We start from the raw sequence: 55,470 nt of genomic DNA, 5'->3' as shown, positions 1-55,470 counted from the left end.
ACGACGTCGAAGGCCGGTGAATCCGGATCGGGCGAGAACACCTGGCAGCGCAGGCCGAGTCGCGCCGCGGCCATGGCAAGCATCCGGCCCAATTGTCCGCCGCCGAGGATTCCGATGGTGTCACCGGGCTTCAGCTTCACGTGCCTGGTGTCCGTCACGCCTTGTCCTCCGGCCGCTCGGCGACCGCCTCGGTCTGGGCCTTGCGCCAGGCGGCGAGGCGATCCGACAGGGCGGGGTCGGACAATGCCAGCACGGCGGCTGCCAGCAGCGCGGCATTGATCGCGCCGGCCTTGCCGATGGCGAGGGTGCCGACCGGAATGCCCGCGGGCATCTGGACGATCGAATAGAGCGAATCGACGCCCCTGAGCGTCTTGGATTCGACGGGAACACCAAACACAGGGAGTTCCGTCAGCGCCGCCGCCATGCCGGGCAGATGGGCCGCGCCACCGGCGCCGGCGATGATAATCTTGTAGCCTGCGGCCTTGGCACCCTTGGCGAATGCGAACAGCCGGTCGGGCGTGCGGTGGGCCGAGACGATGCGGCTGTCGGCAGCAATGCCGAGCGCGTCAAGCGTGTCGGCGGCGTGCCGCATCGTGTCCCAGTCCGACTGGCTTCCCATGATGATGGCGATCGGCGCGGTCATGACGTCAATTGTGCCCAGAAAAACAGAGAGATAGGCCAGATTAATGATTCCGGCCGGCGGCTCGCAAGGCGGTGGCAAGGAGAAGGGAATCCACTATCCTGTCTTGGTGAATCCCCGCAAGCCTTCATTGAGCACGATGCCCATGAAGAAACCGAAAAGGGCGAGCCCTGCGAAGGCCAGAAAGGGCCGGAACATGAGCGCCGCCCGATCCAAAGCCGCTTCGAGCCGCGCGGCCAAACCGGCCTTGCGCAGAGCGCCGGCTGCCGATGACGGCAAGGCGATCATCCGCGGCCTCAGGAGCAAGCTCAAGGCGGCCCTGCTGCGGATCTCGGAGCTCGAGGCGGCCGCCGATACCGATTTCCTGCTCGGGATTCCCAACCGGCGCGGTTTCGAGCGCGAACTCGCGCGCGCCATCGCCTATATGAAGCGCTACCGCGCCAGCGGGGCGCTGATCGTGCTCGACGTCGATCGGCTGAAGCCGATCAACGATTCCTTCGGTCATGCCGCCGGCGATGAGGTGCTCAAGGCGATTGTCGCCACGCTGACGCGACAGGTCCGCGCCTCCGACGTGGTCGGCCGGCTCGGGGGCGACGAGTTCGCGCTGCTGCTCTGGAATCTCAGCGAGACCGATGCGAAGGTCAAGGCTGCGGCCTTGGAGCAGGCGATCGACGAATTGTCATTCGTTTTTCGCGGCCAGCACGTGGCCGCGGGCGCCTCGGCCGGCGTCGCGCTGCTCGGTCCGCAATCCGCTGCAGGCCGCGCCCTGGAGGAGGCGGATGCCGCCATGTATGTGCGCAAGGCGAGCCGCCGGCACGAGCCGCGGATCAGGCTGGTCGGCGGCGAGCGCTAGTCTAGAGGGTGGCAAGATCTTCCGGCACGTTGCCGAACTTGCGCAGCAGCGTCGCGTCGCCGAATTCGCCGGTCATGGGATCGCCGCTGCGGCTGAACGCGATCGCGCCGATATGGCCGGCGCCGCGCGCCAGCATCTCTGCGCGTCGCAGCGCCGCCGTCGAGGACTGACACTCCTCTGCAGCGCCTGCGACGGGTGATCCGTCGTCATCGATCAAGAAGGGCATTGCAACGTAATAGGTCACATCCGACATGGCGTTGCTCCAAGGTTGAAGATTATGCGGCGCTGCTCTTGCTCCGCATCTTGCTGCGCGAGATCTCCGGAATGCAGCCGGCTGAAATCGCCGCCTGCAATTCCTCCAGCTCGGCTTCCAGATATTCGTTGGCCATGATCAGCGCCTTGATGGTGCTGCGCAGATTGCCGTCGCACATCGCGATCGCCTGATCGCAGGCCTGTTCGTAATGGCTGTTGTCGAAAAGGGCGGTTGCCGACATCTGCGTTGTCCTCGTGTGTTGTCCTTGAGTGTTCTCTGAGGTGTTGGGGCGCCCGCGAATGTTCCTATTTTGTTCTTATTGAGTCAAGCGGATTCGGAAGCGGCGGGGCGCCGCGCAAGACCGGCTCACGGTCAGGCGATGATGTCGGGGGTGATCTGGTCTTCGATGAATGCGATGCGGTCGCGCAACAACAGCTTGCGCTTCTTCAGGCGCTGTAACCGCAACAGGTCGGGGGCGGGCGATTGATGCAATGCATCGATCGCCGCATCGAGATCTCGGTGTTCCTGCTGCAACCGGGTGAGCTCGGCTTCGAGCTCACGCTCATCTTCATTGGTCATGTCTGCGGTGGCCGAAAACCGATAGGCGTGAGATCCGGGCTGTGGATGCCCTGTGGAAATTATCGTCCTTGCGCCGCGTGATCGCAAGCGATCTGCGATCCCTCGTCCCCGATCTCCAGCAACATATTTCTGCAGGGAGCTGCGGCGGTGCGTCGGCGTATTGATATCATGGATTTTTCCGGCGTGGTTCCCTTAGTCACGCTTCGTTACATATGAACTTTCAAAAATGACGCTGCAACGACGGATACCCATCGACAGGACGAATCGGTGATGTAGACTTGGTTGTCCGGATCGAATCCTAAAGGTTCAACCCTACCGAGGAGGTTTCGAATGACAATTCAGGCACATCTCGTTGAATTGGAACGGAAGCACAAACTTCTCGAAAACGAATTGCACGAAGCTCTCGTGCACCTTTCAACAGACGACCTGCAAATTGTTGAGTTGAAGCGCCGGAAGTTGATGGTCAAGGACCAGATCGAGCGTCTGAAGCAATCTGGCGACACGCTCCACTAGTAACCCCCGTGACAGTGTAGAGTTGATCACGTCCTTCACGCAGGGATGAGAGCATCCGTGCTCATCCCTGCTGCAAGGTGTGTACCGTGCAACACGGTTGTGCGGCGCTCACTCTTGCTTGGACCCGTGGCTCTCGACGCGCACACCTATCCGCTTCTCGAAACACTGTCGATATCTGCGAGCTCGGCGACGTGATCGGCGATCGCGAGCGAGGACGTCAGTCCCGGCGATTCGATGCCGAACAGATTGATCAGGCCTGCAACGCCGTGATCGCGCGGGCCCTGCATCAAGAAATCCTGCGTGGCCACGGCCGGCGGCACGATCTTCGGGCGGATGCCCGAATAGCTCGGCATCAGCGCGCCGTCAGGCAGCGTCGGCCAGTATTTGCGGATCGCGGGATAGAAGCGCTCGGCGCGTGACGGATCGACCTCGTAGTCGATCGTCTCGATCCATTCGACGTCAGGCCCGAAGCGCGCCTGTCCTGCCATGTCCAGCGTCAAGTGCACCCCGAGGCCGCCGGGCTCCGGCACCGGATAGATCAGACGCGAGAACGGCGCCTTGGCGTTGCAGCTGAAGTAGTTTCCCTTGGCGAGATAGGCCGGCGGAATCCGGTCCAGCGGCATGCCGTCGATGTTGCGCGCCACATGCGTTGCCGACAGCCCCGCGGCGTTGACGAGGAGGTTGCATTGCAGCGTCATCGGTGCCTCGCCGCCGGCATCGATCTCGATGAGGCCGGCCGCCGCCTTGGCACGGATCAGCGGGGTGTGAAACGCGAAAGCTGCGCCGGCGTCCTCGGCTTCGCCGCGCAGCGAGAGCATGTAGGAATGGCTGTCGATGATGCCCGTCGACGGTGACAGCAGCGCGGCGTCGCAGGCGAGCGCCGGCTCCAGCGCGCGTGCGGCCTCGCCCGAGAGCAGCTGCATGTCGAGCACGCCGTTGGCCTCGGCATGCGCCTTGATCGATTGCAGCTTCTCGGTCTCCTTCGGGCTGGTCGCGACGATCAGCTTGCCGCAATTTTTGTGCGGGATGCCGCGCTCGGCGCAGTAGCGGTACAGCGCGTGCTTGCCTGCCACGCACATGCGCGCCATCCAGCTCCCGGCCCGGTAGTAGATGCCGGCATGGATCACCTCGCTGTTGCGCGAGGAGGTGACGGTGCCGATCGCCTCGGCTTCCTCCAGCACGATCACCTCGCGCCCGGCCTGGGCGAGCTTCCGGGCCACCGCGAGCCCGACCACGCCGGCTCCGATGACGACGCAATCGACCCTATCCATGGTTGTGCAGGATACCAGTTGGAAGCACCGGTGGCGCACGGTCCGGATGCGGCGGCGCAGGCGGGGCTTCCGTTAAGAAGTCGTTTATCATGTCAGGGCAATTGCCGCATTTTATGTCACATTATTCTGTTGTGCCCACAGGCGTTTACCCGATCCAAACCCGCGAGGCCAGACAATCCGACGTTGAAATCGCGGGTGGCTGATGGCTGAGAAGAACTGGCACGTGGGCAGCACGCTTTCGATTGCTGTGCACGCCCTCCTATGCCTGGCCGTTACGGGCGCGCCTGCGCGCGCCTTTGCGGCATCGGACAGCCTTGCCGTTCCGGGCGATCTCACCAGGCTTGATCCCGGCGTGATCTGGGAAGCCCTCATCGCGGGCATCGTGGTCTGCTCGTTCCTCGCCGCGATCGGGCTGTGGATCCATTCCTCGCTGCGCCGGTCCAGCCGTTTGCAGCTGCGTCGCAACGCCTTCATCTCCTCCGCCATGAACAACCTCAACCAGGGCGTGGTGATGACGGATGCGCAGCGCCGCGTCATCTTCTGCAATGACCGCTATCTAGAGATCTATGGCCTGACGCGATCCGACCTCCGGCCCAACATGACCGGTTGCGACATCCTGAGGCTGCGCCGCGAGCGCGGAGTGCTCGGCGTCACCGATGACGAATTTTACCAAAAGGCATCGAGCGCCAATGGCCTGACCACGGAACTGCCGGACGGACGGGCTATCCTGGTGAAGTATTTCGTGTTGCCGAACGGCGGCTCGGTGGCGACCCATCTCGACGTCACCGAGCAGCGCAACCTGTCGCGGCAGCTCGCCTCCACCAAGCAGTTCCTGGAATCGGTGCTCGATCATGTGCCGGCCTGCGTGGCGGCCAAGAACATCGAGGACGGCTGCTACATCTTCGCCAACAGCGCCTATGAGAAGTTCTGGGGATTGTCGCGGGACTTCGCCGTCGGCAGGAATGCACGGGAGCTGTTTGCGTCGGCCTCGGCGGCCAGCATCGAGGCCGCTGACCAGGCCGCGCTCAATTCGCCGGATGGCCAGCACCGCAATGAGTTCGAGGTGGATCGTGCCGGCGCGCGGCGCATGGTCGCCTCGATCCGGATCGTGGTCCGCAACGAGAGCAACAAGCCCGAATTTCTGCTCATCCTGTTCGAGGACATCACCGACCGCCGCTCGCTGTCGCAGGAGCTGGAGAGCACCAAGAAGTTCCTCGAGCTCGTGGTCGACAACATCCCGGTTGCGCTGATCGTGGAGCAGGTCAAGGACGGCCGCTATCTGCTCGCCAACCGCAGCGCGGAGACGATCCTCAACCGCAGGCGCGAGGAAGCCACCGGACTGACCGCGTCCGACATCTTCAACGCCAAGGAAGCCAAGCTGATCGTCGCGCGCGACGAGGCCGCGATCAAGAAGCGCGGGATGATCACCGAGGAGCATCCGATCTCCACCAAGGGCGGCCTGCGGCTGTTCCTGACCCGCCGCGCCACTGTGGTCAACGATGCCGGCGAGCCGCAATATCTGATCAAGACCCACGAGGACGTCACCGACCGCCGGCAGACCGAGTCGCGCATGGCGCACATGGCCTATCACGACGGCCTCACCGATCTGCCGAATCGCGCCGCCTTCCTGCAGGCTCTGACCCAGATGATCGAGGCTTGCGAGGGCACCGGCGAGGAGTTCGCCGTGCTCTGCGTCGACCTCGACGGCCTCAAGGAGGTCAACGACGTCTTCGGCCATGCGCTCGGCGACAAGCTCCTGATCGAGGTCGCCCATCGGCTCCAGGATTCCGCACGCGGCGGCGTGGTGGCGCGCCTGTCCGGGGACGAGTTCGGCCTGATCATCGACGGCAAGCAGCCCGAGGCCGGCCTCGCGCTGGCGCAGCAGATCGGCGAAGCCGTCGCGAAGGATTTTCAGATCGACGGCCGGCCGGTCCGCGCCGGCATCACCACGGGCATGTCGGTCTTTCCCCACAATGGCACCGATGGCGCCTCGCTGCTCGCCAATGCCGGCGCGGCGCTGTTCCGCGCCAAGCAGAAGTCGCGCGGCACGATCAGCCTCTACCAGCCCGAGATGGACCAGCAGATCCGCGACCGCCGCGTGCTGCACCAGGACCTCTCCATGGCGGTCAAGAATGGCGAGCTCTCGCTCGCCTTCCAGCCGCAGGGGGCCGCGGGCCACAGCGTCGCCGAGAGCGAGATCATCGGCTTCGAGGCGCTGGCGCGCTGGCAGCATCCCGTGCGCGGCCAGGTTTCGCCGGCCGAATTCATTCCCATCGCCGAGGAGAGCGGCCTCATCGTCGAGATGGGCGAGTGGATCCTGCGCGAGGCCTGCCGCGAGGCGGCGTCCTGGCCGAAGCCGCTGCAGGTCGCGGTCAATCTGTCGCCGGCGCAGTTCATGCACGGCGACGTGGTCGGCCTCGTCCATTCGATCCTGATCGAGACGGGCCTCGCACCCGGCCGGCTCGAGCTCGAGATCACCGAAGGTGTTCTGATCGAGGATTTCGATCGCGGCCTTGCGCTGCTGCGCCGCCTGAAGGCGCTCGGCGTGCGCATCTCCATGGACGATTTCGGCAGCGGCTATTCTTCGCTGAGCTATCTCCAGGCGTTCCCGTTCGACAAGATCAAGATCGACCGCGCCTTCATCATCAATCTCGGCCGCAACCCGCAATCGGCGGCGATCGTGCGCGCCGTCATCGACCTCGGCCACGGCCTCGAAATGTCGATCATCGCCGAGGGCGTCGAGACGCTCGACCAGCTCGCCTTCCTCGCCAAGGAAGGCTGTGACGGGGTGCAGGGCTATCTGCTCGGCAAGCCGTTGCCGATCGGCAAATATGCCGGGCTCGTCGGCCGCGCCGAAGCCATGGAGCTTGCGCTGAAGACCGGTTAGAGCGTTTTCGAGCGAAGTGGACAGCGGCTCGCGTTAAGAAAACGCGTCAGAATATGAATCTAGAGCCACCGTTCCGATTTCATCGGAACGGAAATCGCTCTAGTGGATGGGAGTGCTTCGCTCCCATTCGACGGCTTCATGGCGGATTACGACCTCGCGATCATCGGCGGCGGCCTGAACGGCGTCAGCCTCGCCCGCGATGCGGCGGGCCGCGGCCTGCGGGTGATCCTGTTCGAGCAGGGCGATCTCGGCGGCGCGGCGTCGTCGGCCACACCGCGGCTGATCCACGGCGATCTCTCGGTGCTGGAGCGCCGCGGCTTTTGGCGGGTGCGCCGGGCACTGGCCGAGCGCCGGACCTGGCTCGCCATCGCGCCGCATCTGGTGCGGCCGATGCGTTTCGTGATTCCTGCACATGTGGACGAGCGTCCGCCGTGGCTGCTGCGGGCCGGCCTGTTTCTTTATGACGTCCTCGCCGGCCGGAGCGGCCTGCCCGGATCGACGACCCTCGACATCACCCATCACCCGGTCGGCAACGCGCTGAAGCGCCCGTTCGGCACGGCGTTCGAATATTCGGACTGTATCGTCGACGATTCCCGCCTTGTCGTGCTCACGGCGCTGGACGCCGCCGAGCGTGGTGCGACGATCCGGACCGGGGCGCGCTGCGTGCGTGCCGACCGAACCGACATCTGGCGGCTCGCCGTGGTCGACCGCGGCCACCGCCGCTCCGTTACAGCAAGGGCGCTGGCCAATACCAGTGGCGGCTGGACCTCGATCGTCGCGGAGACCGTCCTGCGCCAGCCGCAGCCCGCCGCGACGGCCATGCAGATGAGCCAGATCATCGTGCCCAGGCTGTTCGATTCAGACAATGTCTACGTGTTCCAGAACAGCGACGGCCGACTGATCTTCGCAAGCCCGTTTGAGCGCGCGTTCACGCTGATCGGCACAGTCACGCACGATTTCACCGGCGACCCCGCCATCGTGGCGGTGCGAGGGGCCGATGTCGGTTATCTCTGCGAAGCGGCGAGCCGCTACTTCCGCGAGCGCGTCGCCCCGACCGACGTGGTCCGGGCGGTCTGCGGCGTCAATCTGAGGCCCGCGTCCGCGCGGCAACGCGAGGGCACAACCCTGTTCCACGCGCGCCGGCGCAAGGCACCGCTGATCACGATGTTCGGCGGCGACCTCACCACCGCGCGCCGGCGCGCCGAGCGGGCGGTGACGAGGCTGACGCCGTTCTATCCGATGTCGCCGCCCTGGACCGCCGGCGCAGCGCTGCCAGGTGGAGATTTCGCCTGGGATCGTTTCGACACCGAGGTCGACCTCGCACGCGAGCGCTGGCGCTTTCTGTCCGAGCCGGAAGTCCAGCGCCTGGTCGCGGCCTACGGCTCGCGATTGGCGGCCGTGCTCGGTGAAGCAAGGACGCGCAAAGAGCTTGGCCCAGCCTTCGGTCCCGAACTGACCGGCGCGGAGGTGCGATATCTCATGACCCACGAATGGGCGCGTTTTCCGGATGACGTTCTGTGGCGCCGTTCCAAGCTGGGCCTGACAATGCCTGCGGCGGACCACGACGCGCTGGCGGCGTTCATGGCAGATCTGAGCCGGTCACTGGTGTAGCCCGGATGGAGCGAAGCGAAATCCGGGAGAGTCTCTGCGCCGGCGAACAGCCCCGGATTCCGCTTCGCTCCATCCGGGCTACGGCGGCGCGATGTAAGTTTTCCCCGAACCGGTTGAGCTAAACACGATCGGCCGCTAGCGTGCGGCGGAATCGGGGTTGGCAGGGACCATGGCGGAAGAATTGCCCGGGATGAACGTTGCGGCTGAAGCGGCTGGCGGGGACGCATGCCCGGCGCCCGGCCAGCCGCTGCTGCGCATCGAGGGCGTCGCCAAGACCTTTGGCACGTTCCGCGCCGTCGACGGCGTGTCGCTCGATATCAAGGCCGGCGAGTTCTTCGCGCTGCTCGGCCCGAGCGGCTGCGGCAAGACCACGCTCTTGCGCATGCTCGCGGGCTTCGAGGCGCCGGACGAGGGGCGTATCCTGCTCGGCGGCAAGGATATCGCGCAGGCGCTGCCGCACGAGCGCCCGATCAACATGATGTTCCAGAACTATGCGCTGTTCCCGCATCTGTCGGTACGCGACAACATTGCCTTCGGCCTGAAGCGCGCCGGCATGCCGCGTGCCGACATCGCCACGCGCGTCGCGGAGATGGTGGCGCTGGTCAAGCTCGAGGGATTGGAGAAGCGCAAGCCGGACCAGTTGTCCGGCGGTCAGCGCCAGCGCGTGGCGCTCGCCCGCGCATTGGCGCGCCGCCCGCAACTCCTGCTGCTCGACGAGCCGCTCGCAGCCCTCGACAAGAAGCTTCGCGAAAACACGCAAGCCGAGCTGATGGAACTGCAGCGGCGGCTCGGCATGACCTTCATCATCGTCACCCACGACCAGGAGGAGGCGATGACGATGGCGAGCCGGATCGGCGTGATGAAATCAGGCAAGCTCGCCCAGGTCGCGAACCCCCGCGAGCTCTATGAGGCGCCGCGCTCGCGCTGGATCGCCGAGTTCGTCGGCGACATCAACCTGTTCGACGGCGAGTCAAAATTGCGCGACGGTCATCGTCTGGTCATCGGCACGCGCGATGCGGGGGCGCTGGTGGTGGCCGAGCCGCGTGAGGCGGTCGGCACCGGAAAACTGGCGGTCGCGATCCGCCCCGAGAAGGTCAAGCTGTCGCGCCGCGGCCCGGCCAACGAGGCCGGTCGTGAGACGGCGATCAACACCCTCGAGGGCGTGATCGCGGACATCTGCTATCTCGGCGGCACCACCACCTATAAGGTGAAGCTCGACACCGGCGGGATGCTGCAGGCGTCGGTCGCTAACAGCGCGCGGCTGGACGTCGACGCCTACAGCCTGAACCAGCATGTCGTCGCCTGGTTCACGCCCGACGATTGCGTGGTGCTGCAATCATGAGCTCGCGCCGCATCTTCGCAAAGCCGGCGCGCTTCGCGGCCATCGCGCCCTATGTCTGGATGGTGCTGTTCTTCCTGGTGCCGTTCGGCTTCGTGCTCAAGATCAGCCTGTCGCAGACCGCGATCGCGCAGCCGCCTTACGAGCCGGTGTTTGACCTCACGGCGGGATGGGACGCGCTGAAGGCAGCGTTCGCTGCGCTCTCGGTCGACAATTTCAAGCTGCTCGCCTCCGACGACATTTACGTCTTCGCCTATGTCCGCAGCCTCACCGTCGCCCTCACGGCCACCGCGCTGCTGCTCCTGATCGGCTATCCCATCGCCTACGGGATGGCGCGGCTGCCGCAGCGCTGGCAGGCGGTGGCGATGGTGCTGGTGATCGTGCCGTTTTGGACCTCGTTCCTGATCCGCATCTACGCCTGGATCAACATCCTCCAGCACGACGGCCTGCTGAACCAGGTCCTGCTGGCGCTGCATCTGGTCAGCCAGCCCGTAGTGTGGCTCTCCACCGACACCGCGATGTATATCGGCATCGTCTATTCCTATCTGCCGTTCATGATCCTGCCGCTCTACGCGACGCTCGCCAAGATGGAGCCGGTGCTGGAGGAAGCGGCTGCCGATCTCGGCGCGCCGCCCTGGCAGGTGTTCTGGCTCGTCACCTTCCCGCTGTCGCTGCCCGGCGTCGGCGCCGGCGTGCTCTTGTGCTTCATCCCGATCGTCGGCGAGTTCGTCATTCCCGACCTTCTGGCCGGCTCCAACGCGCTGATGATCGGCCAGACCCTGTGGCTCGAATTCTTCACCAACAAGGACTGGCCGGTTGCCTCGGCTGCCGCGATCGTGCTGCTGGTCGTGCTGCTGGTGCCGCTCTTGCTGTACGAGCGGCTGCAGAAGCGGCAGCTGGAACAGGGAAGGTAGCGCGATGCGCAAGGTCTCCCGCCTGTCCCGCTTCAACATCGCCTCGCTCGCGCTGGGGCTGGCGTTCCTCTATTTGCCGATCCTGATCCTCGTTCTCTATTCCTTCAACGCTTCGCGCCTGGTGACGGTGTGGGGCGGCTGGTCGCTGCGCTGGTATCATGAGTTGTTCAACGATCGCGCCATGATCGAGGCGGCCTGGATGAGCCTGCGGGTCGCTGTCGCCTCCGCGACGATCGCGACGCTGCTCGGCACGCTCGCAGCGGTGGCGCTGTCGCGCGGTGAACGCTTTCGTGGTCGCACCCTGTTCTCAGGCATGCTCTACGCACCGCTGGTGATGCCGGAGGTGATCACCGGATTGTCGCTGCTCTTGCTGTTCGTTGCGCTGAACGCCGAGCGCGGTTTCTGGACGGTGACGATCGCCCACACCACGCTCACCATGTGCTTCGTCACGGTGGTCGTGCAGTCGCGCCTCGGCTCGCTCGATCGCTCGCTGGAGGAGGCGGCGATGGATCTCGGCTGCAATCCCGTCGGTGCGTTCGTTGCCGTAACGCTGCCGCTGATCGCGCCGGCGATCGTCGCCGGCTGGATGCTGGCGTTCACGCTGTCGCTCGATGACCTCGTGATCGCGAGCTTCACCACCGGCCCAGGCTCGGCGACGCTGCCGATCCGCATCTATTCGGAGGTGCGGCTCGGCGTGAAGCCCGAGATCAACGCGATCTGTACGCTTGTGATCGCCCTGATCGCGGTCGTCATTGTCATCGCCTCGCTCGCCTCCAAGCTGTCGAGCTCGCAGGGCGAGAGCGCGGCGCCGCTGTGAGGCTCTGCTGTCATTGCGTGGAGTTCTTGCGACGAAGCAATCCAGTCTCTCTCTGCAGTAGTCTGGATTGCTTCGCGGAGCTTGTGATCGGGCCGCGCTCCGCGCGGACCCGGTGGCTCGCAATGACGAAAGAAGAGCTTACGACTTCACCGCACCCGCCGTGAGCCCGCCCACCATGTAGCGGCGGAAGGCATAGTAGACTGCGGCCGGCGGCAGCGCGTAGATGAAGCCCGTCGTCATCAGCAGCTCCCACGGCGAGTCGTCGGCGGCGAGGAAGTTGCCGAGCGCGACGGGGAGGGTGATGTCGCGGTCGTTCGACAGCAGCAGGAACGCGTAGAGATACTCGTTCCAGGCCAGCAGCACCGCATAGGTGCCGATCGCGACCAGCGAGGGCATCATCAGCGGCAAATAGACCAGGCGGAAGATCTGCAGCGTGGTGGCGCCGTCCATCACCGCGGCTTCGTCCAGCTCCACCGGCAGCTTGTCCGAGGCCTGCTTCAGCACCCAGATCGCGTAGGGGCTCGCGATCGTCACCATGGCCAGGATCAGCGACCAGTGATTGTTGAGCAGGCCGTAATTGCCCATCGTGCGATACATCGGGACCGCGAGGAACGCCGCCGGAATGAAATAGGTGAAGAGCGCGAGGTTCAGCACGGCGCGGCCGCCCGGCACCTTCAATCGCGAAATCGCGAACGCCGCGGCGGTCGCGATGAACAGCGTGAGCACGCCCACGGAGACTGCGATCAGCGTCGAATTCCAGAACTGGGCGTAGAAGTCGCGCAGGAAGTAGTGCTGCTGCTTGAACACGATTTCGAAGTTGTGCAGCGTCGGATGGTCCGGCCACAGCTTGCCCGAGAACGCGTCCTCCTTCGGGGAGATCGCGAACAGGAACATGTGGTAGATCGGGATCATCGTCCACAGGAAGACGGGAATGCCGATCAGCAGCAGCCGCGCTTCCGTCGCGACGTCACGGAGGGAGGGAAGCTTCATCGCGACAACCGTTTCATCATGAAGTAAACCAGTGGCAGGACGAACGGCATCGCGCAGACGATGGATGCCATCGCGAGCGAGAGCTGGTCGAGCCGAAGATAGCGGATGCCGAGCGTCGCCAGCACGTGCGTGAGGTCGGCAGGTCCGCCGCCGGTGAGCAGGTAGACGCTGTTGAAATCGCCCAGCGTCCAGATCATCGAGAGCAGCGTGCAGGTGACGTAGAGCGTCTGCATCGACGGCCAGGTGATGTAGCGGAATTTCTGCCACCAGCTGGCACCGTCGACCTCGGCGGCCTCGAACAGATCGTGCGAGATCGCAAGGCGCCCGGTGATCAGGATCAGCGTCCAGAACGGCAGCGACTTCCAGATGTGCACGGCGATCGCCATGCAGAGCGCGACGGTCGGGTCGTTCAGCCAGTTCGGACCGTCATCGCCGGTCAATGAGAAGATGAAATGGTTGACCATGCCCCATTCGGGATTGAGCATGAAGCGCACCGACAGGATGGTCGGGATCGACGGCACCGCCCAGGGCAGGATGAAGATCACCGACAGCCATCTGATCCAGGTGCGCTGCTGCGCGAAGAAGCCGGACAGGAACAGCGCAATCATCATCTTGATGTTGATGCCGACGACCAGGAAGATCAGCGTGTTGACTGCAGCGCGCGCGAAGATCGGGTCGTGATACAGCGCCACATAGTTCGCCGGATCGCGTGCCAGCCAGAGCCCGTAGCAGACGGGATAGACGACAAAGGCAAGGAAGACGAGCAGATAAGGTGTTAGCAGGAGGATGCCCCAGACCTGCGCCGGGGTCAGCCGCGACGACAGGGGCGGGCCGGGTATTGCCTGATCGCCAGAGAGCGTGGTCGCCATTCTTTCGGACTCTTCAAAGAGAAGCCGGCCGCGAGACGCGGCCGGTGTTGTTGTTGTTGCACTCTCCCCCGCAACGCGGAGAGATGGGCGGACGACTCAGCCCGCGACCTGCTTGATGCGGGCGATGAGTTCGTCGACGGCCTTGTCGACCGGAACCTTCTCACTGACGACGCGGTTCATCGCCTTCGCCCACACGTTCTCATTGTTCAAGATCGTGAACTTCCAGTTCCTGGTAAAGTCGAACTGAGAGGTGCCGCCCTTGAACTGGGTGTAGACGGCCTTGCGGTGCTTGTCGGCCTGCCAGAACGGGCTTTCCTGGCTTTCTTTCGTCACCGGGAACCAGCGGCCGAGCGCGCCCTCGATGTAGGGACGGATGTTCTCTTCCTGCAGCAGGAAGTTGAGAAACTGCTTGCCCTCGGCCTTGTTCTTGGCCGCGGTGAAGATCAGACCCGTCTTGACGTCGGAGCGATACTTGATGGTCGAGCCATCGGGAGCCTTGGGGAAGGACGCCGTGACGATGTCCTGCTCATAAGCCTTCTTGCCGGCCTCGCGCTGTTCCGGCGTGAGGTTCTGGTTCTGTGACTCCTCGTACCATTTTGCTGCGATCGAGATCGTGAAGTTGTGGGTCATCACGATCGTCTTGTTGTGGAAGGCGACATTGTTGTCCGGGTCCTTCCAGGTGGTCGCGGAGGGCGGGGCGCAGCCCTTGGTGTAGGTGTCGGTGTAGTCCTTCAGCGCCTTGATCAGGCCGTCGCGGACCTTGGGGTCGTCGACCAGCAGCTTGCCGTCGTCGTCGACCAGCTTGACGTGGTAGGCGTCCATGAAGGTGTAGAACGATTGGAACGAGTCGGTGGATTCCACGCCCATCGGCTGGCCGACGGCATAGATGCGCTGGCCTGTGGCCTTACGGATCGCCGGCTGCACCTTGTCGCACCAGAAGCTCCAGTAGCCGGTCCAGTCGTTCGGGATGTCACTCTGCTTGAAGCCGGCTTTCTCCAGCATGTCGTTCCAGATCTGGACGTGCATGCTCTGCTGCTTCAGCGGGAAGCCGTAATAGGCCTTCTTCTTGGCGACGTCGTTGTAGAGGATCGAGGCGTCCAGCGTGTTCTGCACGAACCGGCCCTTGATCGGCTCCATGACGTCGGTGAGGTCCTCGAGCTTGCCCTCATAGGCCCACTTGCCCTGTACCTGCACGTCGTAGCTGTCGGAATAGGCGACGTCGGGCACGGTGCCCGCATCGAGCGCTGCGACGGTCTTCGGAATCATGTCCTGGATCGCGTATTGCGACAATTCGACCTTGATGCCGGTCTTGGCTTCAAACTTCTTGATCGTCTCGGCGAGCGCTTCGTCCTCGGACTTGTAAAAGCCTTTGACCCACCAGACCGTGATCGTCTTCTGTTGCGCAAATGCGGGCGCAGTGGCGGCAAACAGCCCAACCGCAGCGACCGCCAATGAAACCGCGCCAATAACCTTGGATTTCACGTTTTTCTCCCTCAAACGGCCGGTGTTTTAACCGGTCGTATAAAACACTAGCGCATGGTGGTAGCGCAATCAACGCATCTTGTCGGACCAAGGTCGTAGCGCGTCGGAGACGCATCATGCGCGCATCGATCCAATCGCCGCATCAATTCACCGGGATCAATTCGCGCGCGCTCCACGGCGCACAATCGTCAGTTCGACTTCGCGCCCTCTTTCGCATTTTCGGCGGTCGGCGATCGCTCCGGGCGCTTTCCCCCCGTGATGCGCTGCTTGAGGAGATCGAGGAAGGGAGACGCCGCCGGCGACTGCCGGATCAGGCTTTCGGGATCGGGAAAGATCAGGGGATCGTCCCAGGGGCCCTGCACCATGAAGGGCAATTGAAAGCCGGACGCCGTGTTGAGGCTCGCCACGCCTTTCATGTCGTATTCGCGGGTCGGCACCGAGGCGGTGCCGGTCAGCGTGATCTTGGCCGCCGGGCCCTCGATGCGGATGTCTTCGGCGGTTGCGATGCCGTCGGAGAATTTCACGGCGATCGTGAGCTTGTCGTATGGCGTCGAGCCGCTGCGGAAATTGCCGCCGCCCGACAGCGGCCGCCGCTCCAGCCGCTTCAGCAGCTGCTCGGCATTGAAGCCCGCGATCGCGCCGTTATGCCCGGTCACGGTGGCGCTGCCGTCGAGCGACTGCACGAGGCCGAACGGGCTCGAGCCCGAGGCGAAGAGCGAGACGTTGATATTGCCGCGGCCGGATAGCTTGTTGAGGCCGAACAGCTCGGTGGCGCAGGCCTGCAGATCCACGTCGGTGAACTGGAATTGCGCCTTGATGTCGGCGACCGTATCGGACCGCGCGATGCCGAACGAGCCTTTCGCGATACCGCCATAGACCTGCGCCTCGCCGACCGAGAGCGCCAGCGTGCCGTTGCGCAAATTGGCGCCGATCGCGGTGCGGCCGAGCCGCGTGGGTCCGACCGTCAGCTTGGCCGCCGACAGGCGCATGTCGAGATCGGTGGTCGACAATCCCTGGAGGTCGAACAGCTGCCTGTTCCAGTCGCGCGCGCCGCTCGCGAGCAGGCGGAACGTCGAGATATAAGGTGTGAAGTCGAGCGCGTCGGCGGCGAGCGTGGCCTGCAGCGTCTGCCGGCCGTTATTGGCGTAGGTCATGACGCCTTCGGCGGCATTGCCGTCGAGCTCGACGTTGACATTGGTGAGCGCGATCGAGGCGCCGACGACGTTGGCGCGCGCCTTCAGCACGAAGCGGCCGAAGCCGCCGCTGCCGGGCTGCGGCTGTCCGGTCCAGCGCAGCGCGTTGCGCAAGGACGGGCTGTCCACAGTGAGCGTGCCCTCCATCATCGCGCTGGTGCGATTGGCGACGCTGCCGTCGAAGGCGAGCTTGAGCGGCGCGCTGGCGATGCGCGCCTTCAGGCCGGAGCGGTCGCCGGAGAGGGCGGCGACGAAATCGGAAAAGCTGATCGAGCCGTCGACGCGCTCGCCGCGCCAGTCGAACTGTCCGGTCGCGGCAAAAGAGCGCGAGATCGAAGGCCAGGCCAGCGACAGGTCGATGTCCTCGAGCTTCTCGGTGGCATGCGTGGCAACGTCCTCGTAGTCGAGCAGGCCGTCCTGGATGCGGATTTCGGAGAACGAGACCTGGTTCTCGGCCCCGGGCTTCATGGTTCGTGCGATGGTCTGGATGAAGGGCGTCCAGTTGCTCTCGCCGTCCGGCTTCAGGCTGACGTGGATGCGCGGCCGCAGCAGCGTCAGGTCGGCGATCTCGAAACGTTGCAGCAGGAGCGGCAGCAGCCGCAAATTCGCGGTGAGCACGTCGACCTGGAGCGCGGGAGCGCTGGTGCCGCCGCCCTTGAGGCCGACGTCGCGGAAGGAGATGTAGCTCGCCGGAAGCACCGAGATCTCGATGCTGCCTGCGACATTGAGCTCGAGCCCGGTGACGTCGCGGATCTGCGCTTCGACCGCCTTGCGCAGCGCGTCGCGGTTGATGAGCCAGGAGGTCGCGATCAGGGCGATCAGCGCGACGCCGAGCAGCGCCGCGATCGGCGTCCCGAGGCGCTTCATTCCTTGGGCCATGGTCAATGGCATGTCCTGATCGGGTTGGTTGTTGGAGCCAGAAGGGCGGGCCGCGAAACGTCTGTGCCGACGCCCAGATCCTATGGTGTTAAGTACCGCAACTTGATGGGTTTTCTTGACGCTTTCAAGGCCGCTGCGCGGTTATGCCCACGGCATGGGCAGCTTCTATCACCCGTGGGCGGAGCGGAGAACCCCGTATCATTGACGGCTTCGGACGATTTCGCCTAATAATCGCCGCCAATGAGGCGCGACGCCCGCCAGCCCAAGGTTCAGTCGAGGTTTTTTGCATGAACAAGGTCTATCCCGACGCCAAGTCGGCGCTGTCAGGCATTCTAAAAGACAACATGATGATCATGTCGGGCGGCTTCGGCCTCTGCGGCATTGCCGAGGAGCTGTCGGACGCGATCCGGGATTCCGGCGTCAAGGGCCTGACCGTGGTCTCCAACAATGCCGGCGTCGACGGCATCGGCCTCAGCCGCCTGCTCGAAACCCGCCAGATCAAGAAGATGATCTCGTCCTATGTCGGCGAGAACAAGCTGTTCGCCCAGCAATACCTCGCCGGCGAGCTGGAACTCGAGTTCAATCCGCAGGGCACGCTGGCCGAGCGCATCCGCGCCGGCGGCGCCGGCATCCCGGCCTTCTACACCAAGACCGGCGTCGGCACGCTGATCGCCGAAGGCAAGGAAGTGAAGGAATTCGACGGCGAGAAGTACCTGATGGAGCGCGGCCTGTTCGCCGACCTCGCCATCGTGCACGCCTGGAAGGGCGACACCGCTGGAAACCTGATCTACCGCAAGACCGCGCGCAACTTTAACCCGATGATGGCGACCGCCGCGAAGATCACGGTGGCCGAGGTCGAGCATCTGGTTCCCGCCGGTGAACTCAATCCCGACCACATCCACACGCCCGGCATCTTCGTGAAGCGCATCGTCGAGGTCGGCACCGCCAAGAAGCGCATCGAATTCCGCAACACCCGCCCGCGTACCGCCGCTTAGCGCAACAGGAGACTCACATGGCCTGGACCCGTGAACAGATGGCCGCGCGCGCCGCGAAGGAATTGCGCGACGGCTATTACGTCAATCTCGGCATCGGCATCCCGACGCTGGTCTCGAACTACATCCCCGATGGCATGGACGTCTCCTTGCAGAGCGAGAACGGCATGCTCGGCATGGGGCCGTTCCCCTATGAGGGCGAGGAAGACGCCGATCTCATCAACGCCGGCAAGCAGACGGTGAGCGAGCTGCCATCGACCTCGTATTTCTCGAGCGCGGATTCCTTCGGCATGATCCGCGGCGGCCACATGGATCTCTCGATCCTCGGCGCCATGCAGGTGGCCCAGAACGGCGATCTCGCCAACTGGATGATCCCCGGCAAGATGGTCAAGGGCATGGGCGGCGCGATGGATCTCGTCGCAGGCGTCAAGCGCGTCGTCGTGGTGATGGAGCATTCGGCCAAGGACGGCCCGAAGCTCCTGAAGACGTGCAATCTGCCGCTGACCGGCGAGCGCGTCGTCGACATGGTCGTCACTGATCTTGCCGTCTTCACCATCGACAAGCACGGCGATGGCGGCATGGCGCTGATCGAGCTCGCCGACGGCGTCACGCTCGACGAGATCAAGTCCAAGACCGAAGCCGAATTCCGCGTCGCGCTGAAGAACACGTAGGGTCGTCGTAAAGGGGCGCGCATGACGATACGGTCCGCGCGTCCCGAAGATGCCGAATTCATCGCACAAACCATCCTGAATTCGATGCGCGGCCACCGGCCGCGCGGCTGGTTCGACGTGGCGCTCGGCTGGCCGGAAGCGGAGTGCCTCGCTTTCGTCGCGCGCGTCGCCGTCGCACGGGCGGTGTCGATGTGGCATTTTTCGCAGTTCCTGGTCGCCGAGATTGATGGCAAGCCCGCTGCTGCACTTTGCGCCGTGCCGGCAGCCGGCACCGGACCGGCGGCATGGCGCGCGGTCGAAGAGGTCGGTCTCTCAATTGGGCTGACGGCGTCAGAGCTCGACGCCATCCGCCAGCGCGGTGCCTATTCGCGAGCTTGCTGGGTCCAGGGCGGCGAGGGCGACTGGATGATCGAGCATGTCGCGACCGACCCTGCCTATCGTGGTCGTGGCTTGATGCAGGCGTTGATCGCGCATGCGCTGGACAAAGGGCGGGCAGCTGGGTTTGCCCGGGCGACGATATCGTTCCTGATCGGCAACGAGCCGGCCGAGCGCGCCTACGCGAAGGCGGGTTTTGTCTTCGCGGAAGAGAAGCGCGACCCGAATTTCGAGGCAATCATCGGCGCGCCCGGTTTTCGCATGTTCGCGCGGAAGATTTGAGCAGGTTGCAGGCACCGGCGACAACCAAGCGTTTGCTATCAATTGGTCGAAGCGCCATGAATGTGCGGACGATGTGCCCCTTCAAGCGGGGCCGCTCGGCACCTCGGAGAACCGGGTCAGCCAGGCAACCGGGCCGATGCTCGCGGCGATGATCAGGAGGGCCGCGAGCGCGCCGTCCTCGAAATTGCCGCGGCTTGCGTACTGGTAGATCGACGTGGACAGCGTTTCGACGTTGAGGGGCCGCAGGAGCAGCGTTGCCGGCAGCTCCTTCAGGCAGTCGACGAACATGATGATGACGGCGCCAAGCATCGCGGGCCGGAGCAACGGCAGATAGATCTGCCTCAACATGACCCCCTGGCCGGCGCCGACCGCGCGCGCGCTCTCGTCATAGTCGCTCGGAATGCTGTCGAACCCGGCCTTGATCATGCCGACCGGCACAGCCAGAAAACGAATCGTGTAGGCGATCACGACGGCCATCCCGGAGCCGACCAGGACCAGACCCGGAAGCGAACGTCCGGTCCAGGTCGCGACCGCGCTCAGCGCATTGTCGACCGCCAGCACCGGGGTGAGCAGGCCGAGAGCGATGACGAGACCCGGCAGCGCGTATCCGGCCTGCGCGATGCTCAGCGCGACATATCGCAGAGGATCCGGCCGCAAGCGATGCGCGATCGTCGTGGCGAGCGCAAGCATCAAGGCCATGAGCGTTGCGACCCCTGCAAAGGCAAACGAATGGAAGGTGTGGCGCCACAGCAGCGGGTCGAAATTTGCAAGCAGGCCGCGGCCGAGAGCCTGATGCGCCAGATAGAGCAGCGGGACCACGAAGCCGATCAGCACCGGCAGCACGCAGACCGCGAACGCGATCGACGCTCTTGCGCCCGACAGCGGGGTTCGCCGCCTCACATGCGGGCTTTCGGCCGAGAATTCGATGCTGGCGTTGCGACGGCCGTAACGCTCCATCGCGATCAGGCCGGCAACGATCGCAAGCATCAGGCATGCGAGCTGCGCTGCACCGGCAAGGCTGCCGCGGTTGAGCCAGGTGGTGAAGATCGAGACCGTCAGCGTGCGGATGCCGAGATATTCGCTGGCTCCGATGTCGTTGAGCGTTTCCAGCGCGACCAGCGCCACGCCGACCGCCAGCGCCGGCCGCGCCATCGGCAGTGAAACACGCCACAAGATGGTCCATCGGCCGGCGCCCAGCGTCGTGGCCGCTTCCGCGAATTCGGCTGACTGAACCTGGAACGTCGCACGCGCCGAGAGATAGACGTAAGGGTAGAGCACGAGCCCGATCACGAAGATGGCGCCCGGCAGCGAGCGGAGGTTGGGCAGAAGGCCGAGGGCATCGCCCAGCGGCAGCCAGGTCGCCAGGGTGCGATGCACCAGGCCTAGCGGTTCGAACAGATCGGCATAGACGTACGCCGCAAGATAGGTCGGAATCGCCAGCGGCAGCGGCATCAGCCACAGCAGCATGCCCCGGCCGGCAAAATCGTGGCGCGACATCACCCATGCAGTGCCGGCGCCGATCAAAAGTGTGACCGCGCCGACCCCGACGAGCAGAAGGGCAGTGTCGAGAAGGGCGGCCGGCAGCACGTAGTTGATCAGGTCGTGCCACACATCGGATGCCGGCTGCAAAGCCAGCGAAACGATCGAGATCACGGGCGCCGCGACCAGGACCGCGGTTGCGATCGCGATGGCGGTTGCGGCGCGACCGGCCCGCACACGGCCCCTCGATCGAGGCCGTGTGCTCGTAGCTTCCAGCAGTTCGATAGACGTGGGCCGCCAGAGATCAGTTGTCAAAGCCGACCTTGTCCACCAGCGAGGCCGCAGCCTTGCGGTTGGCGGCGATCTTTGCGATCGGCAACGGATCCGGGACGAGCTTGCCGTAGCCGGCGATGGTCGCATTGACGGCGACACCGCTCCGAACCGGATATTCGTAGTTCTGGTCGGCATACATCTGCTGCGCCTGCTCGCTGACGAGCCACTCGATCAGCTTGGTACCGTTGGCCTTGTTGGGCGCGTTCTTGGCGAGCAGCACGCCGGAGAGGTTGACGTGGGTGCCGCCGCCCTCGAAGGTCGGCAGGATGACGCGGGTCGCCTCCGCCCACGGCTTCTTCTCGGGATCGTTGTTCATCATCAGCGCCCAGTAATAGGTGTTGCCGATGCCGATATCGCATTTGCCGGCGGCGACGTCACGCGCGGCTTCGCGATCGCCGCCCGACGGCTTTTGCGCGAGATTGGCCTTCAGGCCGCGCAGCCATTCCTCGGCCTTGGCTTCGCCGTACTTGGCCGCGTAGGCCGCGAACAGCGCGTTGTTATAGATGTGCTGGCCAGAGCGAATGCAGATCTTGCCCTTCCACTTGGGATCGGCGAGCTCCTCATAGGTGATCTTGTCCTGCTTGACGCGATCCTTCGAGGCATAGATCACGCGCGCGCGCATGGAGATGCCGGCCCAGTGTCCGTCCGGATCGCGATATTGCGCCGGCACGACCTTGTCGACCGCCTCCGACTTGATCGGCTGGGTGACGCCGGCCTGCACGGCCTCGTCGATGCGGCCGATGTCCACCGTCAGCAGCACGTCGGCCGGACTGTTGGCCCCTTCCGCCTTCATGCGCTGCTCCAGACCGGAGCTTGCGGAGACGACGTTGACCTTGATGCCCGTGTCCTTGGTGAACGCATCGAACAGCGGCTGGATCAGCTTGGTCTCGCGGTAGGTATAGACGTTGACCTCGCCATTGGCGGCTGCCTCCGACACGAAAGACGTGGTCAGGCTCAACACCGCCGCAGACGCGGCGAGGACGCGAAGATAGATCATAAGGGCTGCTCCCAGGCGCGAGATTGAACGCCGATTGAGTAGCGCAGGCGGGGGGCCAACGTTAGCGACGCGATGTCGCGAGGGCATGAGCTTAGAGCAATTCCAAAGTATCTTTTAGACTCATTCTAATACTGAAGCGACGGTCATGGGATTGGCGCCCTATGATCCTGCCGGCCACGCCTTGCTCAAGCGCTGCGAGACGCTGGCGAGCCACGACGTCTCCTCGCGCACCAGGCGGAAGCCGAGATTGGCGGGCGGCACGCCCTGGGCGCAGCCGCCGGCACGGGCGTCGCGGATGAAGTCGGTGACATAGGCGCGGTGCGCACCCTCGGCGACGCGCACGCCGCAATTCACGGTCGCGCGGCCGGGATTGCCGGAATCATCGACACGCGAGCGCACGAAGCACGTCGCGGTCCACTCCCAGATATTGCCGGCGAGGTCTTCGACGCCATGCTCGTTCGGGCCGAACTTGCCGAAGCGATGAGCCGTGGTGTCGGAGAGGTCGCGTTCGGATTCGCGCTCATAGCGGCTGATCCAGCGCTTCGAAGGGTCGCTTGCATCGACCGGTACCCCGTCATCCCGGAATCTGGAGCCGGCGGCAAAGGCCCATTCCTCGTCGCTCGGCAGGCGGTATTGATGGCCGGTCTTGCGCGATAGCCAGCCTGCGTAGGCCTCGGCATCGTGCCAGCTCACCTGCACTGCTGGGCGATCGGGGGCGATTGCGACGTCGCGATCGAGTGCGCGGCAGGCGCCATCCTGCACGCAATGCTGATAGTCGGATGAAGCGACCTGATTCCGCATGATGCGCAGCGGCCGGTTGATCCGGATGGTGCGCATCGGCGCTTCCGCCTGCTGTCCGCCGCGGGTGAAATCGCCGGCCTCGCGATAGGCGAAGCTGCCCGGGGCGACCTCGACCAAGGCCGGCTCGCCGACGGCATGGCGCATCGTCAGCTCCGAGACCAGAGGCGCAACGGCCAGCGGCCCCGCAAGCCCGGCCGCGCAGGCAAGTGCCAGCTTGAGCTTGAATGCGATCAGCACAATCATTCCTCCGCAGAAGGAAAAAAGGGGCCGGCGATGACCGGCCCCTTCGTCGCGTCTAGTTGGTGCTGGCAGGAGGTATTTCGGCAGGCGCCTTCACTTGCATCATCAGATCGTCGTTCCACTTGCCTTCGACCTTGAAGTGCGCGGTGGCGCCGAGACTGGCCGCCTCGATCAGGTTATGCGTGACATAGGCGTAGATGCCGGGCTGCTGGAACTTGTACAGCGCAGCTCCCGCCGAGCCGCCGCGGATGAACCAGGTCTCGAGCCCGACCTCGGGCGCGTTGCCGAACTTGCCGGTCTCCCAGACATAGTCGCCGTGGCCACCGATCAGATGCGGACGGCTGTCGCGATTGGCCTGCGAGTGCACGATCAGCATGTTCTCGCCGACCTTCGCGGTGAGCGCGTTCTTGCCGGTGAGCGCGCCAACCTTGCCGTTGAACACGACATGGGTCGGGGTCAGCTTCTTCATCACCTCTTCGGTCTCGGTGAAGGCTTCACCCGGCGATTCGTAGGACTTGAAGTTGCCCTTCTCGTCGCGCGGCACGTACATGTCCTGCTCGCCGATATAGTAGACCTTGTCGTATTTCAGCGCGCGGCCCTTGCCGTCGTTCAGCCCCTCACGCGGCAGCACCATCACGGCACCGTTCATGCCCGAGACGACGTGCCAGGGGGTCATCGGGCCGCCCGGTGCGCAGTGATACACGAACACGCCGGTCTTGGTCGCCTTCCAGCGCAGCACGACCTGCTCGCCGGGATTGATGAGCGTGAGCTCGCCGCCGCCGAGCGCGCCGGTCGCGGAATGGAAGTCGATGTTGTGCGGCATGGTGTTCGTCGCCGGATTGACTAGCGTCAGCTCGACATAGTCACCCTCGTGCACGACCATGAGCGGGCCCGGCATCGAGCCGTTGAACGTCATCGCCTGGAAGGAAGTGCCCTTGTCGTCGATGACGACTTTCTTCTCCTCGATCGTCATCCTGAACTCGACGATCTTGGGGCCCTGTGTCGTGGCCTGCTCGTGCGCGTGCACGAAGGGCGGAGCGACCAGCTCTACCTTCTGACGCGGCAGCTTGAGATCGCCGGCGGCGAAAGCCGGGATCGCCAACATCAGGGCGGTCGCGGCGGCGCTGATCAATGCGGCTCTGCGGGTGAACATCGGAAGCATCCTTCATCTGAAATGGTTTTGATGACGGAGTGCAGTGTGCGCCGATTGCGGCAAGCGTGTTTGTGCTGCGACAAGCTTCCGCCGGATTCGCGTTCGGCAACATGACCTAGATTTCTCGAAGGAGCGGGATCGGCGATGGCAACTCACCGCGTCCGCAGGCGCGATGCCGATCGAGGCCGAGCGTCAACTCAGCGGCAACTCGTTTGCATGTTCAAGCTGGATGACGATCTCGGTTGCCCCGCTCATGCGCGTGGACGAGATCGCAAGACAGGCCTTGGCGAAGGCGCGTCCGTTCAGAGCAGGTTCACGGCGAGCCAGACCAATCCCCAGATCGCCAATGACAGCGCGACGAAGACGGCGATCGCGGCCGCCAGGGCGCGCACCGCGCCGGCGGGGGCCGGCGCGGCCGGGGCCGGCCGGAAGTCGTCGAAACGCGGGATATGGCCGCGGACGTCGAGCAGGGAGAGAATGAGTTCGAGTGCGAAAAGCCTCATGGCGAACGCTCCGGATGGCCGCGATTTTTTCTCACCATGGCCGGGAACCGGTATCCGCGCTTTGCGCGAGCGCAAAGCCGCGTCCGCCGATCCGGGTTATTTGAATTCATTCCGTGATTTGCCGCGATGTCTCGCGCGCGGCGGGCATTTACGAATGGGTAACTTATGAGAGCTGATCTTGCGGCGATCTACGGCGAGGAACGCCTGCCACGCTATACCAGCTATCCGACCGCACCGCATTTCACGCCGGCGATCGGTCCGGACGCCTATGCCCGCTGGCTGGCGGAGCTGCCCGTGGCCGCCAGCGCCTCGCTCTATCTGCACGTGCCGTTCTGCCGCGAGATGTGCTGGTACTGCGGCTGCCATACCCAGATCGTCCGCCGCGACGAACTGATCGCCGGCTACCAGCGGACGCTGCGCAGAGAGATCGCGCTGACGGCCGAAACCATCGGCCACCGCATCAAGGTCGAGCACATTCATTTCGGCGGCGGTACGCCGACGATCATGGCGCCGGACGCCTTTGCCGAGCTGATGGCGACGATGCGCCAGGAATTCTTCGTGCTGCCCTCGGCGGAAATCGCGGTCGAGATCGATCCCCGTACATTGAGCGCGGACATGGTCGAGGCGATGCGGCTCTCCGGCGTCAACCGCGCGAGCCTCGGCGTGCAGAGCTTCGACCCGGTGGTGCAGCGGGCGATCAACCGTGTGCAGAGCTTCGCGCAGACGGCCTCCGTGGTCGAGATGCTCCGCGGCGCCGGGATCGAGGGTGTCAACTTCGACCTGATCTACGGACTGCCGCACCAGACAGTGGCTTCGTGCCTGGAGACGGTGCGACGCAGCCTCGCGCTTTCACCCAGCCGCTTCTCGGTGTTCGGCTATGCTCACGTGCCAGCCTTCAAGAAGCACCAGCGCATGATCTATGAAGGCGTGTTGCCGGACGGCCTTGCGCGCCACGACCAGGCCTGCGCCATCGCCAATGCCTTGAAAGAGGCCGGCTACGTGCAGATCGGGCTCGATCATTTCGCGCGGCCCGACGATGCCATGGCCGTAGCGTTCGAGCAGGGCACCCTGCGGCGCAACTTCCAGGGCTACACTACCGACCGGAGCAAAGTCCTGCTCGGCTTCGGCGCCAGCGCGATCGGGCACCTGCCGCAGGGCTATGTCCAGAACGAGGTGCAGATCGGCGCCTATGCGCAGAGCATTGCTGCCGGCCGCCTCGCCACCGCGAAGGGTTACGGCCTCACCGATGACGACCGGCTGCGCGCCGACATTATCGAACGCATCATGTGCGAGTTCGGTGCCGATCTCGGCGACATCTGCGCGCGCCACGGCGCGGAGGCCGGCGCCATGCTGAAATCGGCCTCGCGTCTGAAGCCGCTGATTTCCGACGGCGTCGTGAGGGTGGAGGGCGATCGACTCGCTGTCGCCAAGGACTCGCGCTTCCTGGTCCGCAGCGTCGCCGCTGCGTTCGATGCGCATCTGGATCCAGGCAAGCAGTTGCACAGTCGGGCGGTGTAGCCCCCCGTCATTCCGGGGCGCGCCTCTTGGCGCGAACCCGGAATCCATTTCACTGCACTGGTTGCTGCTCGATGGATTCCGGGTTCGCGCTACGCGCGCCCCGCAATGACGAGCCAGCTTGCGCTCCAACAAAGAAACTCGGTCCCGCGTCGCTATCGTCGATCGGAATGGAGTTGTCCATGTCCTTCCGATCCGACGATCTGGTCGATGACATCATGCATTCGGCGCCGCACACGATCCGCGTGTTTCTCGCCTTCAGGATGGCTTGCGTCGGCTGTCCGATCGCGACCTTCCACACGGTCGATGACGCCTGCCGCGAGCATGGCATTGACCGCGACAAGTTCCTCGCCGCGCTGATCGAGTGCGTGCCGGCGTGAAACGATCAGGAATCGCGCAGGTGTGCGTGGGTTCCCGGATGATGAGCGCGCTTTCGCCGTAAGCGGAAGCGCGCCTCATCCCTTACTTGAGCAGAGAGGTGTCTCTCACGCCGTGCCGCTGTCGACGCTCCGCTCCGCCAGAACCACAATCTTGTGCGGCTCGCGCAGAATGATGCGCTGGCGGCCGCTCTCGACCAGGCCCTGGCTCTCCCAGCCGCTCAGGATGCGGCTGACGGTGTGCAGCGTGGTGCCCGTCATCTGCGCGATGTCCTGGCGGCTGATCGGGAAGTCGATCTCGATGCCGTGGTCGAGCTTCTTGCCGGATTGCTTGGCGAGGCGAAGCAGCGCGTGCGCGACGCGTTGCTCGACCTGCTGGGTCGACATTTCCAGGATGCGGGTGTGACTTTCCTGCAGCCGCGTGCCGACGGTCTGGAGCGTGTTGGCGGCAAGCGCCGGAAACCGCTCGACCAGCCGCGGCCAGGCCGAAGTCGGCCAGATCAGCACGACGCTGTCGTCGACCGCCATGGCCGTCGCCGGATACCGCGCGGCTCCGATCGCCATCGCGAGCCCGAACGTCTCGCCGGGCGTGACATAGCGCACCACGATCTGCTCGCCGGCAGGTGTGGTCTTGGCCGCGCGGACATGGCCGTGCAGCAGCAGGAAGAAGGACTGCGCGTCCGCTCCCTGCTCGAAGATCGCACTGTTCTTGGGATAGCGCGCCGAGCGGGCCTCACGCAGGATCTCGTCCAGAGCTTCCGGCGTCATCCCCGCAAACAGCGGCAAATGCGCAACCAGCGATGTGTCGACCTTGGCCATTCTGCCTCCCCTGGCATCAGGGAGTGTGATGGCACCTGCAATCGTCAGGTAGTTTGCGTTAGCGCAAAACGAGGCCGCCCGGTGGCAGTATTTTTCCAAGCAACAGTCTGATTTGATTGGAGTTGACCCATGGCTGGCGCCCGATCCCGCAACTTTACGGGCTGGCCGCTGTTTGCGAACAGCTTTCGCCCCTTTTTCCTGCTCGCCGCAATCCAGGCGGCGTTGTCGATCCTGGTCTGGCTGCCGATGTTCTACGGCGAATTGTCGGTGAGTTCCGCATTCGCGCCGCGCGACTGGCACATCCACGAGATGCTCTATGGCTTCCTGCCGGCCGTCATCACCGGCTTCCTCTTCACCGCCATCCCGAACTGGACGGGGCGCCTGCCGATCCAGGGCGCGCCGCTCGCAGGCTTGGTGACGGTCTGGCTTGCCGGACGCGTCGCGGTGACGCTGTCGGCGAATACCGGTTGGACGTTTGCACTGGTCGTCGATGCCGCGTTCCTGGCATTGGTCGTTGCCGCCGCAACGCGCGAGATCATCGCGGGCGGCAACTGGCGCAACCTGCCGGTGGTGGGGCTGGTGCTGGTTCTGCTCGCCGGCAACGTCGCCTTCCATGTCGAGACGCATTACGCAGGCGCGGCCGACGTCAGCATCCGCGTCGGCATCGGCGTGGTCGTCCTGCTGATCGGCTTGATCGGCGGCCGCATCATTCCGAGCTTCACCCGCAACTGGCTGGTCAAGTTCAATCCCGGCCGCCTGCCGGTGCCGTTCGGACGATTCGATGGCGCGGTGATCGGCTTGAGCGCGCTGGCGCTGATCGCATGGATCGCGGCACCGCTGAACATGATCACCGGCGTCGCGATGGCGGCAGTCGGCGTGCTGCATCTGGTTCGGCTTGCACGCTGGGCCGGCGACCGCACCACGCGGGAGCGGCTGCTGCTGATCCTGCATGTCGGTTATGTCTTCGTGCCGCTCGGCTTCATCCTGAACGCTGTGGCCGCCTTCGGCGAGCTGCCGCCGAGCGCCGGCATCCATGCCTGGATGGCGGGTGCTGCGGGAACGATGACGCTCGCGGTGATGACCCGCGCCAGCCTCGGCCATACCGGACAGGCGCTGACGGCTTCGCCGGCGGTCCAGGCAATCTATGCTGCAATCGTCATCGCGGCTCTGGCCCGAATCGGTGCCGTCGTGTTGCCCGCGTATGGCGACGTGCTGCTGTACGTCGCTGCCTGCGGCTGGATCCTCGCCTTCCTCGGATTTGCCGTCGCGTTCGGTCCGCTGCTCGCCGGCAGCGGGCGGCGGGCGCTCGCCACGATGGGCGTGCCCGCCCCCGCGCGCTGAAGTCAGGCTGCACTTGCCGAGGGCGGTGCGGAGCGAGGCCGCACGCCCTTGCGCCAATCGGTGATGGTGCAGCCGAAGCGGCCGCGAAACCAGCGCGCCATGGCGCTCTGCGCGGAGAAGCCGAGCTGCACCGCGATGTCGGCCAGCGGCCGGGTGTGATCCTCGATCAGCTGGAGCACGAGATCGGCGCGCTGCGCGTCCAGGATGGCCGAGAAGCTGGTGCCCGATGCGGCGAGGCGGCGGTGGATGGTGCGGCGGGTGCAGGCCAGATGCTCGGCGACGCGCTCGACCGTGCAATCGCCGCTGGCGAGCAGGGTCCGCACCACCTCGTCGACCTTCGCCTCCCAGCTTGCCGGCCTGCTCTCGATCGCCTCGATCCGCTTGCGCAAGTAACTCGCGATCAAGGGATGCGCGCTTGGGATCCGGCGCTGCATGTCGTGCGCCGACAACAGGATCGCATCGTCGTCCGCATTGAAGATCACCCGGCAGCCGAAGAAGTCGCGGTAACGCTTGCGGTCGAGCGGCGGCGGGTAGTGCAGATGCACTTCCAGCGGCCGCCAATCGCCTCCGAACAGCGACTGGATGATGCGCTGAACGCTGCCGAGCGCCATGTCGATCGACTGCCGCGGCGCGCGCGGCTGCCGGCCGCGCAAATGCAGCGTGATGGTCACGGTCCGCTCGTCACGCGTGACGTCGAGCCGCATGCCGTCGTGATGGATATGGATGAAGCGCGAAAACGCCTCGATCGCTTCGCCGACGGTCGCCTGTTCGCGCACGATCAGGCCGACCGCGCCGAAATTGGTGAGGCCGCCGCGCTCGGCAAGACGCAGGCCGAAATCCTCGGCACCGGACGCCTTTGCCGATAGTTCGAGCAGGCGGCGCAGGCCGGTGACGGCGATGGGGATGTCGGGCTGGTCGAGGCAGGCCAGCGGGAGCCTGACCTTGCGCATCATCTGGCTGGGGTCCAGCCCGACCGACCGCGCGACCTCGGGATAACAGCTCAAGCCTGCGCTGCGAATGAGGTCGGTCATGCAAACCGTTCCTGCCAGCCATACCCGCAGATGTCCCGAAATGTAAAGTTTCTGTCTCAATGCGTCAAATCGGGGAACCCGATGGCGCATACATAAGGAAAACCGATGCACTGGCGTGAATGCCGTGCGCATTGACGGCGGGCGCGACGGGGCCCGGCCGTCTCGGGCCATTTGACCAAGACATTGCTGGATCGGGACTATGCCGGGGAACATGCTTTCCAAGGGCGAGGTATTCGTCATCGACACTGACGCCGCCTCCCGCGAACAACTTTCCGCCGCGCTCGAACAGAGCGCCTATGACGTGATCTGCTTCGCCGATGGTGCCTCTCTGCTCTCGGAAGCCAAGACGCGGATGCCGGCCTGTGTGCTGCTGGAGATGCCGCCGGATCGCTCCGCTCTCGAGGTGCTCAGGCAGCTGCGCGAGGAGAATTGCATGGCGCCGGTGCTGGTGACGTCGGCGAATGGCAGCATCGCCATGGCGGTTGACGCCATCAAGAGCGGCGCGACCGACTTCATCGAAAAGCCGTTCCGCACCCACGACATCGTCAACCGGATCGATGCCGCCATCGATCAATTCGCGCAACCCGGGGCGATCCGGCAACGCTGGCTGCCGGGCTGTGAGCCTCTGACCGCGCGCGAAGCCGACGTGCTCGAGCATCTTGCCGCCGGCCTCACCAACAAGGGGATCGCCCGGCGGATGCATCTGAGCGCGCGGACGGTCGAAGGTTACCGCGCCAGCGTCCTGAAGAAGGCCGGCGCCAAGAACGTGACCGATCTGCTCCGGCGCATTTTCGGCCAGGGCTCGCCGACCCAGGCCTGAAGCCGCCCGGACCACCGAGCGTTCCACAGACATGGTGCCGCCGCGGCGGCGCCCCACGGAAGTCTCAATCGAACCGGTTCCTTCCCTGCCGCGTCCAACCACGATGGCGAGGCATTTCATCGCGCGCGTCCGGCTGGCGGCGCGGCGATACCGGCAGGAGGGACTTTATGCGCATCACCGCAGGATATTTGGCAACCACGGGCCTGGTCCTGGTGACCACGGCGCTCGCATCGCCGTTATGGGCGGCCAATGTGGACGCCAATTCGACGATCGACACGGTCACCGTCTATCCCGACGGTGCCACCGTCACCCGCGTCATTTCGCTAGCTCTCGCCTCCGGCGATTCGACATTGGTGGCCAAGGATTTTCCGCTCTCGCTCGATCCATCTTCCCTCCGCGTCGAAGGCGAGGCGGGCGCCAAGCTCACCATCGGCACGATCGATGCACGCCCACCGAAGGCCGCGCCGCCGGTCAACCTGCCCGAGCTCGACAAGCGCATCGAAGCGCTGAGGGATCAACGGGCCGACCTGCAGGGTGCGATCGACTCGGCCAATGCCCGGCGCAAGTTCGCGCAGCATTTTGCCGAGGCGTCGCCGGCCGGCCTCGGCGAGAAGGGCGAGGCGCGCCCGATTGCTGAATGGCGCGCGGCCTTTGCCGCGGTCGCCGAGGAGATCGCGACCGCCGACAGCGCAATTCGCGATGCCACGCGAAAACAGCGCGAGCTCGACCGCCAGATCGCGCAACTGGAAGCCGAGCGCTCGGCCAAGCCGCCGAGCAAGCTGGAAGTGCGGATCGACGTCGCCTCGGCCGCCGCGACCAAGGCGACGCTGCGCGTGACCTATGCCGTGCGCAACGCGCGCTGGGTGCCGCTCTACGATGCGCGGCTCGATACCGGCGCCAAGGATCGCAAGCCGCAGCTCGAACTGGTTCGTCGCGCCGAGGTGACTCAGGCCACCGGCGAGGACTGGTCGAACGTGACGCTCGGCGTCTCCACCGTGCGCATCAGCCGCGGCGGCAGTGCTCCGGAGCTGCATTCGCTGATCGCGCAATATCCACAAGTGCCGAAGCCCATGGCCCTTGGCACGGCCTCGGATCTAGCGCGGCCTGCGCCAACTGTTCGCCAGCGCTCGTACGAGCCCATGTCCAAGGCTGCCGAAGCGACCGAGTTGCGCGAGCGCGCCGACGAGCAACAGGCCGTCGCCGAGATCGGCGATTTCCAGGCCACCTTCAGGATTCCCGGCCGCGTCAGCCTCGGCGCCGCCGACGGTGCCAAGAGCCTACGTATCGCTTCGGTGAATGTGCCCGCCGATCTCGCGGTGCGCGCCGCGCCGGTGCTGGATCCGACCGCATTCCTGGAAGCCAGCTTCAAACAGACCGACGACACGACCCTGCTGCCGGGCAAGGTCGCGATCTATCGCGACGGCACCTTCGTCGGCCGCGGCAAGATCACGGCGTCCACCAAGGACGACATCGTGCGGCTCGGGTTCGGCGCCGACGACAAGGTCAAGATCGAACGCGCCGTGCTCAAGCGCAACGAAGGCTCGGCAGGCCTCCTGGTCACGACGTCGAAGACCGACGAGCGTTCGTTCAAGACCACGATCCGCAACGGGCATGATTTTCCGATTCGCGTCGCGATCGAGGATCAGCTGCCGGTCAGCGAGAACGAGGACATCGTCGTCGAGATGCTGCCCTCGAGCACCCAGCCGACCGCCAACAACATCCGCGACAAGCGCGGCGTGCTGGAATGGTCGTTCGACGCCAAGCCCGGCGAGGCCCGCGACATCAACTTCGCCTGGCGCATCCGCTGGCCGAAGGACAAGAGCATGGTGATCGTCCCGGCGGGCTGATTTCCTGCACAGGTGGCGCAGCTTCACCTCGCCCCGCTTGCGGGGAGAGGTCGGATTGCATCGAAGATGCAATCCGAGTGAGGGGGTACAGGTCTCTCGACCATCTCGCGTGTGGAGAGAGGCCCCTCACCCCACCCCTCTCCCCGTAAGAACGGGGCGAGGCAGCGCACCTTCACCGTGGCGGCAGTTCAGCTTGCCCCGCAACCCGCATCGACTGCGGCAGCACAAACGGCACGCCGTCAACCTGATGCACGTCCGCGTCGATCTCGAAAATATCCCGGATCCTCTCCCGCGTGACGACCTCGGCGCGCGGACCGTCCGCGGCGAGCCTGCCGCCGGCCAGCACGACCAGGCGGTCGGCAAAGCGGATCGCGAGGTTGAGATCGTGCAGGATCGCGATCACGGCGGTGCCGGCAGCCGCGCGGCGGCGGGCCGCCTCGACGAGGTCGATCTGGTGGCGCAGATCGAGGCTCGAGGTCGGCTCGTCCAGCAGCAAGAGCCCGGGGCCGTGCTTGGCCTCGCCGCAGGCGAGCTGCACCAGCACGCGGGCGAAATGAGCGCGCTGCTGCTCGCCGCCCGACAGCGTCGGCAATTGCCGCTCGCGGAAATGCGACAGTCCGACCTCGTCCAGCGCGGCGTCGACGAGCGGGCCGGCCTCGCGCCAGCTGCGCTCGCCCGCGCCCATCAGCACGATCTCCTCGACGGTGAAGGGGAAGGTGACGTTGATGTGCTGGGACAGCATCGCGCGGCGCGCGGCGAGCTCGCGCGGCGCGAAGCTGCCGATGTCGCGCTGCTTGAGCCGCACCTCGCCGGCGCTCGGGCGGAGATCGCCGGAGAGCAGCCGCAGTAGCGTCGACTTGCCGGCGCCGTTCGGGCCGATGATGGCGATCATCTCGCCGGCCGCAACCGTTAGGCCGACGCCGTCAAGCAATGTCGCGCGGCCGGCGCGCTTGCCTAGGTGTCGTGCATCGAGCACTGCGGTCATAGCGCGGCGAGCCCGCGCTGCCGCAGCAGGATGAAGAGAAAGACGGGTGCGCCGACGGCCGCCGTCAGGATGCCGATCGGCATCTCCGCGGGCGCCACGATGGTCCGCGCCAGCGTGTCGGCCCCGACCATCAGGATCGCGCCTGATAGCACCGAGGCCGGCAGCAGCAGGCGATGCGCCGGGCCGATCACGAGACGGAGCAGATGCGGCACGACGATGCCGACGAAGCCGATCACGCCGCTGATCGACACCGCGACGCCGGTCATGGCCGAGACCATCACGATCGAGATCCGCTTCAGGCGCTCGACGTCGACGCCGCCGTGAAAGGCGTCGGCCTCGCCGAGCACCAGCAGGTCGAGGCCGCGCGCGATGAAGGCGCAGCCTGCGAGTCCGGCAATGAGCACCGGCGCGAGCACGGCGGCCTTGGTCCAGGTCGCGCCGCTCATCGAGCCCAGCATCCAGAACGTGATGTCGCGCAGCTGACGGTCATCGGCGATGAATACCAGCAGGCCAATGCCCGCATTGGCAATCGCGGTGATGGCGACGCCGGCGAGCAGGAAGATCGCGATCGAGGTGCGTCCCGAGCGGCTGGAGATGCCGTAGAGGATTGTGGTGGTCGCCAGCGAACCTGCGAAGGCCGCGAGGGGCAACAGCTCGGTCTGGAGAAAGCGCAGCGCCTCGCCGAAGCGGGAATCGGTGAAGACGATCGCGCTCGCGGCTGCGAGCGCGCCGCCACTGGAGACGCCGACCAGGGCGGGATCGGCGAGCGGGTTGCGAAACAGCCCCTGCATGATCGCGCCGGCCGCGGCAAGCAGGCCGCCGATCATCGCCGCCGCCGCGATCCGGGGAATGCGGATCGACCACAGCACGAGCTGGTCGCGGGCCGTCATGGCCGCGCTTTCGCCGGCCAAGCCCAGCGCGGCTGGCAGCCGGGAGAGCGGGATGCCGGCGGCGCCGACCGTCAGGGCGGCGATCGCGGTGACCAGGAGCACCACGAGCAGAAGGGGAATCGCGAACGATGCTGCTCGCCGTCCCGCGCTGTGTCGCGGGCTCTGTGTTTCGATCCCGGCGGCCACGCTCATTGCCGGCAATTCGCCGTCGACAGCGCCGACGCGAACGCGCCGCCCTCGGCCAAGGCCGGATAGAGCTTGACTGAGAGATCGCGCGCCGCTGCCGCGGTGCGCGGCCCGAAGCCGAGCAGATAAAGCCCATCCATGGTGATGAAGCTCTTGTTGGCCGCGACCGGCGTCAGCGCAAAGCCGGGGTGCGTGTAGACTGCATCGGCCTGCAGCGAATCCTTGCCGCGCTCGATCGACAGCACGACATCGGGCTTTGCGGCCACGATCGCCTCGTCGCTGATGACCTTGTAACCATCGTAATCCTCGACCGCGTTGCCCGCGCCCGCGAGCTGGATGATCTCATCCGCCGCGGTCTTGTGGCCCGCCACCATCGCCCGCCCGTTCTGGAGCGACATCACGAACATCACCCGCACCGGCTTCGTCACCTTGGCGCGCAGGGCACGGAGCTGTGCAAGATCGGCGCCGACCGCGGCGCTGAGACATTCGGCACGCGCATCGACGCCCATGGCGTGGCCGACCAGCTTGATCTTCTCGATCAGGCCTTCCTCGGAAAAGGTCTCGGGCACCAGCACCAGCGGCACCTTCGCCGTCTCCAGGATGTCCATGGTCTCGCGTGGGCCCGAGCCCTGGATCGCCAGGATCAGCGTCGGGTTGAGACCGAGCACGCCTTCGGCCGAGATCTGGCGCACGTAGCCGACATTCGGCTTGTCTTGCAGTGCCGCCGCCGGATAGAGGCTCGTCGTGTCGACGCCGACCAGCCGGCTTTCCAATCCCAGCGCATAGAGGATCTCGGTGATGGCGCCGCCGATCGACACCGTGCGGGCAAAATCGGTAACAGTGACGTCGCGATTGCGTGCGTCATGCACAATGATGCCCGCGGCGTGAGCGATAGACGCGAACGCGAGTCCGCCGGAGAGCAGGAGACGGGCGAGGGTGCGGCAACATGTCATTGCAGTTACTTCGTCAGGATCAGCTTGTTCTGCGAGGTCAGGCGGAGACGATAGCTGTCCTCGCCATGCGCAATGATGATCTCGCGCTCGGCGGCAAACAGCTCGCGGCTATCGATGCGGCTGCCGCGCATGGTGAGAGTTCGCGTTGCTGCAGAAGGGCTTTGTGCCGGTCCTGCCGCGCTGCCGCTGCTGTCTCCTGATGTGGCTGACATTGTCGGTGTGATGCGCTTTCGAAAGCTGGAGTACCGCCCGTTTGTACAGGTGGCGCCAAGCGCATTCCAACCATCGCAGTTTACAATCGATATAAACTGTAACCCGATGTCATTGACCGTCAGAGTGTTGCCACGTAACGATTTCTCACAGCGGGGAACTCGCCCGCCTCTTGAGACAATCAGCCAGCCAGTCGCTCGCGTTGCGAGCGCGCGCCAGCCAGACGACATCAAAAACTAAAGTGAAGTGCAGGCTGGGGCTGATATGGCTGACGGGGCTAGGTATTCGCGCGCCCTGATTTTGGGCGCGTCGGTGGTTTCAATTGCGGCAATGACGGCGGAGGGCAGTCTCGCGCAGACCGCATCGCAGCAGAGTGAAAACGCGCCGTCGGAAAGGCCGAAGCAGGCCAAGCGCAAGCAGGCGTTGCAAGTTGCGCAGCAGGCCGCGCCGGAGGTGATGAACGCCCGCGCCCAGGCCGGCGGCGCAGCGCCGGTGCAAACGCTCGATGCGATTACGGTCGCGGCAACGAAGACCGAGGAGCGTGCCGTGGATGCGCTGGCACCGGTCAGCGTCGTGACCTCGGCGCAGATCGAGGGACGTCAGGCCAGCACGGTTGGTGACCTCATCTATAATGTGCCGGGCGTATGGGTCCAGAATCGCGGCGACGAGCCGTCGACCTCGATCAACATTCGCGGCCTGCAGGATTTCGGCCGCGTTGCTGTCGTCGTCGATGGCGCGCGGCAGAACTATCAGCGCACAGGCCACTTCGCCAACGGCTCCTTCTTCCTCAATCCGGAGCTGATCAGCGGCATCGACATCGTGCGCGGCCCGACCGCGAACATCTACGGCTCCGGCGCGATCGGCGGCGTGGCCTCGTTCCGCACCAAGGACATCGAGGATGTCGTCCGCGTGGGCGAGCGCTGGGGCGTCGATGTCAAGACTATCCTTGGCAGCAATTATGGTCGCGCACTCGGCTCGGCCTTCGGCGGCGTGCACGTCAATCCGAATGTCGACGTGTTCGCAGGCGGCACCTATTCGACGCAGGAGAGCTACAAGGACGGCACCGGCTTCGAGGTCGCCAATACCGGCAATCGGCTCAGCAGCGGCATCGCCAAGCTGACGGTGCGGCCGGCGGACGGCCACGAGGTCAAGCTCGGCGCCATCTTTCAGGAAGACATCTACAGCCTGGGCCAGCCGCCGCGACGCGCCGGCGATCCCAATTCGACCAATGCGAACGGCACGAACAATCTGAACGGCACGTCAATCTACGCCTCCAACGTGAAGAATTACACCACGACGCTCGGCTGGAAATATTCGCAGCCGAATGATCAGTGGTTCGACTGGGATGCGAAGATCTACTGGAATCGCACCGAGAACGACCAGACTAAGACCAGGCACACCACCACGACGCCGTCAGTTTATTGCGGTGGCGTGCCGGGCAATGCCGTTTCGGGGTGCATCGGGAGCAACCGCGGATATCTGCTCGATACAATCGGCATCGACGTGCACAATACGACGCGGTTCGACACTGGAAGCTGGCGCCACGCGGTGACATACGGCCTGGACGCCTTTCAGGATAAAGTATCTACGCAGGATAGGACCGGTACCGCCGAAGTGACTACGCCCGGCGGCCAGCGCACGGTGTCTGGCGGCTTCGTGCAGTGGCGGGCGAACTACACCTCGATGCTCGAGGTGATCGGTGCGCTCCGTTACGACAATTATCAGCTTTCCTCGGCATCCTCGTCGTCGGGCGGCGATCGCCTGTCGCCGAAGATCACCGTTGCTCTCGTTCCGACCGCGGTCGTGACCCCCTATGCCAGCTACGCGGAAGGCTATCGGGCGCCCTCGATCACGGAGACGCTGGTGAGCGGGCCACATGCCGGCGCGACGGTCAACGACTCGTTCTTCCGCTGTCCGTCGGGCACGCCGGGACCGGGCGCGGACTCGACCTTCTGCTTCGTGCCCAATCCAAACCTGCGCCCCGAGGTCGGCAAGAACAAGGAGATTGGCTTCAACATCAAGAAGAACGATCTGTTCACGGCGGGCGACACGCTGCGCGGCAAGATCAACGTGTTCCGCAACGACATCAGCGACTTCATCGACCAGGTCGCTTACGGAAACCCGCTCGTGGTCCCGACCGGGCCGCCACCGGCACCGTCGATCACGGTGCTCCCGTTCCTGCAATATCAAAACGTGGCGTCCGCGCTCATTCAAGGCGTCGAGGCCGAGGCGATGTATGACGCGAACCTGTGGTTCTTCGGCCTCTCCGGGACCTATCAGAGCGGAAAGAATCTCCAGACCGGCTTCGGCCTCTACAGCATTCCGCCGCAGAAGATCACGACGACGGCCGGCGTGCGTCTGCTCGACCGCACCCTCATCCTTTCGATGATGTGGACGTCGGCAATCGCCAACTACGACATCCCCAGGACCTACACGCCCGCGACGTCGTACGATCTCGTCAATCTTTACGCGCAGTATCACCCGACGCCCGATCTCACGCTCAACTTCTCCGTCGAGAACCTCTTCAATCGCTACTATCGTCCGTACGCCATTCCGGTCGGTAGCACGGGCGACACGCAAAACGACGTGAAGTGGGCGAGCGCCGGTGCTGGGCTCGTGATCAAGGGAGGTCTCAAATACCACTTTGGCGGCACCTGAGGAAGACACCGCAGGTTATGCCTTGCTGATCTCGAAAGCCACGCTGATGCGTCAGCGTGGCTTTCGACCCGTTCTGAAATATCCGGTCGGCAATTGCCGATCTACAAGTCACAGGAGAAAAGTCGAATGTTCATCGCCATGAATCGCTTCCAGGTGAAACCCGGCTCGGAAGCCGCGTTCGAAACCGTCTGGCGGACCCGTGAGTCCTATCTCGGCAGCATGGCGGGGTTCGTCGAATTCCATCTGCTCAAGGGGCCGGTCGCCGAGGACCACACGCTGTATTCCTCGCATACCGTGTGGGTCGACAAGGCGGCTTTCGAGGCCTGGACGCGCTCGGAGGAATTCCGCCGCGCTCATGCGCGCGCCGACAACAAGACCGGCGAGAGCCTCTATCTCGGTCACCCCAAGTTCCAAGGTTTCGAGGTCATCATGACCGAGCGCAAGGCGAGCGCGGCCGCTTGAGGCGCCGGGGTTGAGGAGCCAGATATGCTGAGCACCGATCTCGCCGACCTCAAGGCGCATATGGCGGACAATCCGGGTGCCGTGATCGAGGACGTCGCGCGCGAGCGCAGCGCCACGCCGCGCGCGGTGATCGAGGCGTTGCCGCCGTCAATGGTGCGCATCGGGAGCGGCGAACATTTTGCCGCCGCCATGCAGGACATCGCGGAATGGGGCGAGGTCACGCTGATCGTCCACACCGATGATGCGATCTTCGAGTTCACCGGGACCATTCCCGCGGGCGAGATCGGCCGCGGCTATTTCAACCTGATGCAGCCAAAGGGCCTGCACGGCCATCTCCGCCACGAGCGCTGCGCGGGAATTGCCTTCGTCGAGCGGCCCTTCATGGGCAAGTCCTCGGCCTTCGTCGCCTTCGTGAACGCCGACGGCGGCATCATGTTCAAGGTCTTCGTCGGCCGCGACGAGACGAGGGCGCTGCGGGCGGATCAGCTGGCGCGGTTCCGGCGGCTCGCGGACCGGATCGCGGCGAAGCTTTCGGCGTAACTTCCATTTGTCGGGAGATCAGGATGCAGAGCAATTCCACGCTAGGGCACGTGATCCTCACAATCGCACTGGCGCTCGTGCCGGCGCCGGCCTTTGCGATCGACGCGGCGCTGTTGCCGCGCAATCTGTCGCCCTGGGGCATGTTCCTCGGTGCCGACATCGTCGTGAAGGTCGTGATGGTCGGGCTTGCCGTTGCCTCGCTGGCGACATGGACGGTCTGGCTCGCCAAGACCATCGAGCTGCGTCGCAAGGGCTCGCTCGCCTTGCAGCGGACGCGCACCCTCGAAGGCAAGATGACGCTGGCCGAGGCATCCGCGCGGACCGGCGACGCGCGCGACGCAGTCGCGCAGCTGATCCAGTCCTGCGCCAGGGAGGCCGAGCTTTCCGGCGGCATCCTCGACGACGGCCTGCAGGAGCGCGTCGCGTTACGGCTGGAGCGGGTCGAGGCGGCGATGTCCAGGCAGATCGCGCGCGGCACCGGCGTGCTCGCGACCATCGGCGCCATCGCGCCGTTCGTCGGCCTATTCGGCACCGTCTGGGGCATCATGAACTCCTTCATCGGCATCTCCGAGAGCCACACCACCAGTCTTGCGGTGGTCGCACCCGGCATTGCCGAAGCGTTGCTCGCGACCGCACTCGGCCTCGTTGCCGCGATCCCGGCGGTCGTGATCTACAATCATCTCGTCCGCGGCATCGCCAATTACCGTGCTTTGCTCGGCGACGCCTCGGCGCAGCTGATGCTGCTGGTGAGCCGCCAGCGCGACCACGGCCATTTCCGCCTGGCCCGGGCGGCGGAGTAGGCCATGGCCGCCAGGCTCGGGACATCGAAGCTTGGCTCGCGCGGGGACGCGAGCGAACTCGAGGTCACCCACGAGATCAACGTCACGCCTTTCATCGACGTGATGCTGGTGCTGCTGATCATCTTCATGGTCGCGGCGCCGCTCGCCACCGTCGACATCGGCGTCGATCTGCCGGCGACGGCCGCCGAGCCGGCGCCGCGGCCCGACAAGCCGGTCTTCGTCACCGTCAAGCCGGACCTTTCGATCGCGGTGGGTGAGGGTACCGTCGCTCGCGACGGGCTCGGCACCTCACTCGATGCCGCCACCAGGGGCCGCAAGGACGAGCGCATCTATCTGCGCGCGGACAAGGCCGTCTCCTATGGCGACCTGATGGAGGTGATGAATACCTTGCGCAATGCCGGCTATCTCAAGGTCGCACTGGTCGGCCTCGACGGACGCAGCTGATGACCGCGAACGCCTTTGCCCTGCACCAGCCGGTCGACGAGCGGGAGGGTGCGTGCTGGGGGGCCTCGGCGGCGATGATCGTGGCGTTGCATCTCGGCGCCGCGTTGCTTGCAACGAGCTGGCTGAAGCAGGTGCCGGACGAGGGCGTCAACATGCCGGCCATCCTGATCGACATGACGCCGGAGACTTCGGCACCGCAGTCGACGCCGCTGGACATCGCGCCGGGACCGATGATGCAGCAGGCGGATGCGTCACCGCCCGAGCCGGTGCAGCAGCAGGCTGTCGAGGAAATGATTCCGCCGACACCGCCGCAGGAGCAGCCGGATGTGGTGGCTCCACCGGAACAGAGCCTCAAGCCGAGCCCGTCGGAGCCCGAGCCTGCGAAAGTTACACCCGTGGAGAAGCCCGCCCCGGCGAAGCCCAAGGCGGTCCGCCTCGACGCCCGGAAGCCGTCGGATGTCCTTCCGGCGCCGCGCACCAGCGCACCGCCGCGCGCGGAGCGGCAGGCTCCGCTGGCCTCTGCCGTCAATGCCGGCTCGCTCGCGTCTGCGATGGCGACCTATTATCAGCGCGTCCGCGCGCATCTCATGCGCTTCCACCAGTATCCGACGAGCGCGAATGGCCAGAGGGGCGTGGTCAAGGTGAGCTTCACGCTCGGCCGTAACGGTCAGGTATTGTCCAGCCGCCTCGGCGGCTCCTCGGGCGTCGCAGCGCTCGATGCCCAGGCGATGGCCATGGTGCGCCAGGCCCAACCATTCCCGCCGGTGCCGGCCGAGATCACTTATGCAACCATACCCATCAACGTCCCGGTGATTTTCGGGAAGTAGCCATGGGCAATGACTCTCCCTCCCGCGGAAAAGCGGGAGGGAGAGCGAGCCTCGCCTCACTTCGCCTTCAGGAAATCCGCGACCTCGAGCAGCACGAACTCGTTGTCGTCGGCCTTGTTGGGATCGCGGCTGGAGGAGAACGGCAGGTTGTTGTCGTTGCCGACGATGATGTGGGTGTCGTCGACCCGGTCGACGTTCTCGATGGTGAAGAACGGGAAGGTGTAGACGCCGTCGTTGAGCGGCTTCTTCGCCTTCTTGTCGGGATCCCTGATCTTCATCAGGTCGATATAGCCGATCTTGCGCACGGGCTTGCCGACATTGGCGTCGGTCAGCTCGATCTTGTAGACGCGCTTGAACTTGGCGAGGTCAGGGAAGCAGCTCTCGCCGCGCTGGCCTTGCGGGCAGGCCTTGTCGGCGGTGCCTTCGCCGTTGTCGCGCTCGATGATGAGGCCGGAAGCCTGGTCGATCATGTTGAAGTCGCCGATGGCGTTGCCGTTCTGCTCGAACACATAGTGCCAGTACCGGCCGGTGAATTTCTCGGCGGCGACGTCGAATTCGAGGATGCGGGCGGCTTCCTTGCCGTCGACCTTCTCCCACTCCTTCTTCTCCGCGTCCCACAGCGGTCCCTCGAGCAGGCCGTAGAGGAACTTGCGGTCCTTGGACGCGGCGAAGCCCTCATAGCCCTTGGAGCGGCGGAGATTGACATTGGTGTAGGTCGCGCCCGGCGCGGCCGGCGTCCCCACCGCCCAATTGTCGGGCGAGCGCACCGGCTTGCCGTCGGCGACCGTATCGAACACGCCGAGGATTTTGCCTGACTTGTCCGCCTTCAGGACATAGGGGCCGAACTCGTCGCCGATCCAGAAGGTGTCGCCGACGATCTGGAAACCTTCGGTGTCGAAATCGGAGCCGGTGAGATAGCGCTTCTGGGTGTCCTCATGCACGATGCGGAAGGGGATGCGTTTGTCGGGGTCGTGCAGGAAGATGGTCTCCAGCCGCTCCATCTTGCCGCTGGCCCAGTCCATCTTGTAGCGGTTGAGGTACAGCATCGAATCCGGCGAGTTGGCGCGCGCGCCCATGCCGTTGTCGGTGAGGACCCAGAACGTGCCGTCGGGCAGGGTCTTGATGCCGGAATGGCCTTGCAGCGGCTGGCCCTTGAACGGCAGCGACACGCCGGTCGGACGCTCGAAGGACTTGCCCATCACGGTGCCGAGCGCGTCGACCCGCTTGCCGGTGGTATATTTGCCCGCCGCCTTGAGATCGGCGGGGGCATCAGCCGGCGCCTGGATGAAGGTTTCGGCCGGCATCACCGCGTGGCCGGCGAGCTTGGCGGGGAATTCGCCCTCGCTCTGCGCGAGCGCTGTGCTCGCAGTGAGAATGATCGTGGCGACGGTGCAAAGAAAAGTCGCGCGCATGTGCGTCTCCTGTTGGCGGACGCAACGCTTATGCGGATCGCATGTTGCAGTATTGTGAAGCCGGGCCAAAGGCCGCAGCTTCGTCTACTCCTTCACCGCACCCGTCAGCGAAGAGACGTAGTAATCCACGAATAGCGAGTAAAAGATCGCGACCGGGAGCGAGCCGAGCAGCGATCCCGCCATCAGCGCACCCCATTGATAGACGTCGCCGGTGACGAGCTCGGTCAGGATCGCGACCGGCACGGTCTTGTTGGCGCCGCTCTGGATGAAGGCCAGCGCGTAGATGAACTCGTTCCAGGACAGCGTGAAGGAGAAGATGCCGGCCGAGATCAGGCCGGGCACTGCGAGCGGCAGCGTGATCCGGCGCAGGATCTGCAGCCGCGTGGCGCCATCGACCAGCGCGCATTCCTCGAGCTCGTAAGGAATCGACTTGAAATAGCCGATCAGGAGCCAGGTGCAGAACGGCACCAGGAAGGTCGGATAGACCAGGATCAGGGCCAGCGGCGAGTCGAACAGGCCGAACTGCACCACCACGGTGGCGAGCGGAATGAACAGGATCGACGGCGGCACCAGATAGGCGAGATAGATGCCGAGGCCGACATAGGGGCTGCCGCGGAAGCGCAGGCGCTCGATCGCGTAGGCCGCCAGCGTCGACGCGATCAGCGACAGCGTGGTCGAGCCGATCGCGACCAGCATCGTCGTCTTCAGCCATTGCGGATAGGCGGTGTTGAACAACAGATGCTTGATGTGCGCCAGGGTCGGCGAGGAGATCCAGAACGGGTTGTTGTCCCGGTAGTTCATCAGCTCCGCGTTCGGCTTGAACGAGGTGATCGCCATCCAATAGAACGGAAACAGCAGGATCAGAACGAAGCAGCCGAGCGGCAGGTAGATCATCATCAGCCGCCGCAGCCCGGAATCCCAGGCCATGGTGTCGGGCGGTGCTTTTGCGTCCGCGACGGTCGATTGCGCGACGGTTTCAGTCATTGGCCTCTCCCTGCTGCCATTTGCGGCGCGCCAGGCCGAAATAGGAGAACAGTGTCGCGAACACCAGGAACGGGATCATCGACACCGCGATTGCCGCGCCTTCGCCGAGCTCGCCGCCGGCGATGCCGCGCTGGAACGCCAGCGTCGCCAAGAGATGGGTCGAGTTCACCGGACCGCCGCGGGTAATGGCGTAGACCAGCTGGAAGTCGGTGAAGGTGAAGATGATCGAGAAGGTCATGACGATGGCGAGGATCGGCAGCATCATCGGGAAGGTGATGTAGCGGAAGCGCTGCCAGGCGCTGGCGCCGTCCAGCATCGCGGCCTCGTAGAGCGAGGGCGAGATGGTCTGCAAGCCGGCCAGCAGCGAGATCGCGACGAAGGGAATGCCGCGCCAGATGTTGGCGGCGATCAGCGAGAAGCGCGCCGGCCAGGGCGAGCCGAGGAAGTCGATATTGCTGTCGCGCCAATGCAGAACGTCGACCAAGAGGTACGAGATGATCGAGAACTGCGGATCGTAGATCCACCAGAACGCCAGCGCCGACAGCACCGTCGGGACGATCCAGGGCAGCAGCACGATGGCGCGCAGCAGGCTCTTGAACGGGAAATGGTTGTTGAGCAGCAGCGCGAGCCAGAAGCCGAGCGCGAATTTTCCGAAGGTCGCCACGGCCGTGTAGAACACGCTGTAGAACACCGCGTTCCACCACAAGGGATCCGTGAGCAGGTACTGGAAATTCTCGATCCCGACATAGATGCCGCGACGGCCGATCGTGGTGTCGGTGAAGGCGAGCCAGACGCCGAGGCCGAGCGGGTAGGTCAGGAATACCGTGAGCAGCCCGAGCGCGGGCGCGAGGCACATCACGATCAGGAACGGCTTGTAGTCGAACAGGCGCACGATCCAGTTCGGCTGTCGTTGCGCCAGTGCGTGGGAGGAGAGGGTGGTCACGGACATAGATTGGTTTGTCCCGTCTGAAGTGTCACGACACCGTCATTGCGAGCGAAGCGAAGCAATCCAGTCTGTCTCCGCAGTGATCGTCTGGATTGCTTCGTCGCAAGTGCTCCTCGCAATGACGGCGGCTCTGTCGTCGTCGCTCTTACCGCTGTCGCCGGAAGTAGCGCTTGCAGCGCTGCTCGGCTTCCGCAGCCGCGGCCTCCGGCGTGGCGGCACCTGTGGCGACGGACGCGCACATCTGAATCAGCACGTAATCGGCGCTGACTGCGCCGGTGGCCGTCGAGATCGGCCCCTTGTAGCCGTCATAGTAAGTGCTGTTCATCGTGTTCTTGAACAAGCTCACCTTCGGGTCCTGCGACCACACGGCAGCCTCGGCATAGGCGGCCAGCGGCTGGGACCAGTAGCCGGAATTGGCATTGAGCCACGGCTCGTATTGGTCCTTCTCCAGCATGTATTGCAGGAAGGCCTTGGCGGCATTGGGGTACGGGCTGTGCTTGAACACCATAGCGTTCAATGTCAGGCCCGCCATCGGCGAGACCTTGGCGAGGCCCTTGGGCAGCAGCTGATGCTCGCTGTCCTCGGCGATGGCCTTGGTGGCCGGGTCGTTCTTCAGCGAGAAGTACAGTGAGACGCCGTTGGCCGTCAGCGCGATCTCCTGCGAGGAATAGGCGCGGTTGTTGCTGACGTCATTCCAGGACGGCGTGCCGGCGATGAAGGTCGGATACAGCTCCTTGACCCAGTTGAGTGCGGCGATCGTCTCTTTGCTGTTGATGGTGACGTTGCCCTCCTCGTCGAGCAGGGAGGCATTGTGCGACCACAGCGCCCAGTTGGCGAAGCCGTTGCCGTCGCCCTTGGCGTTGCCGAGTGCGAAGCCGGCCGGCTTGCCGGCCTTTTGCAGCTTGCGGCAGAGGTCGAGCACGCCGGCATGATCTTCCGGAACCTTGTCGAAGCCGACCGATTGCAGGACCGACTTGCGGTAAATCAGGGGACCTGCGGTGGCGCCGAACGGCAGTCCGATCCAGGACTCGCTCTTGTTCTTCTTGCCGTAGCGTTGCGCCAGCGGCAGCCAGCCGCCGTACTTCTTGCCGAGATAGTCGGCGACGTCGGTGAGCTCGATCAGCTTGTCGATGTAGATGTGGGGCGCGTCGGAGAAGCCGATGATGATGTCGGGGCCGGCGCCGGAATTCGAGGTCACCGCGGTCTGCTGGTTGATGTCCTCCCAGCCGACGAAGTCGACCTTGACCTCGACCCCGGTGTCCTTGGTGAACTTTGCCGCATTGGCGCGGAACACGTCCTCGTCCGCCTGGACGAAGCGCACCGGGCGCAGCATGCGCAAGGACGCGCCCTTTTCGATCTCGCGCTTGGGTGCCGGGACGTCGGCAGCCTTGATAGCGGATGTTTGCGCTGCAGCACCGGTGGCCGCGAGCGTTGCAGCAGACAGGCCCAGCGCCAAGGCATCACGACGTGTGATGTCGTTCCTCATCAGTACCTCCCTATGATGTCTCCCTTCCCGGCGTTGATCGCCGGTGAAGGGGCCGTTTGGTCCTTGGCGCCTTCGCGCCGCCCGCCTAGCTGTTCGGCCCGCGGTCCATGCTGACGGGCTGCCAGCGGCGGAGCGCGGTGTTCTGCAGCACCGACGGATTGACGCAGCTTACCGGCCACATGCCCTGGAGCACCAGTGACAATTCGTAGCCCACCCGGCGCTTGCGCGCCTCGTCGAACCGTGCCGAGGCCGAGGCGACATGGGCGGTCAAGGTCACGTTCTCCATGCCGAGGAGGGGATTGTTGTGCGAGGGCGGCTCCTTTTCCAGCACGTCGAGGGCGGCGTGCGCGATCCAGCCCTCCTGCAGCGCCTTGATCAGGCTCTCCTCGTCCACGGTGGCACCGCGGCCGGTGTTGATGAAGATCGAGCCTTTCTTCATCTGCCGGAAGTGCTTCTCGGTCAGCATGTGGTGCACCTCGGGCCGCGCAGGGGCATGCATCGAGACGAAGTCGGATTGCGACAGCACCTCGTTCAGCGTCGCCGGGATCACGCCGTGTTCGTACATCAGCGTTTCCTGGATGAAGGGATCGTAGGCCATCATGCGCAGGCCGAAAGGCGCGGCGCGTCTCGCGACCGCACGCGCAACCCGGCCGAACGAGATGAAGCCGAGCGTCTGGCCCATCAGCCTCGGGATTTTCAGCAGCGCCGGCCGGCCCTCGGCCCAGCGGCCGTCGCGCACCATGCGGTCCTGCTCGACCAGGCGGCGGAAGCCGGCGAGCAGCAGCATCATGGCGTGGTCGGCGACCTCCTCGATGAAGGTGTCAGGAATGTTGGTGACCGGAATGCCGCGGGCCGTGGCGGCCTTGACGTCGACACTGTCGACGCCGACCGAGCCGAGCGTGATCACCTTGCAGCTCTCGAGCGCGTCGATGATCGACTTGGTGATCGGGATGCCCTTGGCGTAGATCGCGTCGGCGTTCTTCGCGGCGGCGATGAACCCGGCCTCGTCGGCGGGCGCCTCGACGATCTCGGCATCGATCGGATCGAGCGCCTCGCGCTCATAGGAATAATCGCTGCCGGCGACCGTGAAGCTCGCACCCTTCGGCGTCACCACCCTGTATTTCGGCATTCTCTGCTCCCGATTTGGTTTCTTGTCGTGGTCCGCCTCGACGAGCGGGCCTTTGCGTCTTTTACGCGAAATTCGGGCAAGTGCGTACAATTCACGGTTGTTGCGGGCGAGGTATATTTCCGTTTTTCCGTGCAAGCCCCGGGCTTCTACGGAGGTGCGTAAGTAACTTGCTAAGGGCTCCGCCACTAAGACTTGATTCGAATTTGATCGATCTCGTCGTGCGCCTGTACCCCATCATTGCCGGAGCTAACCTGTGAAGTTGAGCAATCTGAAGATCGCCCCGAAGCTTGGCATTCTCGTCGGCGTCACGCTGTTCGGCCTCTGCATCTCCGGAGTTCTCGCCGGCTATCTGATGAAGCGCGAGATGGTAAATGCGCGCATCGACCAGGCCAAGGCGATCGTCGAGCTGGCGCGCAACTATGCCGCCGCGTTGAAGAAGCGCGTCGATGCCGGCGAGATGACGAAGGACGCCGCGATGGCCGAGCTTCGCCGCTACGGCAACGCGATGACCTATGACAAGGGTGCCGGCTACCTGTTCGGCACGTCCTATGACGGTCTCACCCAGCTTGCGCCCGATCCGAAGGTGATCGGCACCAACCGAATGGACGTCGTGACCAACGGCCGCAAGCTGTCGCTGGAATTGATGAACGGCGTCAAGGCCAACGGCGAGATCCTGCTTCACTATGAATATATGAAGCCCGGCCAGGAAACGCCGATCCGCAAGATCGGTTACGCCGTCGCGGTCCCCGGCTTCGATATGTATCTCGGCACCGGCGCCTATCTGGATGACATCGACGCCAAGATGGGTCCGGTCTACTGGCTGCTCGGCCTGGCGGTGCTCGGCATCGTCATCGTTGCCGGCAGCGTCGCCTGGATGATCGGCCGCAGCATCAGTGCTCCGCTCGGGCTGCTCGGCACCCGGATGCGGGAGCTGGCCGACGGCAAGCTCGAAGGCGACATCCCCGGCGTCGGTCGTGGCGACGAGATCGGCGCGATGGCATCGACCGTGCAGATCTTCAAGGACAACGCGATCCGCATCCGCGACCTCGAGAAGACCGACGCGGACGCCAAGGAACGCGCCGCGGCGGATCGCCGCAGCGCCATGGAGGAGATCGCCAACGATTTCGAGCGCAGCGTCAACGGCATCGTCCGCTCGGTCTCCTCGGCCGCAGCCGGCATGCAGACCACGGCGCAATCGATGACCGCGACCGCCAGCGATGCCTCCTCGCGCGCGGCGACCGTCGGTGCCGCCTCGCAGAAGGCGTCCGGCAATGTTGGCACCGTTGCGGCCGCCGCCGAAGAGCTGTCGAGCTCGGTTGCGGAAATCTCCCGCCAGGTGACGCGCTCGACTGAAGTTGCGAGCCGTGCCGTCAGCGATGCCGAGCGCACCAACGCCACGGTGCAGGAGCTCTCCACCGGTGCCGAGAAGATCGGCGAGGTGGTCAAGCTCATTCACTCGATCGCGGCGCAGACCAACCTGCTCGCGCTCAACGCCACCATCGAGGCGGCGCGTGCCGGCGAGTCCGGCCGCGGCTTCGCCGTCGTCGCCTCCGAGGTCAAGGCGCTCGCCAACCAGACCGCGAAGGCGACCGAGGAGATCTCCGCCCAGGTCGCGGCGATGCAGACCTCGACCAGCGACGCGGTGTCGGCCATCTCCGGCATCACCCAGACGATCGCCGAGATGAGCGAGATCACCGCCGGCATTTCCGCATCGATCGAGCAGCAGGGCGAGGCGACGCGGGAGATCGCCCGCAACATCCAGTCGGTCGCGGCCGGCTCGAGTGAAATCAACGCCCATATCGGCAGCGTCACCTCGGCCGCCGAAGCGACCGGCAGCGCGGCCAGCGATGTGCTCACCAACGCCCGCGAGCTGGACACCCAGTCCGGCGCGCTGCGCGATGCCGTCGACGGCTTCCTCGCCAAGGTCCGTGCGGCGTAAATTCTTGCGCTGAATTCGTAGGGTGGGCAAAGACGCGAAGCGTCGTGCCCACCTTTTCTTTTTGAGTACGGTGCGACTCTTCGTGGGCACGCTGCGCTTTGCCCACCCTACGAGACCGTACTACTGCTTCTCGATCTTCGCGTTGGCGATCAGCTTCTCCCACAGCACCAGCTGCTCGTTCACGAAGGTGCCGAGCTGCTCCGGCGTGCCGGAAAAAGCGTCCATGCCGAGCGTGGCGAGCTTGGCCTTGATCTCCGGGTTCTCGATGATCTTGCGGATCTCGGTGTTGAGCCGGGTCACGATCTCCTTCGGCATGCCGGCCGGGCCGAAATAGCCCTGCCAGGACGTGATGTCGAAGTCCGGCACGCCGGCCTCCTGCATCGAGGGCAGGTGTGGCACCAGCGGCGTGCGGTTCTTGGTGGTGACGGCGAGCGCGCGCAGCGCGTTGCCGTTGACATGGGGCAGGCCGGTCAGGATGTCGACGAACATCATCGACACGCGGCCGCCCATGACGTCGTTGAGCGCCGGCGGCGAACTCTTGTAGGGCACGTGCAGCAGGTCGAGCCCGGCATTGTGCGCGAAGGTCGCGCCCGATACGATCGCCGCCGAGGAGCCCGAGGCGTAGCTCAGCTTGCCCGGATTGGCCTTGCCATAGGCCACCAGCTCTCCGACCGTCTTGGCCGGCACCTCGGGATTGATGACCAGCATGAAGGGCAGATCGCCGGTGCGGGCAATCGGGGTGAAATCCTTGACCGGATCGTAAGTGAGGCTCTTGAGCAGATAGGGATTGGCCGAATGCGTCGTGTTGGTCGTCACCAGCAGCGTGTAGCCGTCGGGAGCAGCCTTCGCGACATAGGTCGCGGCAAGCATGCCGTTGGCCCCTGCCTTGTTCTCGATCACGATGGGAACGCCGAGCGCCTGCGACAGATGCTGCGAAATCAGCCGCGTCGTGGTGTCGGTGCCGCTGCCGGCCGCGAAGGGCAGCACCAGCGTGATGTTGCGGCTGGGATAGGTGTCGGCGTGAGCGGTGGATGCTGCCGTGAGGCATAGCGCGGCCGCGGCGACGGTCCGCAGGTTTCGAATCAGCCCTGAAATCATGTCGGTCGTTCCCTCTTTTTGGTTGGCGGGGAACCTAGCTTGTCCAAAGGGGAATCGGAAGATGGCTATAGGTCGTGACCGCGTCCGTCGCGCGGAATTATGTCATCGCCGAGCCCCGCCGCGATGCAAGCACGACTCCGGCGAGCACCAGCGCGTAGCCGATTAGGTGGAACGGCTGCAGCTTCTCGCCCAGCAGCACGATCGCCAGCGCCGAGCCGAACACCGGCACCAGATGGAAGAACGGCGCCGCCCGGTTCGGCCCGATCAGCGCCACGCCGCGGTTGAAGAAGAGATAGGCGAGTGTGGAGGGGAAGATCAGGATGTAGGCCAGTGTCGCCAGCGTGGTCGCGTCGAATTGCAGCACGCGGCCGCTCGCCGCCTCCCAGATCGCCGTCGGCAGCAGCATCGTCGCGCCGCAGCAGGTGGTGAAGGACAGGAAGGAGAGCTGGTGGATCTTCGGCCGGCGCGGGATGAAGGCCGAGTAGAGCCCGAACGCCACCAGCGAGGAGGCGAACATGATGTCGCCCCTGTTGAAGCTGATGCTTGCCAGCGCCGCGAGGTCGCCGCGCAGGATGATGATCAGCACGCCGAGCAGCGAGATCGCGATGCCGCCGAGCTGCGCGCCGGTCAGCCGCACGCCGAACAGCACCAGCGACCACAGCGCCACGAACAGCGGACCCGCCGACTGGATCAGCAGCGCATTCAGCGCCTCGGTGTATTGCAGCGCCCAATACGAGATCGCGTTGTTGAAGGCAAAGCCGACCAGCGACAGGAACAGCATCAGGGGCATGCTCTTGCGCAACGCAGGCCAGTCGCGCTTCAGATGCGGCCAGGCGAACGGCAACAGGATCAGGAACACGCCGAACCAGCGGATCGTGGTGATCGTCAGCGGCGGCACATGCGCCCCGACATGGCGCGCGAGCACGATGTTGCCGGCCCAGAACAGCGAGCTCAGGCTGAGCAGCAGATAAGGCTGGTTGTTGAGCCAGCTGGCCGGATTGGCGGCCGGTGGCGCGGGCGAAGCGGTCGTCATGGGCGTTGGATACAACTTGCGCCCGATTGCCGCGATGGCACAAGTCACAGCGCCGCAATGCTACAATGCAGCCGAGCCCTGAGGAGGTGCCATTGGCGGTCAATATGTTGAACATCGAGGGCCTGGAGCGGCTCGATCCGAATGCGCCGGTGGTGATGCTGAACCTGATGCGCTTCCACGCGCGCTCGCTCGATGGCGACGGGTCGGGCTGGGACGCATACTTGCGCTACAGCGCGATCACGGTGCCGATGATCAAGGCGCGCGGCGGCACGCTGCTCTGGACCGGCGAAGCCAAGACAGTCGCACTCGGTCCGCACGCGGGCAACGATTGGGACTTCGTCGCGCTGGTCCATTACCCGTCGGTCTCGGCCTTTCTCGACATGATGACCTCGCAAGCCTACGAGCGCGAAGCCGATCCGCATCGCGTCAACGGCTGCGCCGAGCACGTGATCATTGCGACGAGCGAGGCGTACAGCAAGTTCAAAACGAAGTAGCAGCGCGTGCACTTTTCCCCTCTCCCCTTGTGGGAGAGGGTGGCTCGCCGCGTAGCGGCGAGACGGGTGAGGGGTCTCTCTCCGCGAGTCCACTCCCAATTGAATGCGCGGAGACAACCCCTCATCCGGCGCTTCGCGCCACCTTCTCCCACAAGGGGAGAAGGGAAGTGCAGCGAGCGCTTCGATGAAGCCGCCTAACTTGCCTGCTTTCGCGACGCCGCGAACACGCCCGCCAGCACCAATGCGAAACCGATGAAGTGGAACGCCTGCGGGTGCTCGCCCAGAAACGCCATCGCCATGATCGAGCCGAACACCGGCACGACGTGGAAGAACGGTGCGGCGCGGTTGGCGCCGATCAGGCGCACGCCGCGATTGAAGCAGAGATAGGCGAGCGTCGAGGGAAAGACGGCGACGTAGAACAGCGTCAGGAGGTTCGGCCCGTCGAGCTTCATCACCGGGCGAGCGGACAGTTCCCAGATCTCCAGCGGAATGAGACAGGCGGCGCCGCAGCCGAAGGTGAAGGCGAGGAACGAGAGGCCGTGCATCGGCGGCCGCCTCAGTGACAGCACCGAATAGAGCGCGAAGATCAGGAGCGCGAGCAGGAAGATCAGGTCGCCCTTGTTGAAGTCGATGCTCGACAGCGTGGTGAAATCGCCGTGCAGCAGGATGGTCAGCACGCCGCACATCGACAGCAGCACGCCGAAGGCCTGCGCGGCGGTGAGACGAATGCCGAGGATGACCAGCGACCACAACGCCACCAGCAGCGGCGCGGCCGACTGCAGCAGCAGCGTGTTGAGCGCCTGGGTGTGCTCCAGGGCCCAATATTGCAGCGTGTTGAAGGCGCCGATGCCGGTGACCGAGAGCGTGACCATCAGGCCGAGCTTGCCGCGGATCGCCGGCCAGTCCTGCACGAGGTGCTTGAAGGCGAACGGCAGCACCAGCAGGAAGGCAAAGAACCAGCGCAGGAACGACAGCGTCACCGGCGGAATGTGGCCGGCAGCGAGCCGCCCGACGATGGCGTTGCCGGCCCAGCACAGCGCGGTGATGCTGAGCAGCAGGTAAGGCTGGTTGGCGATCCAGCTGTGGCCGGATGTTTCCGCGGGCGTGGTCTGGCCGGTGGCGGACATTGTGATGGTTGAGCCCCGCGTCGAGTACGCCGAGCCCTCCGGCCCGGCGAGGTCCGGGCCGGCTGATCACCCGGCAGGTCCAAAGACACGGAAAACCAGGTTGCATCAACGGGGACGGGCGCATCGCGACCATGCTGGCGGCGAAGGCGGCCTCTCCCGCTTTGGTCGAAGCCGCCTGCGCCGGCCTGCCAGGGTTCGGGATTTTCCGCGGATATCAAGGGCTTGGACCGGACGTTGGACCCCGAAAAAGCCCCGTTCTTGCTTGCCTAGAAGGGCTGCTTCCTTTATCCGGTTGGCTGCCTTGCGTGCGGGCGGCTCCGGCTGCCGATTGGGCTGGGCGCAGGCGTGATCCCGGAAGAGTGGGCACCGGTTTTCCGCGAGGATCATGCCTTCTAGAGACAGATTGAACAGGATTACCCGCGAATGGCCAATGTTGTCGTCGTCGGCGCCCAGTGGGGCGACGAAGGGAAGGGCAAGATCGTCGACTGGTTGTCGGAGCAGGCGGATATCGTCGTCCGCTTCCAGGGCGGCCACAATGCCGGCCACACGCTGGTGATCAACGGCAAGACCTACAAGCTCGCGCTGCTGCCCTCCGGCGTGCTGCGCGAGGGCAAGCTGTCGGTGATCGGCAACGGCGTGGTGTTCGATCCCGCCGCCTTTCTCGACGAGGTCGCCAGGCTCAGGTCGCAGGGCGTCGATGTCGGCCCCGACAACCTGCGTGTCGCGGAAAACGTCACGTTGATCCTGCCGCTGCACCGCGAGCTCGACGCGCACCGCGAATCCGCCAGCGCCGCCACCGCGATCGGCACCACCCGCCGCGGCATCGGGCCGGCCTATGAAGACAAGGTCGGCCGCCGTGCCATCCGCCTGATGGATCTGGCCGATCATCAGACGCTGCCACACAAGATCGACCGCCTGCTGGCGCACCACAACGCGCTGCGCCGCGGCCTCAACCTGCCGGAATTCGACGGCGCGGTGATCCTGAAGGAGCTGATGGCGATGGCGCCGCAGCTGCTGCCCTATGCCGAGACGGTCTGGCGGCTGCTCGATATCGAGCGGCGCGCCGGCAAGCGCATGTTGTTCGAGGGCGCGCAAGGCGCGCTGCTCGACGTCGACCACGGCACCTATCCCTACGTCACCTCGTCCAACACGGTGGCGGCGCAGGCCGCGACCGGCGCCGGCCTCGGGCCGGGCGCGGTCGGCTACGTGCTCGGCCTGTGCAAGGCCTACACGACCCGCGTCGGCCAGGGCCCGTTCCCGACCGAGCAGGACAACGAGATCGGCCGCAAGATCGGCGAGCGCGGCCGCGAGTTCGGCACCAATACCGGCCGTCCGCGCCGCTGCGGCTGGTTCGACGCCGTGCTGGTCCGCCAGGCGGTCCGGACCTGCGGCATCAACGGCCTGGCGCTGACCAAGCTCGACATCCTCGACGGCTTCGATTCGATCGAGGTCTGCACCGGCTACAGGCTCGACGGCAAGGAGATCGACCATTTCCCGGCCGGCGAGGGCGCGCAAAGCCGGGTCGAGCCGATCTACGAGACCATCGAGGGCTGGAAGGAGCCGACCGCCAATGCGCGGTCCTGGGCCGACCTGCCGGCGCAGGCCATCAAATATGTCCGGCGGATCGAGGAATTGGTGGGATGTCCGGTCGCGCTGCTTTCCACCAGCCCGGAACGCGAAGATACTATCCTGGTGCAAAATCCGTTTGAGGCTTAACGATATCTTACCGGGACGCGCGTATAGTTGAGTAGAAATGGCTGATTACTATCCGCTGATCGCCCGCGCTATTGCCGCCCTGGACCCCAACGCTCCCGGCGAAAGCCGTCGCGCGCTCTATGAGCGGGCGCGCACGGCCCTGATCGCGCAGCTGCGCAGCGTGCAGCCGCCGCTCTCCGAATCCGAGATCACCCGGGAACGGCTGTCGCTGGAGGAGGCCGTCCGCAAGGTCGAATCGGAGGCCGCCCAGCGGGCCCGCGAGGCCTCGCGTCCCGGTGGCGCCGCCCGCTCCGGCTCGAGTGGCGATGCCTTCCGCCGCGCCAGCACCCGTGCCACCGAGGCGAGCCCGGCTGCGGCTCCGCCGCGCACGCGTCCGGCCCCGACGCCGCCGCGCGCCGACCGCCCGTCCTTCAACGTTGATGATCAAGGCGAGGCCCCGCGGCCGCCGCGCGCGCCCCGTTTCGACGCCCCGCGCCCACCTGGCC

General features: G+C 65.1%; 53 protein-coding genes and 1 pseudogene (1 of these 54 only partly in view). 25 read left to right on the top strand and 29 right to left on the bottom strand.

The features are described 5' to 3' along the window. Together I6F31_RS06605 and purE are read right to left on the bottom strand one after the other, a co-directional pair. Nucleotides 1-158: the start of a 5-(carboxyamino)imidazole ribonucleotide synthase gene (locus I6F31_RS06605; RefSeq protein WP_036021959.1), read on the bottom strand. Its footprint begins 949 nt before the window's first position; 158 of the gene's 1,107 nt are visible here — the first part of the coding sequence; it begins with the start codon at nt 156-158; the stop codon falls past the left edge of the window. Beyond that, nucleotides 155-643, bottom strand: a complete 489-nt coding sequence (gene purE, locus I6F31_RS06600) for a 5-(carboxyamino)imidazole ribonucleotide mutase (protein WP_036021962.1) — start codon at nt 641-643, stop codon at nt 155-157. The genes I6F31_RS06605 and purE overlap by 4 nt, the downstream gene beginning before the upstream one ends. 142 nt (nt 644-785) lie before the next feature. Between purE and I6F31_RS06595 the strand changes: the two genes are divergently transcribed. Further along, entirely contained in the window at nt 786-1,493 is a 708-nt protein-coding gene (locus I6F31_RS06595) for a GGDEF domain-containing protein (RefSeq protein WP_225185171.1), read from the top strand. Nucleotide 1,494: 1 nt separating this feature from the next. Here I6F31_RS06595 and I6F31_RS06590 read toward each other — a convergent pair whose 3' ends face one another. The 3 genes from I6F31_RS06590 to I6F31_RS06580 all read right to left on the bottom strand — a co-directional run bounded on the left by I6F31_RS06590 (nt 1,495) and on the right by I6F31_RS06580 (nt 2,325). Next, the gene (locus I6F31_RS06590) at nt 1,495-1,746 is read right to left on the bottom strand and encodes a hypothetical protein (RefSeq protein ID WP_036021965.1); all 252 of its coding nucleotides are present in this window, start codon (nt 1,744-1,746) and stop codon (nt 1,495-1,497) included. Between the two features lie 22 nt (nt 1,747-1,768). Further along, a complete protein-coding gene (locus tag I6F31_RS06585; RefSeq protein WP_035998725.1) occupies nt 1,769-1,987 on the bottom strand; it encodes a hypothetical protein in 219 nt (72 codons plus the stop codon). Between the two features lie 131 nt (nt 1,988-2,118). Then, on the bottom strand, nt 2,119-2,325 hold the full coding sequence (locus I6F31_RS06580) for a DUF465 domain-containing protein (RefSeq protein ID WP_008546179.1): 207 nt from the start codon (nt 2,323-2,325) through the stop codon (nt 2,119-2,121). Between the two features lie 330 nt (nt 2,326-2,655). Here I6F31_RS06580 and I6F31_RS06575 point away from each other — a divergent pair, with 330 nt between their 5' ends. Then, nucleotides 2,656-2,838: a DUF465 domain-containing protein gene (locus tag I6F31_RS06575; protein WP_008546178.1), complete on the top strand. Its 183-nt coding sequence runs from the start codon at nt 2,656-2,658 to the stop codon at nt 2,836-2,838. Between the two features lie 146 nt (nt 2,839-2,984). Here the strand turns inward: I6F31_RS06575 and I6F31_RS06570 are convergent, their stop codons facing one another. After that, complete coding sequence (locus I6F31_RS06570; protein WP_035998729.1) at nt 2,985-4,109, bottom strand: NAD(P)/FAD-dependent oxidoreductase; 1,125 nt, start codon at nt 4,107-4,109, stop codon at nt 2,985-2,987. 202 nt (nt 4,110-4,311) lie between these two features. Between I6F31_RS06570 and I6F31_RS06565 the strand changes: the two genes are divergently transcribed. The 5 genes from I6F31_RS06565 to I6F31_RS06545 all read left to right on the top strand — a co-directional run bounded on the left by I6F31_RS06565 (nt 4,312) and on the right by I6F31_RS06545 (nt 11,677). Continuing rightward, the gene (locus I6F31_RS06565; RefSeq protein WP_225139248.1) at nt 4,312-6,996 is read left to right on the top strand and encodes an EAL domain-containing protein; all 2,685 of its coding nucleotides are present in this window, start codon (nt 4,312-4,314) and stop codon (nt 6,994-6,996) included. Between the two features lie 138 nt (nt 6,997-7,134). Next, entirely contained in the window at nt 7,135-8,607 is a 1,473-nt protein-coding gene (locus tag I6F31_RS06560; RefSeq protein ID WP_225185170.1) for a glycerol-3-phosphate dehydrogenase, read from the top strand. 169 nt (nt 8,608-8,776) lie between these two features. Beyond that, nucleotides 8,777-9,949 (top strand): ABC transporter ATP-binding protein, encoded by a 1,173-nt coding sequence (locus I6F31_RS06555; protein WP_225126275.1) that lies wholly within the window; start codon nt 8,777-8,779, stop codon nt 9,947-9,949. After that, nucleotides 9,946-10,860, top strand: a complete 915-nt coding sequence (locus I6F31_RS06550) for an ABC transporter permease (protein ID WP_225185169.1) — start codon at nt 9,946-9,948, stop codon at nt 10,858-10,860. The genes I6F31_RS06555 and I6F31_RS06550 overlap by 4 nt, the downstream gene beginning before the upstream one ends. A 4-nt stretch (nt 10,861-10,864) precedes the next feature. After that, nucleotides 10,865-11,677 carry an ABC transporter permease subunit gene (locus I6F31_RS06545; protein ID WP_036041161.1) on the top strand — a complete coding sequence of 271 codons (813 nt, stop codon included), beginning with the start codon at nt 10,865-10,867 and terminating at the stop codon, nt 11,675-11,677. A gap of 138 nt (nt 11,678-11,815) precedes the next feature. Here I6F31_RS06545 and I6F31_RS06540 read toward each other — a convergent pair whose 3' ends face one another. From I6F31_RS06540 to I6F31_RS06525, 4 genes are all read right to left on the bottom strand, one after another. Then, complete coding sequence (locus I6F31_RS06540) at nt 11,816-12,667, bottom strand: carbohydrate ABC transporter permease (RefSeq protein ID WP_035998760.1); 852 nt, start codon at nt 12,665-12,667, stop codon at nt 11,816-11,818. Next, the gene (locus I6F31_RS06535) at nt 12,664-13,536 is read right to left on the bottom strand and encodes a sugar ABC transporter permease (protein WP_225185168.1); all 873 of its coding nucleotides are present in this window, start codon (nt 13,534-13,536) and stop codon (nt 12,664-12,666) included. Before I6F31_RS06535 ends, I6F31_RS06540 begins: the two co-directional genes overlap by 4 nt. 96 nt (nt 13,537-13,632) lie before the next feature. After that, the gene (locus I6F31_RS06530; RefSeq protein ID WP_109142529.1) at nt 13,633-15,018 is read right to left on the bottom strand and encodes an ABC transporter substrate-binding protein; all 1,386 of its coding nucleotides are present in this window, start codon (nt 15,016-15,018) and stop codon (nt 13,633-13,635) included. Nucleotides 15,019-15,206: 188 nt separating this feature from the next. Beyond that, nucleotides 15,207-17,090: an AsmA family protein gene (locus I6F31_RS06525; RefSeq protein WP_225185363.1), complete on the bottom strand. Its 1,884-nt coding sequence runs from the start codon at nt 17,088-17,090 to the stop codon at nt 15,207-15,209. A gap of 287 nt (nt 17,091-17,377) precedes the next feature. Between I6F31_RS06525 and I6F31_RS06520 the strand changes: the two genes are divergently transcribed. From I6F31_RS06520 to I6F31_RS06510, 3 genes are read left to right on the top strand one after another with little or no spacing between them, the layout of a single operon-like run. Next, nucleotides 17,378-18,085 (top strand): CoA transferase subunit A, encoded by a 708-nt coding sequence (locus tag I6F31_RS06520; RefSeq protein WP_035998773.1) that lies wholly within the window; start codon nt 17,378-17,380, stop codon nt 18,083-18,085. Nucleotides 18,086-18,102: 17 nt separating this feature from the next. Continuing rightward, nucleotides 18,103-18,753: a CoA transferase subunit B gene (locus I6F31_RS06515; RefSeq protein WP_225185167.1), complete on the top strand. Its 651-nt coding sequence runs from the start codon at nt 18,103-18,105 to the stop codon at nt 18,751-18,753. Nucleotides 18,754-18,774: 21 nt separating this feature from the next. Next, on the top strand, nt 18,775-19,410 hold the full coding sequence (locus I6F31_RS06510; protein ID WP_057028038.1) for a GNAT family N-acetyltransferase: 636 nt from the start codon (nt 18,775-18,777) through the stop codon (nt 19,408-19,410). A gap of 81 nt (nt 19,411-19,491) precedes the next feature. On the opposite strand, the gene I6F31_RS06505 is transcribed toward I6F31_RS06510, so the two are convergent. From I6F31_RS06505 to I6F31_RS06485, 5 genes are all read right to left on the bottom strand, one after another. Then, nucleotides 19,492-21,126, bottom strand: a complete 1,635-nt coding sequence (locus tag I6F31_RS06505) for an iron ABC transporter permease (protein WP_225185166.1) — start codon at nt 21,124-21,126, stop codon at nt 19,492-19,494. 67 nt (nt 21,127-21,193) lie between these two features. Further along, nucleotides 21,194-22,219, bottom strand: coding sequence for a Fe(3+) ABC transporter substrate-binding protein (locus I6F31_RS06500; protein ID WP_035998784.1), 1,026 nt, complete (start codon nt 22,217-22,219; stop codon nt 21,194-21,196). A 159-nt stretch (nt 22,220-22,378) separates the two neighbouring features. Next, nucleotides 22,379-23,257, bottom strand: coding sequence for an SUMF1/EgtB/PvdO family nonheme iron enzyme (locus I6F31_RS06495; RefSeq protein ID WP_225185165.1), 879 nt, complete (start codon nt 23,255-23,257; stop codon nt 22,379-22,381). A gap of 58 nt (nt 23,258-23,315) precedes the next feature. Then, nucleotides 23,316-24,413 (bottom strand): copper-containing nitrite reductase, encoded by a 1,098-nt coding sequence (gene nirK / locus I6F31_RS06490; protein ID WP_225185164.1) that lies wholly within the window; start codon nt 24,411-24,413, stop codon nt 23,316-23,318. A gap of 302 nt (nt 24,414-24,715) precedes the next feature. Next, the gene (locus I6F31_RS06485) at nt 24,716-24,916 is read right to left on the bottom strand and encodes a hypothetical protein (RefSeq protein WP_035998787.1); all 201 of its coding nucleotides are present in this window, start codon (nt 24,914-24,916) and stop codon (nt 24,716-24,718) included. Nucleotides 24,917-25,081: 165 nt separating this feature from the next. Between I6F31_RS06485 and hemN the strand changes: the two genes are divergently transcribed. Both hemN and I6F31_RS06475 read left to right on the top strand, forming a co-directional pair. Continuing rightward, on the top strand, nt 25,082-26,434 hold the full coding sequence (gene hemN, locus I6F31_RS06480; RefSeq protein ID WP_225185163.1) for an oxygen-independent coproporphyrinogen III oxidase: 1,353 nt from the start codon (nt 25,082-25,084) through the stop codon (nt 26,432-26,434). A gap of 179 nt (nt 26,435-26,613) precedes the next feature. Further along, complete coding sequence (locus tag I6F31_RS06475; RefSeq protein ID WP_035998817.1) at nt 26,614-26,811, top strand: DUF1858 domain-containing protein; 198 nt, start codon at nt 26,614-26,616, stop codon at nt 26,809-26,811. Nucleotides 26,812-26,916: 105 nt separating this feature from the next. On the opposite strand, the gene I6F31_RS06470 is transcribed toward I6F31_RS06475, so the two are convergent. Further along, entirely contained in the window at nt 26,917-27,627 is a 711-nt protein-coding gene (locus tag I6F31_RS06470) for a Crp/Fnr family transcriptional regulator (RefSeq protein WP_036021991.1), read from the bottom strand. 129 nt (nt 27,628-27,756) lie between these two features. Here I6F31_RS06470 and I6F31_RS06465 point away from each other — a divergent pair, with 129 nt between their 5' ends. Further along, entirely contained in the window at nt 27,757-28,968 is a 1,212-nt protein-coding gene (locus I6F31_RS06465; RefSeq protein WP_225137479.1) for an NnrS family protein, read from the top strand. Nucleotides 28,969-28,970: 2 nt separating this feature from the next. On the opposite strand, the gene I6F31_RS06460 is transcribed toward I6F31_RS06465, so the two are convergent. After that, complete coding sequence (locus tag I6F31_RS06460) at nt 28,971-29,999, bottom strand: AraC family transcriptional regulator (protein ID WP_109142535.1); 1,029 nt, start codon at nt 29,997-29,999, stop codon at nt 28,971-28,973. Nucleotides 30,000-30,198: 199 nt separating this feature from the next. On the opposite strand from I6F31_RS06460, the gene I6F31_RS06455 reads away from it, so the two are divergent. Together I6F31_RS06455 and I6F31_RS06450 are read left to right on the top strand one after the other, a co-directional pair. Further along, nucleotides 30,199-30,819 (top strand): response regulator, encoded by a 621-nt coding sequence (locus I6F31_RS06455; protein ID WP_225146467.1) that lies wholly within the window; start codon nt 30,199-30,201, stop codon nt 30,817-30,819. Between the two features lie 167 nt (nt 30,820-30,986). Further along, the gene (locus I6F31_RS06450) at nt 30,987-32,666 is read left to right on the top strand and encodes a mucoidy inhibitor MuiA family protein (RefSeq protein ID WP_225146468.1); all 1,680 of its coding nucleotides are present in this window, start codon (nt 30,987-30,989) and stop codon (nt 32,664-32,666) included. A gap of 172 nt (nt 32,667-32,838) precedes the next feature. On the opposite strand, the gene I6F31_RS06445 is transcribed toward I6F31_RS06450, so the two are convergent. From I6F31_RS06445 to I6F31_RS06430, 4 genes are read right to left on the bottom strand one after another with little or no spacing between them, the layout of a single operon-like run. After that, nucleotides 32,839-33,651, bottom strand: coding sequence for a heme ABC transporter ATP-binding protein (locus tag I6F31_RS06445; RefSeq protein ID WP_225146469.1), 813 nt, complete (start codon nt 33,649-33,651; stop codon nt 32,839-32,841). After that, complete coding sequence (locus I6F31_RS06440; protein WP_225139238.1) at nt 33,648-34,733, bottom strand: iron ABC transporter permease; 1,086 nt, start codon at nt 34,731-34,733, stop codon at nt 33,648-33,650. Before I6F31_RS06440 ends, I6F31_RS06445 begins: the two co-directional genes overlap by 4 nt. Beyond that, complete coding sequence (locus I6F31_RS06435; RefSeq protein ID WP_225146470.1) at nt 34,730-35,680, bottom strand: hemin ABC transporter substrate-binding protein; 951 nt, start codon at nt 35,678-35,680, stop codon at nt 34,730-34,732. The genes I6F31_RS06440 and I6F31_RS06435 overlap by 4 nt, the downstream gene beginning before the upstream one ends. Before the next feature lie 5 nt (nt 35,681-35,685). Further along, on the bottom strand, nt 35,686-35,892 hold the full coding sequence (locus I6F31_RS06430) for a hemin uptake protein HemP (RefSeq protein WP_036022033.1): 207 nt from the start codon (nt 35,890-35,892) through the stop codon (nt 35,686-35,688). A gap of 262 nt (nt 35,893-36,154) precedes the next feature. Between I6F31_RS06430 and I6F31_RS06425 the strand changes: the two genes are divergently transcribed. The 6 genes from I6F31_RS06425 to I6F31_RS06400 all read left to right on the top strand — a co-directional run bounded on the left by I6F31_RS06425 (nt 36,155) and on the right by I6F31_RS06400 (nt 41,621). Beyond that, on the top strand, nt 36,155-38,548 hold the full coding sequence (locus tag I6F31_RS06425) for a TonB-dependent hemoglobin/transferrin/lactoferrin family receptor (RefSeq protein WP_225185162.1): 2,394 nt from the start codon (nt 36,155-36,157) through the stop codon (nt 38,546-38,548). 126 nt (nt 38,549-38,674) lie between these two features. Beyond that, a complete protein-coding gene (locus tag I6F31_RS06420) occupies nt 38,675-39,010 on the top strand; it encodes an antibiotic biosynthesis monooxygenase (RefSeq protein WP_225185161.1) in 336 nt (111 codons plus the stop codon). 24 nt (nt 39,011-39,034) lie between these two features. Further along, entirely contained in the window at nt 39,035-39,550 is a 516-nt protein-coding gene (gene hutX, locus I6F31_RS06415; protein ID WP_035998840.1) for a heme utilization cystosolic carrier protein HutX, read from the top strand. Nucleotides 39,551-39,573: 23 nt separating this feature from the next. Further along, entirely contained in the window at nt 39,574-40,350 is a 777-nt protein-coding gene (gene exbB, locus I6F31_RS06410; RefSeq protein WP_225185160.1) for a tonB-system energizer ExbB, read from the top strand. A gap of 3 nt (nt 40,351-40,353) precedes the next feature. After that, nucleotides 40,354-40,794, top strand: coding sequence for a TonB system transport protein ExbD (gene exbD / locus I6F31_RS06405; protein ID WP_225185159.1), 441 nt, complete (start codon nt 40,354-40,356; stop codon nt 40,792-40,794). Next, entirely contained in the window at nt 40,794-41,621 is an 828-nt protein-coding gene (locus tag I6F31_RS06400) for an energy transducer TonB (protein WP_225185158.1), read from the top strand. The genes exbD and I6F31_RS06400 overlap by 1 nt, the downstream gene beginning before the upstream one ends. A 56-nt stretch (nt 41,622-41,677) precedes the next feature. Here the strand turns inward: I6F31_RS06400 and I6F31_RS06395 are convergent, their stop codons facing one another. The 5 genes from I6F31_RS06395 to I6F31_RS06375 form a co-directional block, all read right to left on the bottom strand. After that, nucleotides 41,678-43,033, bottom strand: coding sequence for an esterase-like activity of phytase family protein (locus I6F31_RS06395; protein WP_225185157.1), 1,356 nt, complete (start codon nt 43,031-43,033; stop codon nt 41,678-41,680). 84 nt (nt 43,034-43,117) lie between these two features. Further along, nucleotides 43,118-43,960: a carbohydrate ABC transporter permease gene (locus I6F31_RS06390; protein ID WP_225112986.1), complete on the bottom strand. Its 843-nt coding sequence runs from the start codon at nt 43,958-43,960 to the stop codon at nt 43,118-43,120. A 49-nt stretch (nt 43,961-44,009) separates the two neighbouring features. Continuing rightward, the gene (locus I6F31_RS06385; RefSeq protein ID WP_035998865.1) at nt 44,010-44,966 is read right to left on the bottom strand and encodes a sugar ABC transporter permease; all 957 of its coding nucleotides are present in this window, start codon (nt 44,964-44,966) and stop codon (nt 44,010-44,012) included. Between the two features lie 142 nt (nt 44,967-45,108). Next, on the bottom strand, nt 45,109-46,449 hold the full coding sequence (locus I6F31_RS06380; RefSeq protein ID WP_057028022.1) for an extracellular solute-binding protein: 1,341 nt from the start codon (nt 46,447-46,449) through the stop codon (nt 45,109-45,111). Nucleotides 46,450-46,534: 85 nt separating this feature from the next. Next, nucleotides 46,535-47,578: a C-terminal binding protein gene (locus I6F31_RS06375; RefSeq protein WP_057028021.1), complete on the bottom strand. Its 1,044-nt coding sequence runs from the start codon at nt 47,576-47,578 to the stop codon at nt 46,535-46,537. Nucleotides 47,579-47,831: 253 nt separating this feature from the next. On the opposite strand from I6F31_RS06375, the gene I6F31_RS06370 reads away from it, so the two are divergent. Further along, nucleotides 47,832-49,517, top strand: coding sequence for a methyl-accepting chemotaxis protein (locus I6F31_RS06370; RefSeq protein ID WP_035998883.1), 1,686 nt, complete (start codon nt 47,832-47,834; stop codon nt 49,515-49,517). A gap of 120 nt (nt 49,518-49,637) precedes the next feature. Here the strand turns inward: I6F31_RS06370 and I6F31_RS06365 are convergent, their stop codons facing one another. Further along, entirely contained in the window at nt 49,638-50,615 is a 978-nt protein-coding gene (locus I6F31_RS06365) for a tripartite tricarboxylate transporter substrate binding protein (protein WP_035998887.1), read from the bottom strand. A gap of 97 nt (nt 50,616-50,712) precedes the next feature. Further along, nucleotides 50,713-51,648: a DMT family transporter gene (locus I6F31_RS06360; protein ID WP_225185156.1), complete on the bottom strand. Its 936-nt coding sequence runs from the start codon at nt 51,646-51,648 to the stop codon at nt 50,713-50,715. Nucleotides 51,649-51,740: 92 nt separating this feature from the next. Here I6F31_RS06360 and I6F31_RS06355 point away from each other — a divergent pair, with 92 nt between their 5' ends. Beyond that, nucleotides 51,741-52,142 (top strand): DUF1330 domain-containing protein, encoded by a 402-nt coding sequence (locus I6F31_RS06355; protein WP_225141231.1) that lies wholly within the window; start codon nt 51,741-51,743, stop codon nt 52,140-52,142. Nucleotides 52,143-52,336: 194 nt separating this feature from the next. On the opposite strand, the gene I6F31_RS06350 is transcribed toward I6F31_RS06355, so the two are convergent. Continuing rightward, nucleotides 52,337-53,269 carry a DMT family transporter gene (locus I6F31_RS06350; RefSeq protein ID WP_035998893.1) on the bottom strand — a complete coding sequence of 311 codons (933 nt, stop codon included), beginning with the start codon at nt 53,267-53,269 and terminating at the stop codon, nt 52,337-52,339. Between the two features lie 423 nt (nt 53,270-53,692). Between I6F31_RS06350 and I6F31_RS06345 the strand changes: the two genes are divergently transcribed. Next, complete coding sequence (locus tag I6F31_RS06345; protein WP_035998896.1) at nt 53,693-54,985, top strand: adenylosuccinate synthase; 1,293 nt, start codon at nt 53,693-53,695, stop codon at nt 54,983-54,985. Between the two features lie 37 nt (nt 54,986-55,022). After that, a pseudogene (locus tag I6F31_RS06340) lies at nt 55,023-55,470 on the top strand (hypothetical protein); the annotation flags it as partial.

The sequence above is a fragment of the Bradyrhizobium sp. NBAIM01 genome, from assembly GCF_020194115.1.
Classification (GTDB): Bacteria; Pseudomonadota; Alphaproteobacteria; order Rhizobiales; family Xanthobacteraceae; genus Bradyrhizobium; species Bradyrhizobium yuanmingense.
Note: the sequence above shows the minus strand (reverse complement) of the source record. Positions and strands in the feature narration are given on the sequence as shown.

Bases quoted from the DNA above. Each gene is read 5' to 3' on its own strand.
- I6F31_RS06545 (WP_036041161.1), top strand. From the start codon at position 10,865: ATGCGCAAGGTCTCCCGCCTGTCCCGCTTCAACATCGCCTCGCTCGCG.
- I6F31_RS06450 (WP_225146468.1), top strand. From the start codon at position 30,987: ATGCGCATCACCGCAGGATATTTGGCAACCACGGGCCTGGTCCTGGTG.
- I6F31_RS06525 (WP_225185363.1), bottom strand. From the start codon at position 17,090: ATGGCCCAAGGAATGAAGCGCCTCGGGACGCCGATCGCGGCGCTGCTC.
- I6F31_RS06435 (WP_225146470.1), bottom strand. From the start codon at position 35,680: ATGACATGTTGCCGCACCCTCGCCCGTCTCCTGCTCTCCGGCGGACTC.
- I6F31_RS06445 (WP_225146469.1), bottom strand. From the start codon at position 33,651: ATGACCGCAGTGCTCGATGCACGACACCTAGGCAAGCGCGCCGGCCGC.
- I6F31_RS06520 (WP_035998773.1), top strand. From the start codon at position 17,378: ATGAACAAGGTCTATCCCGACGCCAAGTCGGCGCTGTCAGGCATTCTA.
- I6F31_RS06475 (WP_035998817.1), top strand. From the start codon at position 26,614: ATGTCCTTCCGATCCGACGATCTGGTCGATGACATCATGCATTCGGCG.
- I6F31_RS06460 (WP_109142535.1), bottom strand. From the start codon at position 29,999: ATGACCGACCTCATTCGCAGCGCAGGCTTGAGCTGTTATCCCGAGGTC.
- purE (WP_036021962.1), bottom strand. From the start codon at position 643: ATGACCGCGCCGATCGCCATCATCATGGGAAGCCAGTCGGACTGGGAC.
- I6F31_RS06515 (WP_225185167.1), top strand. From the start codon at position 18,103: ATGGCCTGGACCCGTGAACAGATGGCCGCGCGCGCCGCGAAGGAATTG.
- I6F31_RS06570 (WP_035998729.1), bottom strand. From the start codon at position 4,109: ATGGATAGGGTCGATTGCGTCGTCATCGGAGCCGGCGTGGTCGGGCTC.
- I6F31_RS06420 (WP_225185161.1), top strand. From the start codon at position 38,675: ATGTTCATCGCCATGAATCGCTTCCAGGTGAAACCCGGCTCGGAAGCC.
- nirK (WP_225185164.1), bottom strand. From the start codon at position 24,413: ATGTTCACCCGCAGAGCCGCATTGATCAGCGCCGCCGCGACCGCCCTG.
- I6F31_RS06455 (WP_225146467.1), top strand. From the start codon at position 30,199: ATGCCGGGGAACATGCTTTCCAAGGGCGAGGTATTCGTCATCGACACT.
- I6F31_RS06375 (WP_057028021.1), bottom strand. From the start codon at position 47,578: ATGCCGAAATACAGGGTGGTGACGCCGAAGGGTGCGAGCTTCACGGTC.
- hutX (WP_035998840.1), top strand. From the start codon at position 39,035: ATGCTGAGCACCGATCTCGCCGACCTCAAGGCGCATATGGCGGACAAT.
- I6F31_RS06345 (WP_035998896.1), top strand. From the start codon at position 53,693: ATGGCCAATGTTGTCGTCGTCGGCGCCCAGTGGGGCGACGAAGGGAAG.
- I6F31_RS06390 (WP_225112986.1), bottom strand. From the start codon at position 43,960: ATGGCCTGGGATTCCGGGCTGCGGCGGCTGATGATGATCTACCTGCCG.
- exbB (WP_225185160.1), top strand. From the start codon at position 39,574: ATGCAGAGCAATTCCACGCTAGGGCACGTGATCCTCACAATCGCACTG.
- I6F31_RS06440 (WP_225139238.1), bottom strand. From the start codon at position 34,733: ATGAGCGTGGCCGCCGGGATCGAAACACAGAGCCCGCGACACAGCGCG.
- I6F31_RS06395 (WP_225185157.1), bottom strand. From the start codon at position 43,033: ATGCGCGCGACTTTTCTTTGCACCGTCGCCACGATCATTCTCACTGCG.
- I6F31_RS06550 (WP_225185169.1), top strand. From the start codon at position 9,946: ATGAGCTCGCGCCGCATCTTCGCAAAGCCGGCGCGCTTCGCGGCCATC.
- I6F31_RS06535 (WP_225185168.1), bottom strand. From the start codon at position 13,536: ATGGCGACCACGCTCTCTGGCGATCAGGCAATACCCGGCCCGCCCCTG.
- I6F31_RS06580 (WP_008546179.1), bottom strand. From the start codon at position 2,325: ATGACCAATGAAGATGAGCGTGAGCTCGAAGCCGAGCTCACCCGGTTG.
- I6F31_RS06595 (WP_225185171.1), top strand. From the start codon at position 786: ATGAAGAAACCGAAAAGGGCGAGCCCTGCGAAGGCCAGAAAGGGCCGG.
- exbD (WP_225185159.1), top strand. From the start codon at position 40,354: ATGGCCGCCAGGCTCGGGACATCGAAGCTTGGCTCGCGCGGGGACGCG.
- I6F31_RS06465 (WP_225137479.1), top strand. From the start codon at position 27,757: ATGGCTGGCGCCCGATCCCGCAACTTTACGGGCTGGCCGCTGTTTGCG.
- I6F31_RS06385 (WP_035998865.1), bottom strand. From the start codon at position 44,966: ATGTCCGTGACCACCCTCTCCTCCCACGCACTGGCGCAACGACAGCCG.
- I6F31_RS06485 (WP_035998787.1), bottom strand. From the start codon at position 24,916: ATGAGGCTTTTCGCACTCGAACTCATTCTCTCCCTGCTCGACGTCCGC.
- I6F31_RS06510 (WP_057028038.1), top strand. From the start codon at position 18,775: ATGACGATACGGTCCGCGCGTCCCGAAGATGCCGAATTCATCGCACAA.
- I6F31_RS06500 (WP_035998784.1), bottom strand. From the start codon at position 22,219: ATGATCTATCTTCGCGTCCTCGCCGCGTCTGCGGCGGTGTTGAGCCTG.
- I6F31_RS06350 (WP_035998893.1), bottom strand. From the start codon at position 53,269: ATGTCCGCCACCGGCCAGACCACGCCCGCGGAAACATCCGGCCACAGC.
- I6F31_RS06555 (WP_225126275.1), top strand. From the start codon at position 8,777: ATGGCGGAAGAATTGCCCGGGATGAACGTTGCGGCTGAAGCGGCTGGC.
- I6F31_RS06360 (WP_225185156.1), bottom strand. From the start codon at position 51,648: ATGACGACCGCTTCGCCCGCGCCACCGGCCGCCAATCCGGCCAGCTGG.
- I6F31_RS06380 (WP_057028022.1), bottom strand. From the start codon at position 46,449: ATGAGGAACGACATCACACGTCGTGATGCCTTGGCGCTGGGCCTGTCT.
- I6F31_RS06425 (WP_225185162.1), top strand. From the start codon at position 36,155: ATGGCTGACGGGGCTAGGTATTCGCGCGCCCTGATTTTGGGCGCGTCG.
- I6F31_RS06470 (WP_036021991.1), bottom strand. From the start codon at position 27,627: ATGGCCAAGGTCGACACATCGCTGGTTGCGCATTTGCCGCTGTTTGCG.
- I6F31_RS06540 (WP_035998760.1), bottom strand. From the start codon at position 12,667: ATGAAGCTTCCCTCCCTCCGTGACGTCGCGACGGAAGCGCGGCTGCTG.
- I6F31_RS06560 (WP_225185170.1), top strand. From the start codon at position 7,135: ATGGCGGATTACGACCTCGCGATCATCGGCGGCGGCCTGAACGGCGTC.
- hemN (WP_225185163.1), top strand. From the start codon at position 25,082: ATGAGAGCTGATCTTGCGGCGATCTACGGCGAGGAACGCCTGCCACGC.
- I6F31_RS06430 (WP_036022033.1), bottom strand. From the start codon at position 35,892: ATGTCAGCCACATCAGGAGACAGCAGCGGCAGCGCGGCAGGACCGGCA.
- I6F31_RS06400 (WP_225185158.1), top strand. From the start codon at position 40,794: ATGACCGCGAACGCCTTTGCCCTGCACCAGCCGGTCGACGAGCGGGAG.
- I6F31_RS06585 (WP_035998725.1), bottom strand. From the start codon at position 1,987: ATGTCGGCAACCGCCCTTTTCGACAACAGCCATTACGAACAGGCCTGC.
- I6F31_RS06565 (WP_225139248.1), top strand. From the start codon at position 4,312: ATGGCTGAGAAGAACTGGCACGTGGGCAGCACGCTTTCGATTGCTGTG.
- I6F31_RS06590 (WP_036021965.1), bottom strand. From the start codon at position 1,746: ATGTCGGATGTGACCTATTACGTTGCAATGCCCTTCTTGATCGATGAC.
- I6F31_RS06575 (WP_008546178.1), top strand. From the start codon at position 2,656: ATGACAATTCAGGCACATCTCGTTGAATTGGAACGGAAGCACAAACTT.
- I6F31_RS06365 (WP_035998887.1), bottom strand. From the start codon at position 50,615: ATGATTTCAGGGCTGATTCGAAACCTGCGGACCGTCGCCGCGGCCGCG.